Below are 57671 nucleotides of genomic sequence, written 5' to 3' on the forward strand. Positions count from 1 at the left end.
CTTGGATAAACGCTTGGTTTACACCTCTCTAAGTTTAAGCCAAGCCTTATTGGGCAGTGATAAAGTGAGCTTGATGTCGGTATTTGCCTTCGCTGATCAAGATATTCCAACTTTACAACGACAAGTGGAACAGCAATTTCCTAGCCTGTTGGTCAGGCCTTGGTGGCAGCAAGCTTTTTTTTATGATGCGGTACGCAACTTATATAACCGCATTTTCAGCGTATTGGGCCTAATAATGGGATTAGTGGTATTTGTTTCGTTATTTAATACACTTAGCATGTCGGTCACCGAACGGACTCGCGAAATTGGCACCCTCGCCGCTTTAGGAACCGCCCCCTCCGAACAACTAAACGGTTTTGTCTTAGAAGCGGTGATATTAGCATTGTTTGGTGCAGCCCTCGGGATCTTGCTGAGCGCAGGGCTATCCCTAACGCTACTATTTGCCGATATTCAAATGCCCGCCCCCCCAGGACGTAGTGTTGGTTACCCCTTATTGATCCACTTTTCTTGGCCGCTCGCCGGCATCGTTGCCTTGAGCGTCGTGTTGATCTGCAGCCTAGCTTCAGCCATTGCAGCCCGAAAAGGTCTAAATAAACCGATTACAGAGGCTCTAATTTATGTTTAATTTATTGAAATATTGGTTATTTTTATGTTTATTGCCATTTAATGCTGCCCATGCCGACAGCGAAATCCAGCAGCGTTTATTGCAAGCCGACTCTTATCGACTGCAAAGTCGTTCGGCCAAAGTAGTGACCATCGTGAGTCAATATAAGCACCAACAACGAACCAAGCAGCATCGCTATCATGTATATATTCGCCCAGAACAAAAGTCACTGGTGGTATTTAAAGCGTCAGCCGAACGCGGCCAAAAATTACTAATGTTGGGTGATAAATACTGGTTATTAATGCCCAATAGTCGACGGCCGATTCGCATAACACCAATGCAAAAACTACTAGGCGAAGCCTCGGTTGGTGATATCTCGACGCTCACTTGGAGTGAATCTTATCGAGGCAAAATTGGCGACTCTGCCGAGCTCAATGGCAAACCCGCTATCAAACTACAATTGCAGGCTAAAACCAGTGGAGCCACTTATCAAAAAATAGAGCTGTGGGTGGAGCAAGCCAATAACTTTCCACTTCAGGCCGATCTTTACTTAAGATCCGGGAAACTAGCCAAACAAGCCTATTTTAGTGCGGGTCAGCGCGATGGCAGAATCGTGGTACAAAGCATGACTCTGATAGATAGCATTCAAAGCTATAAAAGTACCCAGATTGACTATCAATCCGTCACCGACTATCGCTTAGCCGACAAATACTACAATCCAGCTTATCTCAGTCAACAATCATTAGATCAATTGTAAATTCACATTTTAGATTGTTTTCACCCCACCGAGTCACCCGTTTATTCGAGTCTCTCGGTATTACTCTCCCGCCCCTCGCCCGTGAGGTATTTACAGTTAAATACCTCACGAATTAACAAGTTTAAGGACATTCTTCACCCAGAAACCTACCCAGCCCTTGTTCCCTGCGTTTCAGCTGGTAAAATCCCTCCCAGAATTTTTAAGTATCCGAGAAAGAGCAACCCATGGGCAGAAGTTTTGAAGTACGTAAGGCCTCGATGGCCAAAACCGCAGGTGCTAAAACCAAGGTTTATTCTAAATACAGTAAAGAAATCTATGTTATCGCTAAAAACGGCGGTGCCGATATCGACGCGAATCTGCAATTACGCAGTGTAATTGACCGCGCCAAAAAAGATCAGGTACCTAGCCATGTTATCGATAAAGCCATAGAGAAAGCGAAAGGTGGTGCAGGTGAAGATTACGTACCAGCCCGCTACGAAGGTTATGGCCCTGGCGGTTGTATGGTGATTGTTGACTGTTTAACCGATAACAACAGCCGTACCTTTACCGACGTTCGTCAAGCTTTTGTTAAAACCAAATCAAAAATTGGCAACCAAGGCAGCGTGGCTCACATGTTCGATCACCAAGCAATCTTTGCTTTTCAAGGTGACGACGAAGATGCCATTTTAGAAATCCTATTAATGGATGACGTAGAAGTCACTGACGTAGAGTGCGAAGACGGCATGATTACCGTGTTTGCTCCTCATACTGAGTACTTCAAAGTTAAAACTTCACTGATAACAGCGCTACCAGAACTAGAGTTTGAGATGGAAGAAATTAGCTTCATTCCGCAAAACTACACCAAAATTAGCGGTGATGATGTGGCGATGTTTGAAAAATTTCAAGCTATGTTGGACGACTGTGATGACGTACAAAACGTTTATCACAACGTGGAACTTGACTAATACCAATTGAAATCGGTTGATGATCAAAAGTTACCCGCTTAAGATCGACAAAACAAGGCTGAAATTGAAGTCACCATTACCGGACGCCCAATTTCAAAAACCATGCTTCTCGATTTTAACCTGCTACTATGATCAGCATCTTGTTTCGCTCGGTATAAACTCAAGTGGACCAACCAAGCCTGATACACTCAGGCTTGGGGGACTTTAAAACTTGCTTCCCTCTGCATCTCATTGCACACTGAAACAATCTAATAGCAACTTAAGCCTTTGGTATGAGCAAACTTGATGCGGCGCAAGATCAGCAGTGGCGACAACAATTACGCCATCAGATCCGCCAACAGCGCGGCAGCTTAAGCCCCACCCAGCAGCAACAGGCCAGCCAAGCAATCCTCGAATACTTACAAGCGGATCCCACCCTAGTAAAACCACAACGAATCGCCTTATATTTAGCCTTTGATGGGGAACTGGATCTTTCATTAATTATCGACTGGTTGTGGCAGCAAAACAAACAAGTCTTTGTCCCTTTAGTCGACCCAAATACCAATGGAAACATGTGTTTTCATCACTATCATGCCAACACACTGATGCAACAAAACCGCTTTGGGATCGCCGAACCCATTTTTGACCCAGCGGCGGTCATTGCCGGCCAGCAATTAGAACTGATCTTAACCCCTTTGGTTGCTTTCGATGCCGAGGGAAATCGACTGGGTATGGGCGGTGGCTATTACGATCGTTTATTGGCGAATATAGAAACCGATCCCCCGCTGGTGGTTGGCTTGGCTCACGACTGCCAGCAAGTCGATGCAGTTCCTGTTCAGGTATGGGATCAGCCCTTAAAACGGATCCTCACCCCCAGCAAAGACTGGCGCTGGTAAGCGCCTAATTTAGCTCACCCGACGCGCAGCCTAAAAACAACAATCGACATTGGCGTTCACCTTTGTGCTTGGTTATACTGCGCGCCAAATAGCCAACTTATTGGCAAATTCTCACAACTATCGCTTCGGAGCATCGCAATGACACAAGATGAAATGAAAAAGGCCGCAGGCTGGGCCGCCTTAGATTACGTACAAAAAGACACGATTGTTGGTGTTGGCACGGGTTCTACGGTTAATCATTTTATTGATGCTCTCGCCACCATGAAGAATCAAATCATCGGTGCCGTATCCAGCTCTGAGGCATCAACCGAAAAACTATTGGCTTATGGCATTGAAGTATTCGACTTGAATAGCGTCGACCAATTGTCTATTTATGTCGATGGAGCCGACGAAATTAACGGCCAAAATCATATGATTAAAGGCGGTGGTGCGGCATTAACCCGAGAAAAAATTGTTGCAGCGGTCGCCGAAAAATTCATTTGTATCGTCGACAATACCAAACAAGTGGATGTTTTAGGTGAGTTTCCACTACCAGTAGAAGTGATCCCTATGGCTCGCAGCTATGTGGCGCGTGAATTGGTAAAACTGGGAGGCGATCCAGTATACCGTGAGGGAGTTGTCACCGATAACGGCAATGTTATCTTGGATGTACATAGTATGAAGATCATCAACCCGCTTGAAATGGAACGTGATATCAATGCTATTGCTGGTGTCGTGACCAATGGCTTGTTTGCCGCTCGCGGCGCAGATCATGTGGTGATTGGTACTCCAGAAGGCGCTCTAAAACGCTAAATAAGCAAGCGAACAAAAAAATGGGTGCTTTCTGCACTCCTTTTTTTGTGACATATTCCAACCAGTCTCAATTCGTCTCTAATTACTGCCAGCCAAGTACAAATATACCAAATATAAAACTATCAATCATGGCAAACTCAGTGTTTTAGCCGAAACATGAATAAATTTTGATGTAATAAAATTACATTCCCTAAGTGGTGCTTTTTTGCTAAATTTACTCGCTCAAGCGGTAACATGGGTTTTAGGAAGCAAACATGGCAAAGTATTCGTTAGGCAAGGAAAAAATTAAGGTTTTGTTATTAGAGGGTCTGCACCCGAGTTCATTACAGTCCTTTCAATTAGCTGGTTATGAGAATGTAGAAATGATCAAAACTTCGCTAGCAGAAGACGAACTGATAGAGAAAATCAAAGATGTTCATTTCATCGGTATTCGTTCTCGCACCAACCTCAACGAACGAGTGCTTGCCGCCGCGAATAAGTTAGTGGCGATTGGTTGTTTCTGTATTGGTACGAATCAGGTTGACTTAGCCGCCGCGCAAAAAAAGGGCGTTCCCGTATTTAATGCTCCCTTCTCTAATACCCGTAGCGTTGCCGAGTTGGTATTAGGTGAAATCATCTTATTGTTTCGCGGTATTCCAGAGAAAAACGCCAAAGCACACCGCGGCGAGTGGATCAAATCTGCGGATAATTCTTTTGAAGCTCGCGGTAAAAAATTGGGCATCATCGGTTATGGTCATATTGGCACCCAACTCGGGATCTTAGCTGAAACCCTAGGCATGCAAGTCTACTATTACGACATCGAAAGTAAGCTATCTTTGGGTAATGCAAGCCAAGTAAATGACTTAAACCAACTCTTGGCGATGAGTGATGTGGTTAGTTTACACGTGCCTGAAACCCCCCAAACCAAATACATGTTTGGAGAAGCTCAATTTGCAGCAATGAAGCAAAATTCAATTTTAATCAATGCTTCACGCGGTACTGTAGTCGATATCGAAGCGCTGGTTGCTGCTTTAGAAAGTAAAAAATTAGCCGGGGCAGCTGTCGATGTATTCCCAACCGAGCCAAAATCAAACAAAGAAGAATTTGTCTCTGCGCTACGTGACTTCGACAACGTCCTATTAAGCCCCCATGTTGGTGGTTCAACTCAGGAAGCCCAAGAGAATATCGGCATCGAAGTGGCTGCGAAACTAGCCAAGTACTCAGACAATGGTTCAACGCTGTCAGCGGTTAACTTCCCAGAAGTGGCTCTGCCTGAGCATACGGGCACCAGCCGCCTGTTACACATTCACCATAACCAACCGGGCGTATTAACCAAAATCAACTTAGCTTTTGCTGAAGATGCGATCAACATTGCTGCTCAATATCTACAAACCAATGCTAACATTGGTTACGTCGTAATTGATGTAGAAACAGCACAAGCAGATCAAGCGATAGCGAAACTAAAAGAAATTGAAGGTACAATACGCGCGCGTATTTTGCATTAATTTGATTCGCTAAGTCGCAAAAAAGCCAGTCTAAATGCTGGCTTTTTTTGTGCCTATAGAAAACCAGTCTAGGCAAATTACTTGTACAAGACTCAAATTGCTATATTCTTAGTGTACTCTGTTTCGTCACTTATCCTAGATAGCTGGCTTAGCCTTCTTAATCCCTTTGGATAATTATGACATCAGCACTGCGGCTTCGTTACCAAACTATCGAGTTTGGTAGTACCGACATTCACCTTTGCACCTTGCGTGACAATCAGCAATTTAGCGACCCAGATGGTATCGCATTAAAATTAGGGATTTCGTCAGCCACTTGGCCATTATTTGGTATTGTTTGGCCTTCAAGCATGGTACTGGCCCATCATATTTCAGACTATCAAACAGGCAACAAACGCATTCTTGAGATAGGCTGTGGTATTGGGCTTTCTAGTTTATTGCTTAATCAACAAAATGCCGATATTACCGCGACCGATTACCACCCCGAAGCAGAGTTTTTCTTGCAGCGCAACACCTTACTTAATGGAGATAAATCCATTGACTATCAACGAGTTGATTGGGCAGACAAGCGAGATCATTTAGGTCGGTTTGATTTAATCATCGGCAGTGATCTGCTTTATGAAGATGAGCATATTAAACTACTGGCAAATTTCATTGAAAACCATGCCAACCGTAAATGCGAAGTGATTTTAGTTGACCCCGGTCGAGGTCGAAAAAGTAAGCTGAGTCAATGTATGACCCAATATGGATACCTTAATACTCATGAAAAACCGCTACATACTGACTATTTAAATACGCCTTTTAAAGGGCATATCTTGAAATTTTGGCGTGATAGTTAAATCAAGCTGGCAAAATGATAGTCCAGTGCACATGTTGATGTGATTCAGCTTCGCGCGAAATTAGCCCTTAGGGCGACTCAATAAACCTTTGCAAATAAGCCGGAACTTGGTGTTTACCATAGTATTTTTCAACCACCTTTAAATATTGGCCATTCTCTTTAATCATCTGAAAACCAAGCCAAAAAATGTCTTGTAAATGTTTATACTTATGAGAAAAAATGATATCTCCTTCGTCAATAAATAAGGGATCCTCAGCCTGCGCAAATTTACTGACATCCTCGGGGAAATGCTGCTTAATGACAGCCCATCCTCCTAGCTCGGTGGCAACAAACATATCATCGCGTTCCGCATACACTTTTTCCACATTTTGATGCAAAGTTCGAACTAATTCTGGTTCAATATTGGCTTTAGCAAACTCTGGGAGTAAAGCACCACCACGAATATAACCGATTTTATAGCCTTGCAAATCACGAAGCTCTTGGTAGTCCAGCCCTTGAGGGAAATGGCTCTTTAAATAAAATAATCGGATATTAACGGCGTAAATAGGTATATATGATATTTGCAACTTCGCATCATCATAGTAGAACCAATTATGAGTCCCCAGGGCTCCGGCGACCGCGTTAGTTGCAACGGCCCGAACCACTCGGGGCAGAGAGTAAACCCGATAATTAACCTTGATTCCCACTGCTGCGAAGGCTGCGCTAGCAAGTTCAGAAAGAATCGCTTCTCGACCTCCCATTAACGGTGGATAGTCTATTGTCGCCAACTCAACGGTATCGATATCTAGTTGAGGGTCCGCTTGAACTCGGCCAGAGGTCACGATGAGAAATGTAATGAGCATTAAGCAAACGCTCCTGAGTCGTCTTGCAAAACAAACCTTCATCGCTCATCACCGCCTTGCTATTAGCTAATAGGGCTGAAATCCATAAGTTTTGTAAGTATAACCAAAGAAAGCAAAACACCTAATTTTTACATCGCAGATGCTCACGACCACGACCCACACCTTCGCCGAGTATCTTAAATTAGTAAATGTTAAATATGTTTAGGATCGCCGATTAACTTACACTCTAAATAACAAGCAAACAAAAGCTGAGGAAGAGTTTAAAAGTCATATCAAGTGGGAATGCCAGCCTCATTCAGCTGTTTAGTTAGATCATTTCCGGAGGGGTTGCGCTAGAGCGAACCAATAACTGAGTTGGCACGACCGTATCTTGGTTAACTTTACCACCTGTCAATATTTTTAGTAGGGTATGCATCGCTATTTTACCAATATCTTCTTGCGGTTGGCGAATGGTCGTGAGTTCTGGATTAGTGTATTCGGCAAACAGGAGGTCATCAAAACCTACGATAGATAATTGCTGTGGTACTTTAATACCAAGCTGAGTCGCAGCCTTCATCGCCCCTAACGCCATCATGTCATTAAAACAAAATAAAGCAGTCATCGAGTAATGCTGCTGTAAACGCATAAACGCACTATAGCCAGACTGAAAACTAAAATCCCCCTCCTCAAAAGCCGCTTCATTGAGCGTATATCCAGCTTGAAGTAGAGCATCTTGATAACCCGCTTTACGGTCAATACAGATAGGATTTTCCATGGGACCGGTAATACAAGCTATTTGGTGATGCCCTATATCCAGCAAGTAATCCACCGCCCGTTTAGCCGAACCTCGATTATCGATGCGGACCGTTGGTATAGGAAAATCGGGAAAATATTCACAAGCCATAACCATTGGAATGCTCGTCCCTTGTCGGATCTCCATCGGTAGCTCGGCAGTTAAAGAGATAATGCCGTCAGCCTGCTTGCTGCGGACTAAGTCCATATATTCTTTGGCTTGTTCTACAGTGTGGATTGAGTCACCGAGTAATACTTTATAAGCATTTTGTAAGGCAATCTGCTGTATACCACGCACAATATTTGCAAAAAACATATTGGCGATATCCGGCACAATAATGACCACCGTTTTCGATTCACTTCGCCTCAGGTTACGAGCGATAACATTAGGAGCGTAGCCCGACTGGGCAATCGCCAGCTCAACCTTAAGCCGAGTTTTATCCGATACTTTTGCTGGATCCGTCATAGCACGAGAGACCGTAGCAGTTGATACTCCAGCAAGCTTGGCAACATCTTTTATGGTTGGCATGAACAGTCCTAGTTGCTAATAACACCAGCACAAAGCTTCGGTCGACGCTCCGTAAGTCCATCTAAATGTAACGGATTACATCGGTTTTTGCAAAAGCGCTTTACGCTATTTGCTTTACGGATAACGTTTCTTAACCGGTGACCATTAAAGCTCAACATTGATCACATTTACGCAACAACCGCTAGATAAAAGCCAACATCTTGTATAGATTTTATCCACCAATGAAAAAAACACATGACGAAGCGAAATAAACCACCGGAGTAAATGAACAACATGATAACTCTTAAAATGCAAAAATGTAATCGATTACATTTGTCATTACTGATTCAACGGATCGATAAGGAATACCGATGAAAAACCTACAAGGACCCGCGCTATTTCTGGCTCAATTTGCCAGTGATGAGCCCCCCTTTAATACCCTCGATAATATTGCCCGTTGGGCTGCAAGCTTAGGTTACAAAGGGGTACAAATACCGAGCTGGGATAAACGTTTATTTGATCTGGAGCGCGCCGCCAACGATTTAGCATATTGCCAACAAATTTTAGCGCTGCTTGACGGTCACGGTCTCACCCTGACCGAATTATCGACTCATTTACAAGGCCAACTGGTGGCAGTACACCCCGCTTACGATGAAATGTTTGACGGCTTTGCCCCCGAGCAGTTTTACGGCAAACCGAAAGAGCGTCAACAATGGGCTGTCGAGCAATTGTTACTGGCAGCAAAGGCATCACAAAACCTTGGGCTTCACGCCCACGTCACTTTTTCCGGAGCCTTGCTATGGCCTTATATGTACCCGTGGCCACAGCGTCCAAAAGGGCTAATTGAAACGGGTTTTGCCGAACTCGCTAAGCGCTGGCTGCCCATTTTGGATGCCTTCGACCAAGCTGGTGTCGATCTATGTTATGAAATACATCCCGGAGAAGACTTACACGATGGCGTGAGCTTTGATCGATTCTTAGCTGCAGTTAAATACCATCCACGCTGCAACATCCTATTTGATCCGAGCCATTTTGTTTTACAACAACTCAATTATTTAGACTTTATTGACCACTACCACCCACGTATAAAAATGTTCCATGTCAAAGACGCTGAATTTAATCCAAGTGGCCAACAAGGTATGTATGGAGGCTACCAAAGCTGGAGTGAACGAGCTGGCCGATTTCGCTCCTTAGGTGATGGGCAGGTTGATTTTGTGAGCATTTTTTCCAAGCTGGCACAGTACGACTTTACTGGGTGGGCTGTGGTGGAATGGGAATGCTGCCTGAAACATCCTCAAGCTGGCGCTGCCGAGGGAGCAACCTTTGTCAAGAGAAACCTCATTCAGGTGACCGATAAGGCCTTTGACGACTTTGCCGATAGCGCAATCGATCAAGCAGCCAACTTACGCATTTTAGGTTTATAAGGAACAAGGTATGACTAAGATTAAATTAGGCATGGTTGGCGGGGGAAGTGGCGCATTTATCGGCGCAATTCATCGCATAGCCGCCCGTTTAGATGATCAATTTGAGCTGGTCGCTGGCGCCCTCAGCGCTGATCCGAACAAAGCCAAACAATCGGCAGCAGAACTTGGTATTGAACCGACACGCTGTTATCTCGATTATCGAGACATGGCCGAAGCCGAAGCTGCACGTAGCGATGGCATCACAGCGGTAAGCATTGTGACACCAAATCACTTACACTTCCCGATTGCGGAAGCGTTTTTACAGGCTGGCATTCACGTCATTTGTGACAAACCAATGACCTGCTCACTACAAGAAGCCTTAAGCCTGCAAACATTGGCCACTCGAAGCGGAAAATTATTTGTATTAACGCATAATTATAGCGCCTACCCGATGATACGGCAGGCCCGCCAAATGGTCAGCGAAGGGATCTTAGGTAGACTGCGTTTAGTTCAAGTCGAGTATGCCCAAGATTGGCTGACCACCGCCACCGAAAATAGCGGTAATAAACAAGCAGCTTGGCGCACCGACCCCCGACGTTCTGGTCCTGCGGGTTGTTTAGGTGACATTGGTACCCATGCTTTCAACTTAGCCACCTTTGTCTCTGGCTTACAAGTCGAACAAGTCAGCGCAGAACTCACCAGCTTCGTCGAAAATCGAATATTAGACGATAACGTACATGCAATGCTGCGTTTTGAGCAAGGTGTACGCGGTATGTTGTGGAGTTCGCAAGTCGCCCCCGGCAATGAAAACGGGCTGCGGATCCGGGTCTACGGTAGTGATGGCGGTTTAGAATGGGCGCAAGAGCAGCCCAATCAGCTAATTTACAGCCCCTTTGCGCAACCAAGCCGGATCTTAAGTCGAGCTGGTTATGGTTATCAATCAGGATCCCCCCATTTAGTTAGAACGCCGGCAGGCCACCCCGAGGGTTACCTCGAGGGCTTTGCTAATTTATATCAAGAAACCGCGCAAGCTATCCGACTGTGCGCGGCAGGAAAATCTCCCACTGAAATCTTTGCCAACAGCCTATTACCGGGCGTAAAACAAGGTGTTGAAGGCTTACAATTCATCAATGCAATGTTGTTTTCTTCACAAAATAACGGCCAGTGGACCGCTTTGGAGAATGGGCATGAAGCAAGCTGAACCCATTCTAAGCCTAGAGAAAATCAGTAAACACTTTTCTGGGGTACCTGTATTAGATGGCATTAGTGCACAGATAATGCCCGGCGAAGTGATGGGGATTTTAGGCGAAAACGGAGCTGGAAAATCCACGCTACTGAAAATTATTTCCGGTATTTATCAAAGTAGTGGCGGTCGAATTTCAGTCGCCGGAAAACAAGTAAAGATCAATAGCCCTAGCGATGCGAAAGCACTCGGTATCGCCATGATCCCTCAAGAATTTAACCTCATCGCTAGTTTGAACGTATTTGAGAACATCTTTCTTGGGCAAGAACTCAAGGGGCCAATATTACTCAATAAAAAAGCGATGCGCCAACGAACTCAAGAGTTATTAAGTTTACTTGAAACCGAGCTATCAGCAGATGCCCTGATTGAGCAACTGAGTGTCGCCGAAAAACAGATGGTCGAAATAGCCAAAGCTTTGGTTAATGACGCTCGACTGCTGATTATGGATGAGCCAACAACCGTGCTCACCAGCCAAGAAGTCACGGTGTTATTTAAACTGATTGAAAAGTTAAAAGCGCAAGGTGTCACTATTTTATTCATCTCGCACAAGCTTAAAGAGGTAAAACAATTATGCGATCGGCTGATGATCTTGCGTGATGGTTCACTCATCACGATTGAACAGGTAAGCGAAATCAACGAACAAGACATGGCCCGTAAGATGGTTGGTAGAGAACTTAATCAAGTATTTCCTCTGCGCTCCGAAATTCAATCCCAGCAAGCACTAGAGATTCAGCAGCTCTCAATCAAAGGCCTGCTGCACGATATCAGTTTTAGTGTACGCCGGGGTGAAGTTCTGGGTTTTGCTGGCTTAGTCGGTAGTGGCCGAACCGAAATGGCAGAGGCAATCATGGGCCTCCGCCGACGCCATTCTGGAAAAATATGGGTTCAGCAACAAATGGTATCGATCCATAACATTAAGGATGCCCTAAAACACGGTCTGGCTTACTTAAGTGAAGATCGCCAAGGCTGTGGCCTTACCATGAACTTTAACCTACCCGAAAACATCAGTTTGATTTCTTTAAGCCAATACTGCAAAGGCTTAATTAATCATCGTAAAACTCACCAGACAGCCGAACACTATGTGAAGAGATTCGATATTAAAGCCGCGTCATTAAATAGCGAATTATTGTATTTGAGCGGAGGGAATCAACAAAAGGTTTATCTGGCGAAATGGATGGACACCCAACCACAAATTTTAATCCTCGATGAACCCACTCGGGGAGTGGATGTAAATACCAAGAAAGAAATTTATCACTTTGTACAAAACCTTACCGAACAAGGCTTAGCGGTCGTAGTGATTTCCTCCGATATGGAAGAGTTAATAGGCCTTGCTCACCGGGTACTGGTGATGCGCGAGGGTCGGATCCAAGGCGAACTCAAGGCCCAGCAAATTAATGAACAACAAATTATGTTTCTGGCAGCGGGGCTAACCTCACAAGCGACCACCACCACACTTCAACGACAGGAGAGCGAGCATGAATGAGCTTGCAAAAATGAAAACTAAAAACCAGCCGAAGCGAGCAAGAACTTGGCTCAGCAGATTGCCAACACTTAGTATTTCAAATTGGGCTCCACTCCTCGCGCTGTTAATTTTGATCTTACTCTCGGCCTTAGCGAGCGAACACTTTCTGATCCCCAGAAACCTCACGAATGTACTACGCCAAGTCTCTTACACCGGAATTATCGCCCTTGGGATGACCTTTGTGATTATCGCTGGTGGGATCGACTTGTCGGTCGGTTCGATGCTGGCCTTGGTCGGTGTATTAGTCATTATGTTACTCAACTATTTAGGGGATGGTTGGACTAGCGTTGTCATCGTAATTGTCGCAGCAATGGCAATGGGAGCTGCCTTTGGGGCGCTCAACGGCTGGCTCACGACCAAAGGTAAAATTGCCGCCTTCGTTTCGACTCTAGCCACCATGTCTATTTTTCGCTCACTCACCCTTTACATTAGCGATGCTGGAGAAATGGTCTCGCAAAACTCCTATTACCCAGATCTCGGAGGGGGCTACTGGCTAGGTATTCCGATCCCAGTCTGGCTATTTTTGAGTTTAGCGCTATTAGGCCATGTGGTATTGCGCCACAGCGCGTTCGGGCGCCACCTTTGCGCGGTGGGCTCAAACCCTAAAGTAGCAACTTACTCGGCAATCAATGTACAAGGCGTGTACTTATTAAGCTTTGTGATTGTGGGGTTTACCGTGGGTTTATCCGCACTCATGCTTTCGTCACGGCTGAATTCGGTGAGCCCTGGGGACGCGGGCCTATTTTACGAGCTGGATGCGATTGCCGCGGTGGTGATTGGCGGCACTTCGCTATCCGGTGGCAAAGGAACCTTATGGGGGACGGTTATTGGAGCCATCATTCTGGGGATTATTAATAATATGCTGAATTTATTAGGGGTTTCTCCCTATCTACAAGGAACGGTAAAAGGCTTGGTTATTTTGATTGCGGTATTAATGCAATTCAAACGAGACCGCTAAAGCCACGCCGTCAATTTAATACGAAGGAGAGCAAGTCATGAGTTTATTACAACACATAGGAAAACTGCTACTGGGTATTGTGCTTGTCAGTTCGCTAAGCATCAATATCGCGATAGCAAAAAACCTCAAAATTGGAGTATCGGTACCCTCAGCAGACCATGGTTGGACCGCTGGGTTGCTGTGGTGGGCAGAAAAAGCTGCCAAAGATTTTAAACAGCAAGAAGATGGGCTGGAGTTTTATGTAGTCGCAGCCAGCTCAGGCTCAAAACAAGTGGGGGATGTGGAAGATTTAATGATTAAAGGGATCGATGCGCTCGTCATTTTACCCCACAATCCAGCAACGCTACAGAAAGTTATCGAAGAAGCCTACAACAGCGGTATTTATACCGTCGTGGTTGACCGAGAACTGGAAGTTCCCGCCCAAAATGTATTTATTGCCGGAGATAACGCAGGTCTTGGCAGAGTCAGTGGTGAATGGCTTGCAAAAGAAATGAAAAACAAAGGAAAGGTGGTTGTGATTGAAGGCATGCCCATTCCGATTAATAAGCAGCGAGTAGACGCCTTTAATCGAGTGATAGCGAAACATCCAGAAATCACCATATTAGACAGTCAGCCAGCCGATTGGTCGACCCAAAAAGCCTTGGCTGTCATGGAAAACTATTTACAAAAACACCCTAAAATTGATGCGGTATGGTGCCAAGATGACGATATGTTAAAGGGTGTGATGCAGGCAATCAAAGAATCTGGGCGCAGCGATATTAAAACCGTTTTAGGTGGCGCAGGTTCACAGGACATTATAGCCATGATCGTTAATGGAAACCCCGTGGTAAGAGCCACAGTGACCTATCCACCAAGCATGATTGCTTCAGGGATTGCGTTAGCAATTACCGGGTTACGTCATGAACATTTAGGTAGAATGTATCACAGTGCACCATCACGAGTGATTTTAGCGGCCGAACTGGTTGATACCCACAACGCCCAAGACTTTGTGGTAAGCGATGCCGCCTATTAAGTCGACCGACTAATCGTATATTGATGCAACTCTCCAAGTCACAAGTCCATTCCACGCGGCAGGACTTGACTTGGAGAGTTCTCACAAAATGCCAAGCTTATTCGACGGCTTTAAGTGTTTCAAGGATAATTGGCTGCTGCATAAAATCGAGCATGTGTTGCGGTAAAGCTCTCCCACCGTAGTACTTTTGAATAATGGTCAAATATTCTCCATTCGCCTTGATGGCTTCAAAACCCTGTTGGAATAACGCAGCCAAATAGCGCTGTTGACTCGCGAAAATAATATCCCCACTAATGTTGAGGATCGCTTGCTCTGCGGACGAAAACTTATCGACATGCTCAGGATAGTAGCGCTCAATAATCGCCCAGCCTCCAAGCTCGGTAGCGGCAAACATATCATCTCGCCCCGCATAAACCTTATGCACATTTTGGCTCAAATTTCTCACTAAATCCGGTTTAATCCCTTCACGTTCAAATACAGGAATCAGTGAACCGCCACGGATATAACCGATTTGGTAGTCTTTGAGCTCGCTTAAATCTTGATACTTGAGTCCCTCGGGAAAACGAGATTTTAAATAAAAGAGCAGCATATTCAGGCTATACATACGAATGAAAGCAACCGGTTCATCAGCGGGCGCATAATGAAACCAACTATTACTGCCTAAGGCCCCTACCACACTATTACTGGTAACCGCTCTCACCACCCTCGCTAACGGATACACTTTATAAGTAACGGCTATTCCCATCGCATTAAAGGCCGCCGTTGTAATATCGGTCATGATACTGTCTTTCTTGCCCAGTAGCGGCGGATAATCGATGGTGACAAACTCGACTTCGGTGGGCGGCACTGGCTGTGCGGCCAGCGGCAAAGCAAAGTTCATCATCAACACCAACCACATCAGCTGCAGTAAAGGGAGCGATTGTTTAAACTTTTTATCCATGTTAAGTGCTCTGACAATTCAAACCAATTCAGCAGGTTCAGCGTAAACCTGCTGCTGAAAGCCAACTCGTACACCACAAGCTAAGCCTATTCGTAGTCCGCCGTGAAGTTTGAGAATCGGCATCTTTCATCAACCGTCCGGCACAAGGATACTGGCCGCTACTTGATCGTCACTGGGTTGAGTCAACTACATCCTCTGGCTCGGACTTATGATTCGCTTGTCCAATCAATCATCTTCGGTTAATAAGTTAAAACTAACATCGACGTTATCACTAAATACTAGCTGAGCAGCCTGATAGGAACTACTATTCCCATCCGCGGCTAAATTCGCCCGTTCTATTTTCATCATTGGCACAGCCGTTTGACTACGGTAGTTCACCTCGGCGACGGCACCTAAACGGCTATTATATGCATCGGCCAGTTGTTTGGCTTTTGCGTAGGAATCTTCCACAGCCATCGCGCGAACCTGATGCTGATATTGTTCAGCTTGTGAGCTGGTATATTGCAAGCGACGAACCTCATCTACACCACTGAGCATCGCAGCATCTAATACGCGAGTGAGTAAGTCCAGACTTGAGAGCTCTACAACGATACTACGTTGTGCACGGTAACCGACAAATATTCGTTCGCGGTCTTGATAGCGGTACTCAGCTTGAATTTGTAATTGGCTAGCTTCGAAACGATCAGATTCGCTGAGCAGATTAGCCAATTTTGACTGTGTCACCTTCACGATTTTATCCACTTGTTGCTTCGCATCACCAGCGGTCTTCGCCAGACTCGAGGCCTGTAAATCAAGTTGTACCTGATCGGCAATTACCAATAGCTTCGCTTCACCATTCGTATGTAACAATGCGGCAAACACTGGTTGAGCTGTCGCGCAACAGCAAATGACTAGCGCTAACAGATAATTCTTCATCTTATTCCCTCGTAAGCCCTCGGGCATATTCATCTTTATGGTTAATCTTCTCTAGATAAAAGCCCTTACGGAGCCGTTGAACCGCCTTAGTAAAGGCTTTATCTGCAACAGACCCCGGAAATATATCCGCTCAATCTGCCTTAGCAAACAATCAACAAACATCGCTTCATCGCCGCTCCCCAATCAAGTTGAATTTTTCAGGTGGCGCCACATAACCTTGATAGGCATCCACCGGTAGGCTGGCTAAACGCTCAACTTGCTGTTGATTCTCCACCCGTTGTGCCACCGTCACAATTTGCAAATTTTTAGCCGCACGACAAATAGCACTCAAGAAATGACTATCGCCCCCTTCAACCAAAGCCTGAGCGGTATAACCATAATCAATTTTCACATAATCTGGTTTGACTCGACTTAAGTAACTCAGTGAGTTTAGGTTACGACCATATTGATCGATGCCAATCTGAAAACCAAGGTCACGCAAGCAATCGATGCATCGGCTAAGTTCACTATTTTCATGCAAAAATGCGGTCTCTGGGATCTCAAAAGCCATCCGCTTCGCCACTGTTTGCTGCTGCCGGGCAAAACCAACCAACCAGTTTAAAAACTGAACATCACTCAAGGCCGACAAGGTGAGATTAATGGCTAAGCTTAAGTCTAGCTGTCGATGCAAGGCAATGGCGGCTTTTTCTACCACCATTTGGTCAAATTGAGCGCCCAGTCTAAATTGTTCAATTGCTGGCATAAATTGCCCAGCGGCATAATCTTGAGCATCGACCTCGATAGTCGTAAACAGTTCATGGTGTAACACACTATCGGTATGAATAAACTGAACCACTTGGGTTTTATAATTCAAACTTTGCCGCTCAATCGTGCTTTCCAGTAACTGTTTCCATTGGCTACGAGGTATCGCATTATCTTCAACCGCTGCCAGACTATAATACCCCTCACGTTGCTCACGCGCAGCATGCAAAGCTGCATCGGCGGCAGTCAGTAATTGGCTAATATTCTCATCATGCTGGCGCAATACTAAACCCATCACCATCGGCCGACTAAGATAATGCTGCCAAGGCCCCAGTCGTTGCATAATGTCTTGATGAACTTGCTTGGTCAGCGCTAACAATTGTTGCTTATCAAAGCCTTCCGCTAAAATAGCGAACTCTAATTTACTAATGCGAGCAAATACCAATTGTTGTTGTTGCTGGATATAACTAGAAAATAATTCGCCCACGGATTGAATCAAGTGATCACGTGCGACAAAACCATCTCGCAGATGGATGGCTTCTATCACATCAAGCGAGAGCAAGACGACACCACCCACTCCGGATTCAGCCAACCAAGACTGACTCTGACTGACAAAATAAGCTCGATTGCCCAAACCTGAGACCGAATCCTGAAAAGCTTGCTGACGGAGGATGCTCGCCTCCCGGACCTGTTGCTCAAACTGCTGGGCAATACTATCTGACATATGATTAATCGCCCCCACCACACTGCGCAGCTCTTGAGTGCGAGGCAAGGGGATGGTTTGCCCAAAGTTACGCTGTTCCAACTGTTTGGCTTGCTCTTGAATTTGTTCTAGCGGCTTTAATAAATAACGTAGCGCTCGCATCAGCAATAGCACTGTAACCAAATAGCCCACCACAAACAGTTTGGCGAGATCAAGCATGGCATCCCATAACTGCAAGTAGGCATAGCCAGAGTGAGCGACCACATTTAATTCGCCCAACTGCATCCAACCACTAGTGAGCACCTGCTGTTGGGCGCTCGGTTTAAACCACGCCAGCGAGATAAACCAATCAGGTACCCCCTCAATGCTGGCGCTATTACGTCGATCAATCAATTGATTATCAGTGAACATTTTCAGGCTGATTTGCTGATAGTAGCCACTGTCGAACATCGCGTTAATCACCGACTCGGCCGCCACTTTATCATTCGCTTCAAGATAAGGACTCAAAGACAATCCCAAAGAGGTAACTGTATTATTCACATCTGAGAGCTGCTGTTCAGACAAATAAGTTCGAGTATTGTTAACATCAATCGTAAATACAACGGCAAGTAAGCCACCATAAATCAGCAATACGACTATCAATAATTGGCGATATAAGGTCATAGTGGTCCCCTAGCCCTCAAAATTCTTTACTGGTTTTTTCAATTGATTGAGCCGCCAGCGCTGTTGTAAATCGGTCCATAATTTAAGTCGAGAAGAGTTACCCGCCAACTGACCTCGACCTTTTTCTTTCATTAGCCAAAGATGCTGACCGTTGAAGCTATAGATCGGCACTAAGTCACCACGTTGTGTCGCTGGCAGGATCCTTGGATTGATATTATCAAGAATAATGGGAACCGAAGCCGGAGTTTTATAATACGCAACAACCATATGAAACTGATTATAAGTCAAAGACTTAACGTAGACCAAGCGCATCTTGCTATCATCAACCCCTAATTCGATTAAGGAGAAATATTTGGCGATGCTAAAATCGTCACAATCACCAGCGGCTGCGCCTAAAAATTCAACCGGAGTCGCCCAGTAATCTTTTTGTCCCCAAACTTCAATATCATCGACAAATAACATTTGATTGAAAAAATCATTGACCCGATTGAGCTGCTCGGCCTCTGCAATGGTTTGACTCTCGGCAATCAACTGACGCCAGGCGCGAACTCTTAATTCGGCTCTTTCACCATAAAAACTGCGGACTGTGGCGGCAAGCTCTTCCAGTTGATAGGCCGAAGCGAGTAGCAGCATTGGCCAAATTAAAGCCATCAGCCACCAGCGTGAAAAAAGGCGCCGCATGCCGCTAACCTAAGGCTTTAACTGAGACGTGTAGATAGTCCATTTAGGGACCACATTGCGGTATTGTTGTTGCACAAATATACGGACTCGACGATTGGCAGCCGCCGCTTGAGGTGAATCATCATCCACCAACTGTTGGCTTTCGCCCATAGGCTGTAGTTGGATCCTCTGCTCACTTATTTGAAAACGCTCAACCAGTACCTGGCTCACAGCCTTCGCCCGTTGCCGCGAAAGCTGCAGATTATAGTCTGCACGACCGCTAGCACTGGCGTAACCTTCAACCCCAATTTCAACCTGAGGATAACGCCGCATAAATTCAGCGACTTGCTGTAACTGCGGCTCAAACTCACGCTTCAATTGACTCGAATCATTTTCAAAAAATACCATCAGCTCATAACTATCAACATTTAATTGATAAGCAGCACAACCATTATTATCAATTTCAGCCCCAGATTCGGTATCGACGCAAAGATCTCGTTGATTAATGACCCCATCGCGATCTTGATCAGCACGGTCGTAGCCCGCCAATTCAACCCTATAAGGCTCAACACTCTGGCTACAAGCCATCAGATTGAAGATCGCCAGTAAGATGACTGCGCTCAATTTAAGCATTAAAAAGTCCAATCTTCGGGTCGGTCTACCCGTAATCCTTCGAGCAATTGCCCAGTGGCATTCAGCAGACGGTATTTCGCTCGTAATTCGTCAATATCGGCAGCAATAAACTCATTTTGAGCTTCAAATAACTCGTTCTCAGTATTCAGTACATCCAACAAACTACGCTTTCCCAAATTAAACTGTTTCTTGTAGGCGCTCACTGTTTGGTAACTCGCATCAACGTGCCGCTGCAAGAATGATTTTTGACGAACCAATACATCCCAGGCATTCCAAGCCAAGCGCGTGCCCTCAGTGACTTGACGCAGCGCATCCTCATTCATCGATTTGGCCCGATTGACCTGATAAGCGCTCTGACGAATCGCCGCTGAATCACTGCCACCATTAAATAAGTTATAACGCAAGCGTAGCATCGCCGCTAGCTCATAATCTTTGGTATGAGCGAGACCGTTTTGGTTACGATTCCAATCCCCATCTAACTCTAAAGCAATCTCTGGGTAATTACGCGACTTAGCCACGGTATTTTGGGCGTTCGCGGCTGCAACATCATATTGCGCAGACTTTAATGCGGGGTGAACTTTCAAGGCCGCATCAACCGCACTATCAAGATCCGGCGGTAACAAGTTCATATCGGCCGCCGGCATGACCAAATCCTGAGGGAGACTATTCACCATTCGCAAAAACTGGCTTTGAGCATCCAATAGGTTATTTTGAGCGGAGAGAGCATTGGTGTTCGCTCGAGCCACTCGACCGTTAATTTGAGTAAGATCGGCACTAGAACCTAGCCCGGCATCGGTGCGCTTCTTAATATCCCCTTGGATCGCCAGATGAGTTTGCAAATTATTCTCAGCCAAAGTAAGCAATTGCTGTTGCTTGAGCACCTCTAAATAGACATTCACTACCTGCAACGCAATATTCTCGGCATCGTTATACAATAACCACTGATCGGCCCGCGCCTCATTCTCGGTTCTCGATACCTCACCGGTAGTCGCAAAACCGCTAAATAATAACTGACGAATACTAATACCAAGCTCTGTAGGATTGGCGCTATTGGTACCTGACGCGTTTGTTTCCCGTTGCCCCCACCCCGCGCCAGCATTCAAATCAACCTTGGGATAAAAGCCGCCCTTTGCCCCCTGATATTGCTCACCACTTGCCTTAAACTGGTTAAAAGAAGATTGTAATTGAGGATGCTCGGTTAAAGCTTTGGCCACCGCTTGCTCTAAAGATTGAGCCGAAGCGAAATTACAGCTCATCATCAATCCAAACGTAACGCTTAAGCACAACTTGTTCATTAACTCTCCTTGTTAACTGGTACGTTCACGATTAACGTTCTCTTAACGCAGTCTGTCGCGCCTTCATAATCGGTTTTAATAGATAATCCAAAATACTCTTTTTACCGGTGATAATGTCTACATTGGCCAACATTCCAGGAATAATTGGTAACTGCATGTTATCACTACCTAAGTAGTTTTTATCTGTACGTACCCGCACTAAATAGTAGCTATGACCTTCTTCATCCAAAATCGTATCTGCGCTTATTAATTCTAAATGACCATTCAAACCGCCATAAATTGAAAAGTCGTAAGCACTGAATTTAACAACAGTTTTAAGCCCCGGACGAAGAAAAGCAATATCTTTAGGTTGAATTTTCGCCTCAACCAATAAATTATCTTCCATAGGTACGATTTCCATGATGCTCATCCCTGGTTGCACCACTCCACCCACCGTATTGCTATAGATTTTTTTCACAGTCCCCTTGACTGGCGAGACCACTGAAGTACGAGCGACTCGATCCCGCAGACCAACTTGACCCTCGGTTAATGGCTGCAATTCAGATTCAATTTTATTCAACTGCTGACGAGCATCACTCAAAAAAGCGAGCGCAATATCTCGACGCTTATACACCGTTTCGGCGATAGCACTGCGAATTTTTGGTTCTAATAGCTTGCTACTTTGAAGTTCGCCATTAAGGTCGTTAGCTTGACGTTTCAATTTTAACAATTCGACCTGAGAAACAATACCTTCTTTGGCTAAGGGTTTCGTGAGGGCGAGCTCTTCTAGCACCAAACTGTAACTCCGCTGAGCATGCTCAACCTTAGACTTAAGCTCCAATAACTCCTGTTGTTTCTGCTCAATTTGCCCTGCGGTAATCGACAATTGATTTTGTAAGGCCCGCAACCTAGCCATCTTTTGCAACTGCTGACCCTTCACTTCTTCAGGGTACTTTTGGCTAAACTCGGCATCAAAGTCTATGGGCTCATCACTAATTAATACTTGTTTACGCCACTGTGTCATGTCCAACTCGGGGTGCATTTTAATACTGGTAATTTCGCTACGCAGGCGCGCTACATCAGACTGAAGATTAATTAAGCGTTGCTCTCGTTCACGAAAATCGGAACGAAAACGAGTATCGTCTATCAACAATAAAGGCTGGCCTATTTCAACAGTATCGCCTTCTTTCACCAAAATTTGTTTAAGAATACCGCCTTCAAGATTTTGAATGGTTTGAATTTGTTGGGAAGGGATCACTTTCCCCGCGCCGACCGTAACTTCATCCACTTTGGCCCAATGAGCCCAATATAAGGCGCAGATCATCAAAATAAAGATCAACCATAGTAAACGACGCGAACTACGCGGCGTTTTCATTAATATCGCGGCGTTAATATCATCCACAAATTGCAGATCACTCTCAGAAACATTTAGCTTACGCTTGGCCATTTGGTGACCTCACTTGACCAGTACGCAGTAGCTCTAGAACCTTTGCTTTACTGCCATCGGCAACCACTCGACCACGTTCCAATACAATAATCCGATCAACTAAATCCAACATCGACATTTTGTGTGTAATTAAAATAAAGGTTTTATCGGCGACAACTTGTTTCAGTTGTGCCTTCACTAAATTCTCAGAGTGAGCGTCCATACTGCTGGTCGGTTCATCGAGCACTAATACCGGAGGGTTAAACAGCAAAGCACGTGCTAAAGCGACCGCCTGGCGCTGTCCCCCTGATAAATATTGACCCCGCTCGCCCACTTGACGATCTAAACCTTCAGGATCTATATCAGTAAACTCATTCACCCCAGCTAACTCTGCTGCGCGAAAAATCAGCTCATCTTCGATATGCGGCACCCCGAGGGTGATATTTTCCCGAATAGAACCATAAAACAGATTAATATCTTGAGGTAAACACCCCAGTTTTTGACGAATATCTGCAGGACTAATCTGTTTTAAATCAACACCATCGAGACGAATAGCGCCTTGCTGTTGCGTATAAAATCCCAGCAGAAGTTTTTCAATACTGGTCTTTCCTGCACCGATTTTCCCGATAATTGCGACTTTTTCCTTGGCTTTAATCGCAAAGCTTACCTGTTTAAGCACTTGAACTTCAGAACCCGGATAAGTGAAATCTACATCGCTAAAACTGATATCGCCATCGAAATGAGAACGATGCATATAACGCTCTAGATTCTCATCCGGCAAAGCCATAATCTGTTCTAGATTTTGCAATGCCGATTGCGCCTGATTATAACGCGTTGCCAATAATGAGACTTGAGAGAAAGGAACCAAAGCGCGTCCGGTTAACATAACCGCCGCCACCAGGCCCCCCATCGACAATTCACCAACAGAGATTTGAAATACCCCAACCACCACTAATAACACCGTGGTACTTTGTGAAACAAAGCCGTTAACGCTGCCCACCGAAGTCGCCAATTTACGAATTTGCATATTCCAAGTGGCGATGTTACCGACTAACTCTTCCCACTTATGCTGGAATTGGCTTTCTGCCCCCGCTAACTTCAAAGACTCGATACCAGAAAGACTTTCGATTAAATGAGCATTCTTTTGACTGGCAAATCGGCTACCTAGCTCGACCTCTTGATGCATCTTACGTTTGATCCAAAATGAATACAGAAGCATCACCAGCGCCGCCCCAGCAGGCACCAATACCAAGGGGCCGGCAACCAGTGCAATAATCGCAAGGAACAGCAAAGAAAATGGCACATCAACTAAAGCGGCAATCGTGGCGGAGGTAATAAATTCTCGGATCGAATCGAACTCTTGTATATTTTTTGCGAAGGCACCTACCGAGGTAGGACGAGTCTCCATCTTCATGTTCAGCAATTTTTCGAAGATTCGGGCAGATAATAAAATATCTGATTTCTTAGCTGCTAAGTCTAAAGTGTAAGCACGCATCTGCTTTAAAGCGAAATCGAACACCAAGACCAGCGCCATTCCAGCTGTCAATACCCATAAGGTATCCATCGCTGAATTGGGCACGACCCGATCATAAACATTCATCACAAATAAGGGCGAAGCAATTGCAAATAAATTCACAAATAATGATGCGACCAAAGCGTCTCGGTAGATAGGAGCCGAGCGACGCAAAGTACTCCAGAACCAATGACCACGGTTACTCTTTAAAGCTTCCGGAGAACGCGCATCAAAACGATAACGTTTACGAACATAACAACAAAAACCGCTATAACTCGGAGCCAATTTGTCTAAAGTAATATGCTCGTGGCTATCAGGTAATTCCGGCCAAGCTACTTCAATATCTTGCTGGTTACGAGCAAGCAATACACAACAGCGACCATCTTCTAATAGCAAAATACAAGGCAATAATAAGTCGGGAATTTTATCAATTGGTTTTTTAACCAAAGATGCATCCATTCCGGCGCGTAACGCCGCGCGAGGTAATAGCGCAGGCGTCAACAAGCCCTCTTTTAACGGTAGGCCAGCCGAAAGCGCCTTCGCTGAAAAAGGCTTGCCGTAATACTTGGACAAAAATACCAAACTATTCAGTAAGGGGTCACTGCGCTCAGCAGCAATATCTAAATCACGGTGATGGTGTTGCTGTGGGTTGGCTTCCTGCACCTTGCATCCTTTACAATATAAAACATCAAGAGCAAGCCTTAGCTTACTCTTGTAATTAAATTAACCCAAATAAAAAGGTTTAGTTATCGACATTAAGCTGTTGATCTTCAATTAATTGAGTCAATATTTCGCTATCACTCATACCGCTAAAATCAACATTCTCGAGGGTAATGGTCTGATGAACACTGAAACCATTGTCGCCGCCATCTTTATCAATTGAAATAATGGTATCGACACCACTTCCATGAGTCACCGTTTCGAAGGAGAGGAAAGATTCCAAACTGGCTTCCGTTTCCCCTTGTAACAAATCACTTAAGTTAAGCACATCACCGCCTTCACCAACAGTGAAATCGGTAATCGTATCATTCACGCTCGCTTGATCATCATTTGCTAACCAAGCAAACATATCACTATCATCACCACCAGTAAGTATATCGTTACCCTGACCACCAATGAGTAAGTCTTCGCCGCTACCGCCAATCAAGACATCATCACCCTGATTTCCTATTAAGGCATCTTGACCGCCGCCACCCAGCAAACTATCGCTATGCTCATTACCAATTAAAATCTCATCGGCGTCACTGCCTTGTAGCGTTTGACTATGTTCACCAACAATTTCGACCGTGGCGGTATCCGAGAGACCATCAGCATTGATGCCATAATCAAACTGCTCCAATACATCTGTTGCGGCCGATTTATTGTACTCCGCAGTATCGGTCAAAATAGTTAAATCAAGTTGATAAGCTTGGCCATTATCAGCACCCTGTTCCGCGACAATTTGGATATAATAATCACCTTGATAATCGGCAGTGTAAGTTTCCTTGGCACCGGCCCAGTAATCATCGATAACGGCTATCTGCTCTCCTGATTCATTATATAAATACACATCCACATCCACGGACCGAGAAGCATCATCATTAGAGCTGACATTAATACGTAACTGTTCGCCTACTGCCAATGTCACCTTAAACCAATCTTGGTCAACACCACCAACGACTGAAGTATCACTCTCTAAAGTCCCTTGAAAAGCGTAAGAGTATCCGTCAATGTTATTGGTATTGATGATATTGCGATCATTGGCACTGAATAAAGAGCGGTCACTTAAATCAACCGCCGTTAACAATGAATTATTGATTGGCGATAAACCGCTATCGAGCGGATTTTCAATCGCGATTGTGGCCACGGCTTCAGTTTCAAAATTACTTTCATTAATACCTAAACCGATGCCATCATCGGATTCAAACACGATATTAGCTGAATCATCCAGACTAGCACTACCGCCTTGCGCATCACTAACACCACTCAATTCAATCGCATGCCCCTGATCATTCCATAATAGGGCCAGACTCGGAATACTGATACTGCTGGTGCCATCCTGAGAAGTGATCACATAATCACGATTAGCATCAACAATTGGTTCAAATACAGTATGAATTACAATGTCGGTAACAGCACTGTCACCATCGAAGTCTGACACTGTGACACTGAAGTTTTCTTGTTGCGCCCAGCCATCACTATTCAAGCTGAGTTCATAGCTATAGGCACCAGTCACAAAGTTAAGGACTAACAAGCCCCCCAGAGCAGTGGCGATACTCAGGGTTTGTTGCTGCTCTGGTCTAGCATCTGGATCATAGGTATAAGTGGTACCATCAACCTTTATAGCGCTCACGTAGCCATTATCCGCTCCCACCATGAAACCACTGGTTGATGCCGTGTCAACTAAGCCTAACGAGCCACTCACTGCCTCGTCTAAATAACTTTCTACCAAGCTAGTCGATAAATCAGTCACATCATTTACAATAAATGCGTATTCATCATTCGCAGAATCTGAAGCAATGTCTTGTAACACCGATAAGTTGGCATTACCAATCCCCACTCCATAGCTAATATCGACATTCTCATTAACAAAAGTATCCCAAGCATCCTGTCCAGTTAAGCCCTTATACTCGACCGTCTCGTCAATACCATAACCCTGATTCGGTTCACCATCGGAAATAAAGTACAACAGCGTACTATCGGCACTCGGTTGCTCGGCAACGATGCTGGATTGAATAACTTGATTCAAGGCTGAATCATAGTGAGTACCGCCTCCGGAGGCTAAGCTTTGCAAGTAGTCTAAGGCGTCGGCCACGTTATCAATGATCCACCCACTACTCACTTGAGAATCAGAGAAACCAATGATTTGTACATTCACATTGCCCTTATCGTCGGCCTGATCAATCAAATGGGTTAAAGCATCGACGGCAATTTTTAAGTAATCGAGCCCATCGCCATGCTCTCCATTATTCATACTCGCCGATGTGTCTAATACCAAGACTAAATTAGTCGTGACCGACAAGGGGCTCGACTCCAGAGTCAATGCAACCTGACTACCGACAGGGGCATCATCGACAATACTCACCTCAAGTGTCGCCTGACTGGTAAAACCAGCGGGAGCATTACTAACAATATAAGAGAAACTCTCGCTTTGACCATCACCCGCTAAGCGCGAGGTATTTAACTGGTATTGATAGTCTCCCTTACCAAAGCCATCATAGGCTTCGGTATACACCGTTAATACACCCTGCTCAGTGTCAATGCTAATCACGCCATTAACATCAGCAGTATACGGGCTGCCTTCATAGGCAATACTACTTATCGATAACTCGGAAAAATCTCCGCCGTCGTTGGCTAATAAGTTTCCACTTGCTGAACTATTGGCAACCCCAGGTGCCGAGCCTGTGGCCAGGCCCGCTTCAAAGACCTGCGCGCTGTCACTATTCAAATCAATAATATTGCCACTCACCGTCGCTTGGCTTTGTTGACCCCCTTGATCCTCTATCGTATAAGAGAAACGAACATCGCCACCACTATCAGGGTTCGCGGTAAAGCTAACTAAACCCGCTGCACTCACATTCACAAGCCCTTGTTCGACAGCAATAGTCTGGGCGGATCCGGGAGTTAACAAAGTACCATCAATGGATTTAATGCTAATCGCATCACCCTCTGGGTCAGAATCATTCGCTAAAAGATCGAGTGATACAGTACCTCCCGATGCGAGTAAATTGAAATGGTCATTAATCGCCTCTGGCACATCGTTGACCGGGGTCAGATCGAGGCTGGCACTGGCGTCCACGCTGAGTGGATCGCTGAGACCATTGGTGCTGCCATTGTCGGTAATTTGGTATGAGAAGCTAACGCTGCTGTCATCATCGGCCGCCGGCGTATAAGTCCAGCTACCATCACCATTGTCGACCAGGCTGCCGTTACCACTGCTCAACTGCAAGTTACTGACGGTTAAATCGTCGCCTTCCAAGTCGCTGGCATTGGCCAGCAGTTCTTCGCTGGTAATCAGCCGCGCGCCACTGTCTTCGGCAATCGGATCTAACACAAGCGCCGTACTTTCGGGTGAATCATTCACCGGGGTCAGATCGAGGCTGGCACTGGCGTCCACGCTGAGTGGATCGCTGAGACCATTGGTGCTGCCATTGTCGGTAATTTGGTATGAGAAGCTAACGCTGCTGTCATCATCGGCCGCCGGCGTATAAGTCCAGCTGCCATCACCGTTATCACTCAAGCTGCCGTTACCACTGCTCAGCTGCAAGTTGCTGACGGTTAAATCGTCGCCTTCCAAGTCGCTGGCATTGGCCAGTAGTTCTTCGCTGGTAATCAGCCGCGCGCCGCTGTCTTCGGCGATAGGCTCTAAGACTACTGTGCTGCTCTCAGGGGCATCGTTGACCGGAGTGAGATCGAGGCTGGCACTGGCGTCCACGCTGAGTGGATCGCTGAGACCATTGGTGCTGCCATTATCGGTAATTTGATAAGAGAAGCTAACGCTGCTGTCATCATCAGCCGCCGGCGTATAAGTCCAGTTGCCATCGCCATTGTCCACTAAACTGCCGTTACCACTGCTCAGCTGCAAGTTGCTGACCGTTAAATCGTCGCCTTCCAAGTCGCTGGCATTGGCCAGTAGTTCTTCGCTGGTAATCAGCCGAGCGCCGCTATCTTCGGCAATCGGCTCTAAGACTACAGTGCTGCTCTCAGGGGCATCGTTGACCGGGGTCAGATCGAGACTGGCGCTGGCATCCACGCTTAGTGGATCGCTGAGGCCATTGCTGCTGCCATTGTCGGTGATTTGATAAGAGAAGCTAACGCTGCTGTCATCATCGGCCGCCGGTGTATAGGTCCAGCTGCCGTCGCCATTATCCACTAAGCTGCCCGCGCCGCTGCTCAGCTGCAAGTTGCTGACGGTTAAATCGTCGCCTTCCAAGTCGCTGGCATTGGCCAGTAGTTCTTCGCTGGTAATCAGCCGCGCGCCGCTGTCTTCGGCGATAGGCTCTAAGACTACTGTGCTGCTCTCAGGGGCATCGTTGACCGGAGTGAGATCGAGGCTGGCACTGGCATCGATGCTTTGGGGATCGCTCAGGCCATTGCTGCTGCCATTATCGGTGATTTGATAAGAGAAGCTAACGCTGCTGTCATCATCAGCCGCCGGCGTATAAGTCCAATTGCCATCGCCATTGTCCACTAAACTGCCGTTACCACTGCTCAGCTGCAAGTTGCTGACCGTTAAATCGTCGCCTTCCAAGTCGCTGGCATTGGCCAGTAGTTCTTCGCTGGTAATCAGCCGCGCGCCGCTGTCTTCGGCGATAGGCTCTAAGACTACTGTGCTGCTCTCAGGGGCATCGTTGACCGGAGTGAGATCGAGGCTGGCACTGGCGTCCACGCTGAGTGGGTCGCTGAGACCATTGGTGCTGCCATTATCGGTAATTTGATAAGAGAAGCTGACGCTGCTGTCATCATTGGCCGCCGGCGTATAAGTCCAGCTGCCATCACCGTTATCCACTAAACTGCCGTTACCGCTGCTCAACTGCAAGTTGCTGACCGTTAAATCGTCGCCTTCCAAGTCGCTGGCATTGGCCAGTAATTCTTCAGAGCTAATGATGCGCGCGCCGCTATCTTCGGCGATAGGCTCTAAGACTACTGTGCTGCTCTCAGGGGCATCGTTGACCGGAGTGAGATCGAGGCTGGCACTGGCGTCCACGCTGAGTGGATCGCTGAGGCCATTGCTGCTGCCATTGTCAGTAATTTGGTATGAGAAGCTAACGCTGCTGTCGTCATCGGCCGCCGGCGTATAAGTCCAACTGCCGTCGCCATTGTCGACCAGACTGCCCGCGCCACTGCTCAGCTGCAAGTTGCTGGCCGTTAAATCGTCGCCCTCCAAGTCACTGGCATTGGCCAGTAATTCTTCGCTGGTAATCAGCCGTGCGCCGCTGTCTTCGGCGATGGGGATCAAGACGACCGCACTCGATTCGGGTGCATCATTCACCGGAGTGAGATCGAGGCTGGCGCTGGCATCCACGCTTAGTGGATCGCTGAGGCCATTGCTGCTGCCATTGTCGGTAATTTGGTATGAGAAACTAACGCTGCTGTCATCATCGGCCACCGGCGTGTAAGTCCAACTGCCGTCGCCATTGTCGACCAGACTGCCGTTACCACTGCTCAGCTGCAAGTTACTGACCGTTAAATCGTCGCCTTCCAAATCGCTGGCATTGGCCAGTAGTTCTTCGCTGGTAATCAGCCGCGTGCCGCTGTCTTCGGCGATGGGGGTCAAGACGACCGCACTCGATTCGGGAGCATCATTGACCGGAGTGAGATCGAGGCTGGCACTGGCATCCACGCTGAGTGGATCGCTGAGACCATTGCCGCTGCCATTGTCGGTGATTTGGTATGAGAAACTAACGCTGCTGTCATCATTGGCCGCCGGCGTATAAGTCCAGCTGCCATCACCGTTATCCACTAAACTGCCGTTACCACTGCTCAGCTGCAAGTTGCTGACCGTTAAATCGTCGCCTTCCAAGTCGCTGGCATTGGCCAGTAATTCTTCAGAGCTAATGATGCGCGCGCCGCTATCTTCGGCGATGGGAGTCAAGACGACCGCACTCGATTCGGGTGCATCGTTGACCGGAGTGAGATCGAGGCTGGCGCTGGCATCCACGCTGAGAGGATCGCTCAGGCCATTGCTGCTGCCATTGTCGGTAATTTGATAAGAGAAGCTAACGCTGCTGTCATCATCGGCCACTGGTGTATAAGTCCAGCTGCCGTCGCCATTGTCGATCAGACTGCCCGCGCCGCTGCTCAGCTGCAAGTTGCTGACCGTTAAATCGTCACCTTCCAAGTCGCTGGCATTGGCCAGCAGTTCTTCGCTAGTGATGATCCGCGCGCCGCTGTCCTCAGCAATCGGATCTAACACAAGCGCCGTACTTTCTGGGGCATCGTTGACCGGGGTGAGATCGAGACTGGCGCTGGCATCCACGCTTAGTGGATCGCTGAGGCCATTGCTGCTGCCATTATCGGTAATTTGATAAGAGAAGCTAACGCTGCTGTCATCATCGGCCGCCGGTGTATAGGTCCAGCTGCCGTCGCCATTATCCACTAAGCTGCCCGCGCCGCTGCTCAGCTGCAAGTTGCTGACCGTTAAATCGTCGCCTTCCAAGTCGCTGGCATTGGCCAGTAGTTCTTCAGAGCTAATGATGCGCGCACCGCTGTCTTCGGCGATGGGGGTCAAGACGACCGCACTTGATTCGGGTGCATCATTCACCGGAGTGAGATCGAGACTGGCGCTGGCATCCACGCTTAGTGGATCGCTGAGACCATTGGTGCTGCCATTGTCGGTAATTTGGTATGAGAAGCTAACGCTGCTGTCATCATCGGCCGCCGGCGTATAAGTCCAGCTGCCGTCATCGTTGTCCACTAAACTGCCGTTACCACTGCTCAGCTGCAAGTTGCTGACCGTTAAATCGTCGCCTTCCAAGTCGCTGGCATTGGCCAGTAATTCTTCAGAGCTAATGATGCGCGCGCCGCTATCTTCGGCGATGGGCTCTAAGACTACTGTGCTGCTCTCAGGGGCATCGTTGACATGTATGATGGATAACTGATCGCTGGCAGAATCTGTTTGACCGTTAGCCGTCACCTCCACCGTAACACTCAGTTGGCTAAGGTTTAAGCTGTCATTATTCACTGCCGCAACGCCAGCCTCGCTAAGCTTGACAGTGTTACCATCGATCACCAAATATCCATCGTCGTTATTCAATAACTGATAAGTTTGAACATCCCCTTCCGGGTCGCTGGAACTGAAATTAGCAACCACAGTATCAGTGCTAACCGAGTCTTCAGTGATATTGTCTACGGCTAAAACTTGGATACTGGGACCTTGGTCTCCTGCATCAACCCGAGCAATCACAACCGTTGCTGTATCGTTAGTACTAAGTCCGTTAGCCTCGACCTGAACCGTCAAATTTAACTCGGTTAAATTCAGCTGATCATTATTAATTGCAGCGATCCCTTCGGGGGTCAATTTCACCTGATTGCCATCAAGCAAAAAATAACCCTGACTATCATTGATGATGCTGTGACTCAGCGGATCACCATCAGGATCACTAGACACAAAACTGGCAACCACTGTATTTTCATCAACCGCCCCTTCACTAATAGTTTCCGTATTAATACTAATGGTGGGTGCTTGGTCATCCGGAAAAGGTGCAGTTGTATCCTGAACATTCGCTGCGAGTTGATTAACCGTGGGAGTCGGATTAACTGTTATACCTTGGGTATCAAAACCGACTTCAGCAATAATTTCGCTGCCGACTCGCTCAATGCTAACAAAACCACCATTGCCCTCACTCACTGCAGCTGTTTCGCCGCCAGCCGCCGTCGCTTCAAATAAAGTCGTGGGGTCCACACCATCCAAAATCGCTTGTTGTAAGGCTTCGATGTCAACATCATTCACCGCGCTCAGCTGCTGCGCTTGTCCTGTGGTAACATCTACTGGTAACTGAGTGCCGCTGTTCTCTCCTAACTGATATTCAGCACCACCATAATAGAAACCTAATTGCGCTCCCTGGGAACTAATAATTAACTCCCCAGCTTGAACTTGATCGCCTGGCTGCAGAGCCCTAATATTGCCAAGTTCATCCACAGCAAACGCTTGCCCTTGAATAGACACGATTGTTGCACTTGAAGTTGCAATGCTCTGTTCCATATTTATTTCCTTTCAACATGATCGATGTTCTAGATTTCTGCGGCGACAATACTCACAGATAACACAGTTGTTAAAGTATAAATTTTAGCCATCAGATTAACATTTAACGAATGAATTTTACTAATTCAAATTTTAACTTGCGATCTAGGGCCCTGAAACACATACCAATAACAGAATCACCAATCAACAACTGATTGATTCACATACTCTATAAAGAATAACTAAAACATTCATCAACTAGAAGGTGTAAACCAATGAAGAGAAGTATTATCACAATAAACACAATTAAGCAGCGATAAGCTCTAAGTTCCCAGCATAAGTATCAATTTGGGTTGGTGATAATGCGTCTTTAATCAAGACAAATAAGGGAGTGGAAACTTTGAGAACAAGCAAAATAGATGATAATCAATACACTGAAAACAAAAAGGCTCGCCGAGGCGAGCCTTATATCACACGGTATCGCTATAAAATTACAGTACGTCTACTGCATTCAAATCAGCAAAAGCGCGCTCTAAACGTGCAACCATGCTTTCTTGACCTTTACGTAACCAAACGCGTGGATCGTAGAATTTTTTATTCGGTTGATCAGCACCTTTAGGGTTACCAATTTGGCCCTGTAGGTAAGCTTCATTTTCAACGTAGTAAGCACGTACGCCGTCCCAGCTAGCCCATTGAGTATCAGTATCAATGTTCATTTTGATCACACCGTAGCCGATAGACTCTTGAATTTCTGCTTGAGAAGAACCTGAACCACCGTGGAATACGAAGTTAAGTGCATTTGGAGCAATACCAAATTTCTCAGCACAGTAAGCTTGTGAATCACGAAGAATAGTAGGAGTAAGTACAACGTTACCCGCTTGGTAAACACCGTGTACGTTACCGAAAGAAGCAGCAATCGTGAAACGAGGGCTAATCGCGGTTAGTTTCTCGTATGCATAAGCTACGTCTTCTGGAGAAGTGTAAAGCTCAGACGCGTCCATATCAGAGTTATCTACGCCATCTTCTTCACCACCAGTACAACCCAATTCAATTTCAAGGGTCATGTTCATTTTAGCCATGCGAGCAAGGTATTCGCCACAGATTTGGATGTTTTCTTCTAGTGGCTCTTCAGAAAGGTCAATCATGTGAGAAGAGAACAAAGGCTTACCAGTTTGAGCGAAGAATTCTTCACCCGCATCGAGTAGACCGTCAATCCAAGGTAGCAATTTCTTAGCTGCGTGGTCAGTGTGAAGGATCACAGGAACACCGTAAGATTCAGCAACAGCGTGAACATACTTAGCGCCCGCAACAGCACCTTGAATCGCTGCGCCTTGGCCTTCAAGTTTAACGCCTTTACCAGTGAAGAAATCGGCACCGCCGTTTGAGAATTGAACAACAACTGGCGCTTTAGCCTTGGCTGCAGCTTCTAATACACCGTTAATCGTGTCAGTGTTAACTACGTTAACCGCTGGAAGTGCGAATTTGTTTTCTTTAGCAATAGCAAAAACTTTTTGCAAATCGTCGCCAGAGATAACCCCAGGTTTTACTGCATCGAAGATCTTAGACATATCAATGATTCCATCTACTTATATTTAATTAAAATTATGAACACTTCTGTGCTTTATTACTTATCACAGTGCGGAAGCAAAGCTTCCACACTGTCGCCAGTTAACCTTTAGCACGCTCCTCAAGCATTGCTACGGCAGGTAATACTTTACCTTCTACAAACTCTAAGAAGGCACCGCCCCCAGTAGAGATGTAAGAAACCTGGTCTTTAATTCCGAACTTATCAATCGCTGCTAGTGTATCACCACCGCCGGCTACAGAAAAACCAGCTGATTCAGCAATCGCTTTAGAAATGCCTGCTGTACCCGCTTCAAAATTCTTGAATTCGAATACGCCCACAGGACCATTCCAAAGAATAGTTTTAGCATTACCAATGATTTCTGCAAGCGCCGCTGTTGAATCAGGACCCAAGTCGAAGATCATGTCATCATCTTGAACTTCTGAAACATGTTTAATTTCAGCTTCAGCATTTTCATCAAATGCTTTGGCACATGCAACATCAGTGGCAACTGGAATAGCACACTCTTTCATCAATTTTTTAGCGGTTTCAAGTAAGTCCGCTTCGTAAAGAGACTTACCTACGTTATGACCTTCAGCGGCGATAAAGGTGTTTGCAATACCACCACCAACCACTAATTGGTCAGCTATTTTAGAGAGTGACTCTAATACAGTTAGCTTCGTCGAAACTTTAGAACCACCAACAATCGCAACCAATGGACGTTCTGGTTTATCCATTGCCTTACCTAATGCTTCAAGTTCAGCCGCAAGTAAAGGACCAGCACAAGCAACTTCAGCAAACATACCTACACCATGAGTCGACGCTTGAGCGCGGTGAGCGGTACCAAAGGCATCCATCACGTAAACATCACATAGTGCAGCCATTTTTTTAGCTAAAGCTTCTTCATTTTTCTTCTCACCAACGTTGAAACGAACGTTTTCAAGAACCACCAATTCACCAGCTTTAAGCTCTAAGCCATCGAGGTAGTCAGTCGCAAGACGTACTGGCACATCTAAAGCTTCATTTAAGTAGTCAACCACAGGCTGGAGAGAAAATTCTGCGTTATATTCACCTTCAGTAGGACGACCAAGGTGAGAAGTAATCATCAACTTAGCGCCTTGCTCTAAGGCCAACTTAATGGTTGGAATCGATGCTAAGATACGAGCATCGGAAGTCACTTTTCCATTTTTTACAGGAACATTCAGATCTTGACGTACTAATACGCGTTTACCAGCAAGATCTAAGTCGGTCATTTTGATAATTGACATTATCTGTCCTCATTTAGTTTTAAATTAAACTTACAACCCAGCCGCTTGGCTAAGCCGATAATTCCATCTGACTCATTAAAACGGTGGTGTCTAACATACGGTTGGCAAAGCCCCATTCGTTATCACACCAAGCCAACACTTTGACTAAGTGTTGGCCACTTACTCGTGTTTGTGAGCCATCAATAATGCTTGAATGACTATTGTGGTTAAAATCGATAGACACCAAGGGTTCTTCGGTATAGCTCAAGATACCCGCTAATTTACCGCAAACTGCCGCTTGAATGGCTTGATTTATATCAGAAACTGTAACTTTTTTACACAAAGTTACACTCAAGTCCATCGCCGTAACATTCTGTGTTGGCACCCGCACAGCGATAGCCTCAAACTTACCTGCAAACTTAGGAAGAATACGCTCTACACCTTTAGCCAGCTTGGTATCAACTGGAATAATTGATTGCCCGGCCGCGCGTGTTCTACGCAGGTCACTGTGGTAAGCATCGATCACTTGCTGGTCATTCATGGATGAGTGAATTGTAGTAATAGTACCACATTCCACACCGAAGGCCTCATCCAATACCTGAATCACAGGCACGATACAGTTCGTAGTACAAGAGCCGTTAGAGACCACCTTACTCGCCGCATTCAGCATATGCTCATTAACACCATAGACTACCGTGTGGTCAACGCAAGGATCGGCTGGATGAGAGAACAATACTTTTTTAGCGCCAGCGTCAATATGCATTTGCGCATCAGCGACTGAGCTAAAACGTCCGGTGCACTCCAGCACGATATCCACCTTAAACTCAGCCCACGGCAAAGCACTTGGTTCACGGTTATGCAGCAGCTGGATCTGCTGACCTGCCACTGATAAACATTCCCCCTGTAGCGAGACATGTTCAGCAAAAGTACCGTGGGTAGAATCATACTTAAGTAAATGAGCCATGGCTTCTGGACTGGCTAACTCGTTAATCGCCACCACTTGGATCTGATCTTGTCGCTGAGACTCAAATAACGCTCTAAGCACACTGCGGCCAATTCTGCCAAAACCATTAATAGCGACCCGAATAGGATGATGCTGCATAGTATTTTGCATTTCCATAAATAAGCAACAAAACAAAAAACCCTCTATAATTCAGAGGGTTTTACTCATAAATAATAACTAACGACTGTCTTACAACAGTTCGTTAGCCATCTTCACGAGGTTCTCTTGAGTGAAGCCAAACAACTTAAATAGCTCACCCGCTGGCGCAGACTCACCAAAGGTGGTCATTCCCAAGACCTTTCCATCGAAACCAACATACTTATGCCAGAAATCAGCGATACCCGCCTCAACTGCAATTCGTTTACGGACTGCGAAAGGCAATACAGATTCACGATATTCGGCTGATTGCGCATCAAAAACATCCGTTGCAGGCATAGAAACTACTCGAACAGCTTTACCTGCAGCGCTCAGTTCTTCATAAGCAGCCACGGCAAGTTCAACTTCGGAACCCGTTGCAATCAAAATAAGTTCTGGCGTAGCAGCACAATCTTTCAATACATAACCACCACGAGCAACATCAGCCAGTTGTTGAGCATCACGCGCTTGCGGTGCCAAACCCTGACGAGAAAAGATTAACGATGTTGGGCCATCTTTGCGTTCAATCGCATGACGCCAAGCAACCGCTGACTCTACCGAGTCACAGGGACGCCAAGTGCTCATGTTGGGGGTTAAACGTAAACTCGCAGTTTGTTCTACCGCTTGGTGAGTTGGACCATCTTCACCCAAACCGATCGAGTCATGGGTATACACAAAAATAGTCGGTTGCTTCATTAATGCAGCCATGCGTAAGGCATTACGTGCGTATTCCATAAACATTAAGAAAGTCGCACCGTAAGCTTTTAAACCACCATGTAAGGTTACACCATTCATGATTGCCGACATACCAAACTCACGCACACCGTAATGCATATAGTTACCGGAAGCGTCCTCGGCAGTCACCGCTTGAGACCCAGACCACATCGTAAGATTAGACGGAGCCAAATCTGCGCTGCCACCCAGTAATTCAGGCAATTTAGGACAAAAAGCTTCTAAGGTTTTTTGTGAAGACTGACGCGTCGCGACTTTAGCTTGGTTAGCTTGTAAATCAGCAATATACGAATCAGCAAATGCTGTCCAATCACTTGGTAAGTCGCCGTTCATACGACGTTTATACTCGGCCGCAAGTGCTGGGTAAGCAGCTTCGTAGCCAGCAAATAACTGATTCCACTCTGATTGTGATGAGCCACCAGCCTCTTTTGCATCCCAAGCTTGATAAATATCTTGAGGAATTTCAAAAGCAGCATAGGGCCAATTTAAAAATTCACGAGCAGCCGATATTTCGTCAGCACCAAGTGGTGCACCGTGACAATCGTGGCTACCCGATTTATTCGGTGAACCAAAACCAATCACAGTTTTACAACAAATCATGGTTGGCTTGCTTGTTTCAGCTTTGGCTGCCGTAATCGCAGCCGCAATTGCGTCGCTATTATGGCCATCGACACCACCAATCACATGCCAACCGTAAGCTTCGAAACGTTTCACGGTATCGTCGGTAAACCAACCTTCGACATCACCATCAATCGAAATGCCATTGTCATCCCAAAAGGCAATCAATTTACCTAAACCTTGAGTACCAGCAAGTGAACAAGCTTCGTGAGAGATCCCCTCCATCAAGCAGCCATCACCGAGAAAGGTGTAGGTATAATGGTCAACCACAGGAAAACCATCTTTGTTGAATTGAGCCGCTAATATTTTTTCTGCTAAAGCCATACCCACAGCGTTGGTAAGACCTTGACCAAGCGGACCGGTAGTGGTTTCTACACCCGGCGCATAACCATATTCTGGGTGGCCTGGCGTTTTAGAATGTAATTGGCGAAAGTTTTTTAGTTCTTCGATAGGCAGTTGATAACCAGAAAGATGCAGTAGAGAATACAACAACATCGAGCCATGACCATTCGATAGAACAAAGCGGTCACGATCTGCCCAATTTGGGTCATTCGGGTTATGTTTCAAAAAGTCGCGCCATAGCACTTCAGCAATATCAGCCATTCCCATGGGGGCTCCAGGGTGACCAGAGTTAGCTTGCTGAACTGCATCCATACTTAAAGCACGAATGGCGTTGGCGAGTTGACGACGAGAAGACATGAATTTCTCCTGCAAATTATAGGCTATAGGGTATCGAGAGGCGCGTATTGTCACAAAGTCAACGATGTTACTCAATAATTATCTAAAAAGAATCGGTAAATTTATGGCTGAGTTCCACTTATTGAGTACTCACGTGGACAATTACTCAAAATAATGGCGCAAATAACAGAACCGAACAGACAATGTCCCAACGCAAAAATGTCTAAGTGATACCGATCACGTTTTTTTGATTAAAATCATACCAACCTGTCGCAAAAGCACGTAACCTAGTTACACACTCCTCGCTCTGGAGTGGTGACAACACAATCAAACATTAAATGATTAGCAATAACGGATTATTCCTTTGATAGATGAGTTATCGGCTTCTACGCCTCTCCACCCCTTAATTCATTTTCGTCATCCGTTACCTGCGACAAGAGCTTATTTTATATGTTTGAACCGCTGAGTCGGCACCAACGAAACAGCATGGTGATTTACTTTCACCCCAACTAAGCGCTGATTAATTTTATGGACCTATGAATAATTATTCATACGTTGAAGTCATTCTTGCTATTAAGGTTTTAGATTTAAAATGCCTAAGTCTCCCAACTTTCGGTTTTTTCAAGGTGGATTAATCAAGCACCGAACCACCCCTAAATTCTTTACCACCCAATACGATTACATGGTTCTGATTGCTCTTTCTGGCTTTGTTGGCGCAACCGTCGGTTTAGTGATCGCGATGTTTGAAGAACTGATTAATTGGGTTGGTGACTTTCGGATTCACTTAGTCGAGAGCGCTTCGCTAAGTCCTTTCTTAAGTATTATCGCAGGTGCCTCGATTGGCGCTCTGATCACCGCCTTGGGATTTTGGTTAACGGCTCGCTTTGCGCCGGAAGCTTCAGGAAGCGGGATCCCGCACTTAGAAGGCGCTCTGGATGGCTTACATGATATCCGTTGGCGTCGAGTGCTACCGATAAAGTTCTTCGCTGGGGCGCTCACCATCAGTTCCGGAATGGTACTTGGAAGAGAAGGTCCTTCGATTCAAATCGGTGGTTCGGTAGGTCGAATGTTTGCCGGCAGGGCCAAACGTTATCAACACGCCACCCATATCTTAACAGCGGCGGGTGCTGCCGCTGGTTTAGCGGCCGCCTTTAACGCCCCTTTGGCCGGCGTACTATTTGTAATTGAAGAGATGCGGCCGCAATTTCGCTATAGCATTACCTCATTCAAATGCGTCACCTTGTCTAGCGCCGCGGCAACCATTGTGATGCGCTCGATTCATGGCCAATCGGCAGTGATGGATATTCCGAACTTTTCGATTCCAGCACTCAACTCTCTGTGGTTATTCGCTTTACTAGGAATTATTTTTGGTATTGTTGGCGTTAACTTTAACCGTTGGGTCTTGAGTACCACGGCTAAAGTACAACAGCTCCAAAAAAACCGAATTTCGCGGATCGTGATGACAGGTGCGGCATTTGGTGCAGTATTTGCGACCCTGCAAAGCTTGGTTCCCGATATCACCGGCGGCGGAGTAGAACTCATCACCGAGTTGTTTAGAAATCCAATTGTTTGGGGTGTTTGCCTGTTATTGTTTGTGCTTCGCTTATTTACGACCATTGCGAGCTTTGGTTCGGCTGCACCTGGGGGAGTATTCTCTCCCATGCTCGCACTGGGCACTCTGCTTGGATTAGCATATGGCAGCTTAATGGCAAGTTATTTTCCCGACCTGGTTCCTGAACCAGGCATCTTTGCCATTGCTGGCATGGGGGCTCTGTTTGCCGCAACTGTTCGAGCGCCAGTCACTGGCATCATTTTAGTGGTTGAGATGACCGATAACTACCAACTCATTTTACCGTTACTGGTTACTTGTTTAGGAGCGACCTTCATTGCCCAAGCCTTGAAAGGGAAATCACTATATTCTGAACTATTGAAGCAATCACTGCGTAACAATCCTGAAATCAAACGTCAGATCAACGAAAGTCACGAGGATAGTAAAACAAGCTAAACTCGCAATCGCTGTGCGTAAGGATCAGGCATCACGGTTCAAGATAGTAAATGACCCAGATATACAGCCATCACATCGAAAAGCACGAGCCCAAAGTTAAAGTCATCGCCAAGAACGATGGCACAATTGCTGAGCTTGTTCTTTTCGTCCCTCGTCGGCAACACTCAGCAGCGACTTGTTATATGGCACATAACATTTGATTCAGCACTTCCCAAATAAAAATCATCAGTAAAGTGGGCTTTAAGCCCGGTAACAGTATTGCTGCAAGCCCCTGATTCAGTCGCGAGGGTAGCCATTCTCACAAATTATTCGCAGATTCATGATTTAATGAGCGAATAGAGTGGAAAAATAAAGTCAGCGAAACTAGAATAGACGTCCAGATGGTCATCCATCTATACGTCATCAACATTACATTCTAAGAGAGTCCAATCACATGACTACACACTTGTTTACTTCAGAATCAGTGTCTGAAGGGCATCCAGACAAAATTGCAGATCAAATTTCTGACGCTGTATTGGACGCAATTTTAACCCAGGATCCCAAAGCCCGTGTAGCTTGTGAGACTTACGTCAAAACGGGCATGGTGATGGTTGGTGGGGAAATCACAACCTCAGCCTGGGTGGATATTGAAGAATTAGCTCGCTCAACGGTACGAGAAATCGGTTATACCCACTCCGACATGGGTTTCGATGCAGATTCTTGTGCGGTATTAAACGTGGTTGGGAAACAATCTCCAGACATCAACCAAGGCGTTGACCGTGCTCGACCAGAAGAACAAGGTGCAGGAGACCAAGGTTTAATGTTTGGTTATGCGACCAACGAAACCGATGTGCTTATGCCAGCACCTATTACCTACTCTCACCTACTAGTCAAACGCCAAGCAGAGGTTCGCAAGAATGGAGTCTTAAGCTGGTTGCGCCCAGATGCAAAATCTCAAGTTACCTTTGCTTATGAGAATGGCATCATTACCGGGATCGATGCAGTAGTCCTTTCGACCCAACATTGCGACAGCATTTCCACCGAAGATTTGCGTGAAGCGGTAATGGAAGAAATCATTAAACCAGTGCTTCCAGCACAGTGGCTCAATGACAAAACCCAGTACCATATCAACCCCACAGGTCGTTTTGTCATTGGTGGGCCAATGGGCGACTGTGGCTTAACTGGCCGTAAGATCATTGTGGATACCTATGGCGGCATGGCGCGTCATGGCGGGGGGGCTTTCTCCGGTAAAGATCCATCAAAAGTGGATCGTAGTGCCGCTTATGCAGGCCGTTATGTCGCCAAGAATATTGTCGCAGCAGGTTTAGCAGAGCGTTGTGAGATTCAAGTGTCTTATGCGATAGGAGTCGCCGAGCCGACTTCTATTAGTATCGAAACCTTTGGTAGCGGTAAACTCGCTGAAGACAAATTGATTGCCTTGGTACGCAAGCATTTCGACCTTCGCCCTTATGGTATTTTGAAAATGCTCGACCTGGAGCGCCCCATCTATCAAGCCACAGCCGCTTATGGTCACTTTGGTCGCAACGAGTTCCCATGGGAACAAACCGATAAAGCCGAAGCCCTGAAAGCCGATGCTGGCCTATAAACCCAAGCCTCACTAGCTTGAAGCAGCCGAAAGCGTATAATCAGCGATTATCCTTTCGGCTTTTTGGATCTTAAGGTGCAACAACTTTCGCAACAGGTTGAAGCTTGCTTTCAACAAGCAGAACGCTTCTATCAACGTGCATTTACACGACCAGAAATCGTGTTATCGGCACGTCGTAGTAAAGTTGCGGGCAGCGCCAACCTAATTCAATGGCGACTACGCTTTAATCAGCATTTTTACCAACAACAACCACAACACTTCCTCGCTCAAACCGTGCCTCACGAAGTGGCTCATCTAATTTGCCACGCCCTCTATGGTCGAATCAAACCACACGGCAAAGAATGGCAAACCTTGATGCAACAGGTGTTCCACTGCTCACCTACAACCACTCATCGTTACTCCCTGGAAACTCTCGAGCTAAGCACGGTGATGTATCGCTGCCAGTGCCAAAACCATCAATTGGGGATCCGCCGTCATAATAAAGTACTGCAAGGGGCTCGCTATCAATGTAAACGCTGTAAACAAACCTTGGTTGCTCAATAAACCATAACTTGCCAGCCAAATGAGCAGCACTAACAACCGCAACGATTTGCAGGCTAGGCTTCGAGCGACGAACAGTTTATCCTTAACAACCTTATTTGCTTCAATTTTCACTCGCTCAGGAGCCGACACTTAGCATGCGTATTCCTCGTATTTATCAACCCTCCCCACTCAACGTTCAGCAAATCGTTGAATTAGATAGCGAGGCCGCCAACCATGTCGGTCGAGTATTACGGATGACAGCAGGCCAACACTTAGAGCTATTTAATGGCGACGGCAACAATTACTCCGCAAGTATCGAAAGTAGCGGCAAGAAGCAGGTGAGTGTAAAAATATTAACGCAACAACTTAATGCCAGCGAATCCCCCCTCAGGATCCATTTAGGACAAGTGATTTCCCGCGGTGACCGCATGGAATTTACCATTCAAAAATCGGTGGAACTGGGGGTCAATAAAATCACCCCACTCACCAGTGAGCGCTGTGGGGTCAAACTTAACCAAGAGCGTTTTGAGAAAAAACGCCAACAATGGCAAAAAATCGCGATTGCCGCCTGTGAACAATCAGGGCGCAGTGTCGTACCCGAGATCGCCGAACTACAGAGTTTTGAGCAGTGGGCTGGTGAAAACAGTCAAGCAATGAAGTTGAATTTGCATCCAAAGGCCCCATATAGCATTAAGACCCTCCCCATTCCGCTGCATGGCGTAAGATTGTTGATCGGGCCCGAGGGAGGGCTCACAGAGCAAGAAATTGCGGTCTGTAACCAGCATCACTTTCAAGAGACCCTACTCGGTCCACGAGTGCTGCGCACCGAAACTGCCGCACTAACAGCAATAACGGCTTTGCAATGTCAATTTGGAGACTTAGCATAAATGAGTATTAAACTCGGGATCGTGATGGACCCCATCACCCAAATCAATATTAAGAAAGACTCAAGCTTCGCCATGTTGATGGAAGCGCAAGCACGTGGCTATCAAATCTATTACATGGAAATGCAAGACTTGTATCTGGAAAATGGTCGCGCAGCAGCCGCTATGCGCCCTTTGGCAGTCCAAGAAAATGCCCAGTCTTGGTTTGAATTAGGCCCAGAAGTCGATCAAAGTTTAAGTGAATTAGATGTGATCCTGATGCGTAAGGATCCCCCCTTTGATACCGAGTTTATCTACGCCACCTACATTTTGGAGCGCGCCGAGAGCGAAGGTTGTTTAATCATTAACAAACCTCAAAGCTTACGCGATGCCAACGAAAAACTATTTACCGCCTGGTTTGCCGAATTCACTCCGACAACCCTGGTCAGCAGTGACATGAAGCGTCTGAAAGCTTTCCATCAACAACATCAAGATGTGATCATGAAGCCACTGGATGGGATGGGCGGCGCTTCGATATTTCGCTTAAAACAAGGCGATCCCAATGTTGGCGTGATCCTCGAAACCTTAACCAACCACGGTCAAGAGTACTGCATGGCTCAGTGTTTTATTCCTGAAATTGTCGACGGCGACAAACGGATCTTAATCGTGGATGGCGAGCCGATGCCCTATTGCCTAGCAAGGATCCCTTCAGAAGGTGAAACTCGCGGTAATTTAGCCGCGGGCGGACGCGGTGTGGCTCAACCGCTATCAGAGAGTGACTGGAAAATAGCAAACGCAATTGGCCCAGAACTCAAAGCCAGAGGGCTGGTATTTGTCGGCCTCGATGTGATTGGTGATAAAGTCACCGAAATTAACGTCACCAGCCCGACTTGTATTAAAGAAATAGAAGCAGCCTTCAATATTTCGATTACAGGCAAGTTAATGGATGCCATTGAAGCTAAACTTATAGTATCAACCTAAGTGAAGTGGTCAGCCATGAATACACTGCAAAACCAGTTCTTATTAGCGATGCCTAGCCTGAATGACCCGTTTTTTAAACGAGCGGTGGTTTATATCTGTGAGCATAATGAACAGGGCGCGATGGGCTTAGTCATTAATGTACCAGTGGATCTCTCGGTCGAATCACTACTGGCACAAATCGAACTACATGACGCTACCGAAGTACATCGAGAGCATCTAGACCGCCCGGTATACCAAGGTGGACCGGTGGCTCTGGAGCGTGGATTTGTGTTGCATTCATCCATGCATGGCTTTAGCAGCAGCTTGAAAGTAAGCGACGATCTGATGGTCACCACCTCCAAAGACGTATTAGACACACTTGGTACAGACGCCCAGCCTTCGGATTACATCGTCACCTTAGGTTATGCCAGCTGGGAGGCGGGTCAATTAGAACAAGAGATTGCCGATAATTATTGGCTTACCCTGCCAGCCAATAGCGAAATCATCTTCAAGGTTCCCAGCAATAAACGCTGGGAGGCTGCAGCCAAAAGCCTGGGGATCGATGTTTGGCAACTGTCCAGTGAAGTGGGGCACGCCTAACATGGCAAGAGCTGGAGAACGTTCGGTATTAGCCTTTGATTTTGGCACCAAGAGTATCGGGGTAGCTATCGGCCAAGAGCTCACCGCCAGCGGCAAACCGTTGGCAGCGCTCAAAGCTCAGGATGGTATCCCCAACTGGCAAACGGTGGAAAAACTACTGGCACAATGGCTACCCGACCTGCTGGTTATCGGCTTACCCCTCAACATGGACGGCAGTGAGCAGGAGCTGACCACCCGTGCAAAAAAATTCGCCAATCGCTTACATGGGCGATTCGGCTATCCCATTGCGCTGCAGGACGAGCGTCTAACCACCGTTGATGCCAAGGAAAAACTGTTTGAATTAGGTGGTTACAAGGCGCTAGAAAAAGGTGCTGTCGATAGCCTCGCGGCCGCCTTAATCTTTGAAAGCTGGTGTTCAGAACAAGTTTGAGCGCCTAAGCCTTAAATCCGGCGAAACAACTTAAGCCGATGAGAGCAAGGGACGCGATCCACTGCTACCAATCTGATTCATGATATGACCTATTTATTGCGCAAAATAAAGTTGTCGATAACGAGGCATAAACTGCAGTAACGAGTGAATCTAATTACAAGATGAATAACGTAATTAGCACTGATTTAGGCCCGCAAAATGAACTGATAATTAGCTAGATTGGTATGATACGAGGCGCTCTCCCACTCACTCCTTGCTCGCATAAAGAACAGCTAAACCTCTCATGAACGGAAAGCGGTGTGGTTCGCAGCGAAAATATCAATCATCATTCAATTAGCTGTTATTAACGTCACAAATATCAGGCGAATAAATGCGCAAAATCAATTTGCCCACAGGCAATTTCAAACACCGAGCAAGCATATCTCAAACAAGTCATCCGATATACCGAGTATATTTAAAGCCCCTATTTATAACGTTGAGATCATAAAATTTTTAATTCATGACAAAGCTGTAAAAAATTGAATAAAAACACTCTCATACATATATCAAGTCGATACCCCGAACCCGCCGGTCAAAAAACAGCCAAAACTATCCGCTAAATATTTCCCTAAATATGTGATGAAACTAGAAATTAATACAATAAAATTAATGTGTTAGCTCATTTTAATAAATACAAAGACATTCATCACAAAAAAATATTAAGAGATTATTATATTACAAATGAACGCGTCACACTGATGACTAATATTAACGACTAAAAGCACCGATTGAAGTGTCATGTTACCTGTAAAACAAGCCAATAAATTTAATCACAAATTTAAAGACCACTTACATCAAACATTCGCGAAGTTCATGAGGATGCTGGAAAAATAAAATGTCTTATAAAAAAATAAATAATAATACTCTACGCCTAAGTACCCTTGCCTTAATCACATCCAGTTTATTACTCACCGGATGTAATGATAGTATTGAATACACCGCTGATGGAAAGGATGATGCTAGTCAGCAACAAGATCTACAAGTTAAAAATGCTCCCTTTGGCTGGGTTACGCAATATAAAGATCCAGACGGTAATGCTCATCAAATTACTGGTGGCGCAGGTGCCACTGAAGACAGTATTTATGTCGTTTCTAGCCGTCAAGAATTAAGAGATGCACTGAATAACATTAATAGCGAAAACTATATTTCCGGAGATAGTGCTGCCGAATTGAAAGCCAAACTTGAGCCCAAAATCATCTATTGGCAAGGTACGATTCGCGGTGATGAATTAAGCGATGGTAGCTATGCGGATGCCGAATACTATAAGTCCAAACCAAATAGAACTAAATTTGATTTTGATCTCTATGTGAAGGCTTTCGACCAAGATTATCGCGATGAATTGCAAGCGACCATCGACGCAAATGGCGCTGATGCGGAGGCCGCTAAAACGGAGCTTGACCTGTTAAAAAGACAGAATGGTCAACGTTCTCAATATGCCAATAATCAAAAATCACAAATTCAATTTCAAGTACCACCCAATACGACTCTGTTAGGGGTCGGCAATGATGCCAAGTTAATTGAAGGCTATTTATCTCTAAATACACTGAGCCATACCTTTGATCGCACAGATAACAGCAACATTATTATTCGCAATATCACTTTCCAAGCTCCCCGTGATTTTGCTCCTGCGTGGGATGCTGGCGATGGTGACTCTGGTAATTGGAATGCTCGGTATGATGCCGTATCGATTAATGCCAGTAATAACATATGGATTGACCATTGTTCATTTTCTGATGGAGACCACCTTGACAAAGACGAAGAGAATATTTTCGGTAAACATGTCCAACGCCATGATGGCTTGTTAGATATAGAAGATGACTCCGATTATATTACTCTCTCTTATAATATTTTTTCAGAACACGATAAGACAATGATCATCGGCTCTGGAGATGGCGATACCGGAGACTATCGTATTACCTTCGAAGGTAACTATTGGAAGAACAATAAACAACGCACTCCACGAGTACGCTTTGGCAAAGTTCATTTAATTAATAACTATCATCAAGGTGCAACTGACGCCGATTACCCCATTCTGTATGCCATTGGAATGGGTTATGGATCATCGATACTTTCTGAAAGTAATGTATTTGATTTCCAAGGAAGTGGGGCAGAAGAAAGCACAATTATTGGTGCTTATAAAGGAAGTAAATTTAAAGACAATGGCTCTTGGTTTAATGATGAGCCCGCTACAGAATTAAATCAAATAGCCTTAGATAAATGTACCGAGCTACAAACAAAAGAAAAAGAAAAAGCAGCCCTGGCAAATAAAGAGCCAGCGAGTTGGGCATTAGAAACTTGTACCAACCAGTTAGATTGGACCCCTCCTTATAACTATACAGTGGGCCGTAATCCATCGGTGGTTAAAGATTATGTGCTGGACAATGCAGGCATCGGAAAACTAAATATTTCTGTTCCTAAATAATTCATTCAAAAAAGCCTCGAAAGATTCGAGGCTTTTTTTTATTAATTGAATACAATTATGATTGCGGATTCGACCAAATTTCTGGATCAATTTGCTTTTGCAATTCTGGATGGTCCTTACTATCAAAGCAAGGAAGCTTACCCGCATCTAGTTGACGGTTATAATCTTTTGCCAGCTTAACCACAACGCCCGACAACATCAGGATCGCCACGAGGTTAACAATTGCCATCAGTCCCATGGATACATCGGCCAGGTTCCAAATAATATCAATTTTAACCACCGCACCAAACATCACCATCGCCAACACCAATAGACGAAAGATCCACAAACCAGCTTTATGATTATGCTCAAGAAAAATCAGGTTAGTCTCTGCGTAAGAATAATTCCCGACAATTGAAGTGAAAGCAAAAAAGATGATCGCAACACCAACAAAATAGCTCCCCCAAGCACCAACTTGACTACTAAGCGCTTGTTGAGTGAGCGCAATCCCGCCACCCGCAAGAGACTCATTATAACTCAGCAAAATAATCGCCGCAGTGGCAGTGCAAATGACAATAGTATCGATAAATACCCCCAACATTTGCACATACCCCTGGGAAGCCGGATGCGGAGGATAAGGCGTCGCGGTTGCAGCCGCATTCGGTGCGCTGCCCATGCCCGCTTCGTTGGAAAACAATCCTCGTTTGATACCATTCATCATTGCGGCAGCGAAAGCACCAGCTCCCGCCTCTTCAAAACCAAAGGCCGAGCGGAAAATAAGACTAAACACCTCAGGCATCTTATCGATGTTGATTACCACAACCACCAAGGCAACTAAAACGTAGGCTAAAGCCATCACCGGCACCACCAGTTCCGCGAATCGAGCAACACTGCGGATCCCGCCAAAAATGATCAAGGCTGCCGCAGCCACTAATACCAGGCCCACCAAGACCTTATCGAATCCAAAAGCTTCATTGAGAGCGGAAGCGATAGAATTGGCTTGCACCGCATTAAAAACCAAACCAAAGGCAACTATCAGGCAGATGGCAAAAACCACGCCCATCCAGCGTTTTCCTAAGCCTTGTTCCATGTAATAAGATGGACCACCACGAAAGTTACCATCGCTATCTTTTACTTTATACAACTGCGCAAGGCTACTCTCTGCAAAACTAGTCGCCATGCCCAGGAAAGCAATTAACCACATCCAAAATACCGCGCCCGGGCCACCCAGTGTGATAGCCACGGCAACCCCAGCGAGGTTACCAGTGCCGACTCGCGCGGCTAAACTCGTACATAAGGCCTGAAAAGAAGAAATACCACTAGCATCGCCCTTACGGCTAGACTTCATCACTGAGAACATGTGGCCAAAATGTCTAATCTGAATGAACCCAGTTCTAATCGTAAATAACACCCCTGAGCCAACCAATATATAAATTAGTAGATTTCCCCAAAGTACATCATTCATCCAGTTTATAACTTCATTCATACCTATTATTTACCTCTTTTTTGGACGTTGATGTCATACCTTCAACATACTTTTGCGGAGGCGAAGTTTAGAGAGGCACCAATAACCATGCTTTGATATATAACAAAAACAAGATAAAAAAGTGCATATATATAAATAAAAGGCATTAACGCTATAAAACAACCACTTTAATCCTACAAAATAGCTATATGTTTTGCGATTTATAGTCAAAAAAATGCAGCTCAGAAACTTTTTTGTAACATTGGTATTTTACTTTCATTGAACCTGTGGTACTTATTAACTGCAACAACATACAAGGAGATAACCATGGATAGGCTAGACTTGGATACTGTTGAAACCAGCAAGGCTTCTCGCAGCTCAAACAAAAAGCGCAAATGGCGAGAAATTGAGGCAATAAAAGATAAAATCCGCTTACAGAAGGAACTACAGTCAATCGACCATAGTTTCGATCTTCATACCGAATACGAATATTAATCTGTGACGAAATACGAATATGACAGGAAACCCGGTTAAGCCGGGTTTTTATTATATTCGCAACAGCCCCCCTTCAACGGAAGGGAGAAATCATCGAAGACTCATCCTCTGCGGCACAAAAGTTAAACTATTTGTCAATTTTTACGACTCACCTGATCTCGCCTACAAAAAAAGCGTGAGCTAAGCCTCAAGAACTGCAAACGACACATGCAAATTATAATAATTAGCGCTAAATTCTTCATCGAAACGTTTGCGCAAACGTTTCGATGAAGAGTAAATCTAAATAAAAATCGTTCCCTAATCACTGACAGAGATGATAACTATCATGAAAAAAGCACCCCTACTCAATGCTGAACTGTCTTACATTATCGCCAAATTGGGCCATCAAGATCAGCTCTGTATCGGCGACGCTGGCCTACCAATCCCCGACAGCTGCCAACGCCTTGATCTCGCATTAACTAAAGGCATTCCTAGCTTTATTGACACCGTTAAAGCGGTACTTGGTGAAATGCAAATTGAAGCCGTGACTCTCGCCGAAGAAACCTTGAGCCATAGCCCACAGTTGCATGCACAGTTGCTCCAGCTAATCCAACAACAAGAGCAATTATCGGGTCAGTTAATCCGCCTTAATTTGCTGAGTCATGAGACTTTTAAACAACAAACAGCAAGTGCAAAAGCCGTCGTCAGAACTGGCGAATTCACCCCTTACGCCAATGTTATTTTCCACGCAGGCGTGGTGTTTTAGCCCTTTATCCGAATCTGGAGCTTTCATGACTCAGCCGATCCTAGAACTCAACAATATCGAAAAGAGCTTTCCTGGCGTGAAAGCCTTAGATGGCGCTAGCTTGCGTGTTTATCCCGGTAAGGTAATGGCCTTATTAGGTGAGAACGGTGCAGGAAAATCCACCTTAATGAAGGTGCTCACCGGTATTTATAGCCTCGATAGCGGCAAGATTAACTATCAAAATAAACCAGTCAGTTTTGATGGCCCTCGCGCATCGCAAAGCGCAGGTATTAGTATCATTCATCAGGAGCTCAACCTGATCCCTGAGCTAAGTATTGCCGAGAATATCTTTTTAGGTAGAGAACCTACTTATGTCTTTGGCGGAATCAATTGGCCACTCATGTATCAACAAGCCGACCGACTATTGGCTCGTCTCAAAATTCAACACAGCGCCAAACAATTGCTGGGTTCGATTAGTTTAGGTGAACAACAAATGGTCGAAATCGCCAAGGCGCTGTCCTTTGAATCCAAGGTGATCATCATGGATGAGCCCACCGATGCTCTCACCGACACCGAAACCGAAGCTTTATTTGCCGTGATCAAAGAGCTCCGAAACCAGGGCTGCGGCATTGTTTATATTTCCCACCGTTTAAAAGAAATATTTGAGATTTGCGATGACATTACGGTGCTGCGTGACGGCAAATTTATAGGTCAACGCAGCATTGACGATATCGACGAAGATAGCATGATTGAAATGATGGTGGGGCGTCGTCTTGATGAGCAATTCCCTCGTATCAACCACCAGCATGGCAATACCTGCCTTGAACTAAAAGGCTTAAGTGGCTCCGGCATACGTCAAGTCAGTTTCCACTTAAATAAAGGCGAAATTCTCGGTATCTCTGGTTTGATGGGCGCAGGTCGAACTGAATTGATGAAGGTGATCTATGGTGCCCTCAACCGTGATTCTGGTGAAGTCTATTTAGAAGGAAAAGCCATTCACCCTTGCAGCCCACAAGAAGGCTTGGCCTTAGGCATCGCTTACATCTCGGAAGACCGCAAAAAAGAAGGCTTAGTTTTGGGGCTATCAGTCAAAGAAAATATGTCTCTATCTTGCCTGAAACAACTTTCTAATGGGCCACAATTGAAGCATGGCGATGAAATTATCGCCGTCGAAGACTTTATCACGCTGTTCAATATCAAAACCCCCAGCCGTGAACAAATCATCGGTAATTTATCAGGCGGCAACCAACAGAAAGTAGCGATAGCAAAAGGCTTGATGACCCGTCCAAAAATCCTGATTTTAGACGAACCCACCCGCGGCGTAGACGTCGGCGCCAAAAAAGAGATCTACCAATTAATCAATCAATTTAAGGCTGAAGGCATGAGCATTATTTTAGTGTCTTCAGAAATGCCTGAAGTACTGGGCATGAGTGACCGAATATTGGTGATGCACGAAGGCACCATAAGCGGTGAATTTAGCGCCGAACAAGCCGATCAAGAGACACTAATGGCCTGCGCTGTTGGTAAAAAAATTAATGAGGACGCAGCATGAACAGCAAAGCCCTAGCGAAACAAAGCCCCCAAGCCCAAACATCAAGCATATTTAGTAAGCATTGGTTAATTGAGCAAAAATCGTTGATTGCGCTGATTTTACTCATCGTCGTCGTTTCAATACTAAATCCCAATTTTTTTACCCTAGATAACCTCCTTAATATTCTTCGGCAAACCTCTGTTAACGCCATTATTGCGGTTGGCATGACACTAGTGATTTTAACCGCAGGGATTGACTTAAGTGTCGGCTCTATCTTAGCCCTCTGTGGAGCCTTTGCCGCCTCAATGATTGGCTTGGAAATCCCCGTTTACATCGCGGTGCCAGCCGCACTGTTAGCGGGAACAGCTTTAGGTGCGGTGAGTGGACTGATTATTGCGAAAGGAAAGGTTCAAGCTTTCATCGCAACCTTAGTCACCATGACTTTACTACGCGGTGTGACCATGGTGTACACCGATGGCCGCCCCATCTCTACAGGCTTTACCGACGTTGCCGATAGCTTCGCATGGTTCGGTACTGGTTATATGCTGGGGATCCCTGTGCCTATTTGGTTAATGGCATTGGTATTTGCTGCGGTTTGGTACCTACTAAATCACACCCGCTTTGGTCGCTATGTGTATGCACTCGGTGGCAACGAGGCGGCGACTCGCCTTTCTGGAATCAATGTAGATCGCGTAAAAATTGGTGTTTACGCCATTTGTGGACTGCTTGCAGCCTTAGCTGGCTTGATCGTCACCTCTCGGCTCTCCTCGGCTCAACCAACCGCAGGAATGGGCTACGAGTTAGACGCAATCGCTGCCGTGGTATTAGGTGGAACCAGTTTAATGGGTGGGAAAGGACGGATTATGGGTACCCTTATTGGCGCCTTAATCATTGGTTTTTTAAACAATGCCTTAAATTTATTAGACGTATCTTCGTACTTCCAAATGATCGCCAAAGCATCGGTGATTTTATTGGCAGTCATGGTAGACAACAAAAACAAATAATAGATAGAACCTCAACTACAAGGAACATCGTTATGAACAAGCTCTCGACATTACTTTCTATGGCTGTACTTGGTACTGCGATCAGCACCACCGCCGCCGCCGATACTCTCGCGATGGTGGTATCAACCCTAAATAATCCATTTTTTGTATCGATGAAAGATGGTGCTGAAGCAAAGGCTAAACAACTCGGTTACGATCTGTTGGTCTTAGATTCACAGAATGACCCAAGCCGCGAGCTTTCCAACGTGGAAGACTTAACAGTACGTGGTGTAAAAGCAATTCTAATCAACCCAACTGACTCCGATGCGGTCTCAAACGCAATCCGCATCGCCAATCACGCCAAAATTCCAGTATTGACGCTCGATCGCGGTGCTAGCCGTGGCGATGTGGTCAGCCATATCGCTTCAGACAATGTCGCGGGCGGAAAAATGGCAGGTGAATTTATAGTGCAGCAGGCTGGCGCAACTGCAAAAGTAATTCAGCTAGAAGGGATCGCTGGAACCTCCGCAGCACGCGAGCGTGGCCAAGGCTTTATGCAAGCGGTCGAGAGCAGCAAAATGCAGTTACTCGGTAGCCAACCAGCTGACTTTGATCGCACCAAAGGGCTGAACGTGATGGAAAATATGCTTGCTGCAAATCCTGATGTTAAGGCTGTATTTGCGCAAAACGATGAAATGGCGTTAGGCGCTTTGCGTGCGGTACAAGCCTCAGGCAAAAAAGTACTAATCGTTGGTTTTGATGGCACCGACGACGGTATTGCTGCAGTAAAACGCGGTTTGATGGCAGCAACGATTGCCCAACAGCCTGAAAAAATTGGAGCCCTAGGGATTGAGACTGCTGATAGAATGTTAAAAGGTGAAACGGTAGAGAAATACATTCCAGTCCCTTTAAAAGTGGTCACAAAATAAGCCTAAAGAAGCACTTTACTTACAGCTAAATAATCAACCGGAACTGAGCAGAACAAGCTTCCAGCTCAGTTCCATAAGTAGCAATCATCGAGGTAACAAATGAGCAAATTGGTTATATTAGGCAGTGTCAATGCTGACCATGTATTACAGGTGAATAGTTTTCCTCAACCAGGTGAAACCTTGCAAGGTAGCGGCTACCAAGTGGTTGCGGGCGGTAAAGGCGCCAACCAAGCCGTCGCAGCCTCACGCCTAGGGGCCGATATTGCCTTTATCGCCTGCATTGGAGACGACGCCTTTGGCCAGCAAAGCCGTATCAATTTTGCCAAAGACGGAATCAATACCGAAGCGGTAATGGAAATCAGTCTCTGCCCTACTGGCATTGCTATGATTTTAGTTGCAGCAACTGGCGAAAATAGTATAGCCATCTCCGCCGAGGCAAATGCTCAGCTAACGCCACAACGCTTAGCCGCTCACACCTCGTTAATTGAGCAAGCCGATACCTTATTGATGCAATTGGAAAGCCCTATCGAAACGGTGACCGCTGCGGCTCAATTAGCAAAACAGCACCAAACCCGAGTCGTACTCAACCCTGCCCCAGCAAGGGCACTTGATGATGACTTATTGGCTCTGATTGATATGATCACCCCCAATGAGACCGAGGCCGAAGCGCTCACTGGGATCAAAGTGGTGAACGCCAGCAGCGCCGCTCAAGCCGCGCAAGTCTTACACCTTAAAGGTATCCCTTGGGTATTGATCACGATGGGCAGTCAGGGGGCATGGGTCAGCCATCAAGGTGAAGGCCGGCTAGTTGCAGGCTATAAAGTCAAGGCGCTAGATACCACGGCAGCGGGCGATACTTTTAATGGCGCCTTGGTCACCGCTTTATTAGAACAACAGCCGGCAGAATCGGCAATACGTTTTGCACATGCCGCTGCAGCACTCTCGGTCACGAAATTTGGAGCCCAACCTTCAATTCCTGATCGACAACAGGTTTTTGAGTTTATTGCACAGCAAGATTCTGCGACTATAGTTAATTAATAGTCTGATTAATCAGGAGAATTTAATCGCCATGGCGACCATAAAAGATGTAGCGAAGCATGCTGGAGTCTCTACTTCAACGGTAAGCCATGTATTAAATAAAACCCGTTATGTAAGCGAAGATATCATTCTTAGAGTGATGACCGCAGTCGATCAATTGCACTATGCACCATCGGCTCTGGCTCGTAGCTTAAAGGTACAACACACCAAAACCTTCGGCATGTTGGTCACGACATCTACCAACCCCTTTTTCGGTGAAGTGGTTAAAGGCGTGGAGCGCAGCTGTTACCAACACGGCTACAATCTAATTTTGTGTAATACCGAAGGTGACCAGGAGCGGATGAAATCAAACCTGGACGCCTTACTACAAAAACGGGTAGACGGACTACTACTCATGTGCGGCGAACTAGAAAACCCCGAATTCGATTTATTTAGCCGCCATCAACCAGTCCCAACGGTGGTGATGGACTGGGGTCCAGTCAACTTCCCCAGCGACAAAATCCAAGATAATTCACTGCAAGGTGGTCAATTAGCCACCCAACATCTAATTAGCCAGGGCCATCGTCAAATTGGCTGCATTACTGGGCCTCTCGACAAACAAACTGCGCAACAGCGCTACGCAGGATTTTTGCGAGCGATGGAACAGGCGAAGCTACCAGTAAATCCAGCTTGGGTCGCCTCTGGTAACTTCGAATGCGAGGGCGGCGAGCAGGCATTTCGAGCCATTCATGCGAATGCTCCCCTGCCAAGTGCGTTATTCGTATCCAATGACATGATGGCCATGGGGGTAATTAATACCGCTAGCAAGCTCGGTATTAAGGTTCCTGAGCAACTCTCGCTGATCGGTTATGATGACATTAAATTAGCCAAATACATTACTCCCTCACTCACCACGATTCATCAACCCAAACACCGCTTAGGGCAGCAGGCCGTCGATAGCCTACTAAGAAAAATAGAGTATCCCGGTCAACCAAACCAAATTATCCAGTTAGAGCCAAGCTTAGTGATCCGTGACAGCGTTCTGACTTATTCTGCCTAATTGAGGCTAAAAACCCGCTTCTTAGCGGGTTGATTCAAATCGATTCTAAACCGAATCGCCTGGGCTTTCCTCATGCGGTTCCGAGAGCTTAATCCGCTCAGCTAAAGCTTTATATTGCTCTTGCACTCGATGACCAAATAAAGGATCTTCGAAATTACCATGTTGCCAGCTTTGCTCTATCGCCCGCCAATCGTCTTCCGTTAAATGTCTTTTTAAGGCCGGAAAGATCACCTCTTCTTCATAATTCAAGTGATCCCATTGGGCTTTAATAAATGCTTCTAATTTGTCGCTAAATTGATCCAGAGGAACCACCGCGTCCAATAAAATAATATCAATAATATCGCTGAGCTCAGCGGTCATCTCCAGTAAGTCGAGATGTTGCTGCTTTAGTTGCCCAGACAAGTCATCTTCGACAACTCGATACTTGGTATAATAATCGTAAATCAGATCTTCTTTAGGATGATGGCAACGGTCAGCGTACTCTTGCATATAACTAATAATATGAGCAATTAATTTATATTTAACTGCTTTTTCGTTACGAATATGCTCCAGTTTCTGCTCCAACACTTTTAACAACTTGGCGATATTCTGATGGTCTTGATGAAGACTTTGTAACATTGCTGCTCCTTAGCTAACCGCACTCTTAGATTCAGTATAAGGTACTTATTATTTTTAGATTATTGCGCTAGATCGTCTATTAGACCGATTGCCTCTTTGCCTAGTTCACAAATTTTACAATCCCTGTTCAAGGCTTCGCAAAACGAGCGTTGAACAATCAATATGACTTATTGTTCAACAAACACCCACCCCTTGTACAGCATTTAGTCAAGAATGTTCGGTTGCAAGCATAATTACCAAGCTAACGGCTTGCACTGAGTCAACAAACACCGTAAAAAAAATTAAAAAAAACCCTTTTTTGATTAAGGTCAATTGTAGTATAGTTTCAGCAAGTGGCGATAATGATTCAAGTAATGGCTCAGGCATCGCTATATGCTGTAATAAAATTACACTTTTAAGCTAATGAGGTATGTTATGACCACAGGTATTCAAATCACTAAAGCAAACAATCAAGCCCTACTTGGTTCTTTTTGGCTGTTAGATAACGAACAAAATCAAGCGCGCTGCCTTTGTGTTAAAGATGAACTTTTTGCAGAAGATGAAGTCGTCGCCATCGATACATTGGGTCAGATCGAATATCGCGAAGTACCGATGAAAGCACAGGCACTGGAAGAAGGTGGTCAACACCTTAACGTGAATGTACTACGTCGCGAAACGTTAGAAGATGCCGTGAAGCACCCCGAAAAATATCCACAGTTAACCATTCGTGTTTCTGGTTATGCAGTACGTTTCAACTCGCTAACCACTGAACAACAACAAGATGTTATCACTCGGACTTTCACTGAGT

45 protein-coding genes (2 of these 45 cut by a window edge) are annotated in these 57671 nt (G+C 45.8%); 28 read left to right on the forward strand and 17 right to left on the reverse strand.

The features are described 5' to 3' along the window. From ACRRSY_RS18230 to ACRRSY_RS18260, 7 genes are all read left to right on the forward strand, one after another. A protein-coding gene (locus tag ACRRSY_RS18230) for an ABC transporter permease (RefSeq protein WP_432463775.1) crosses the window boundary here: on the forward strand, positions 1–625 show its 3' portion. 590 nt of this gene lie to the left of the window's left edge; only the last 625 of its 1215 coding nucleotides appear in the window; its start codon lies off the left edge, out of view; the stop codon is at positions 623–625. Then, positions 618–1361, forward strand: coding sequence for an outer membrane lipoprotein-sorting protein (locus ACRRSY_RS18235; protein WP_432463776.1), 744 nt, complete (start codon positions 618–620; stop codon positions 1359–1361). Before ACRRSY_RS18230 ends, ACRRSY_RS18235 begins: the two co-directional genes overlap by 8 nt. 224 nt (positions 1362–1585) lie before the next feature. Next, positions 1586–2305: a YebC/PmpR family DNA-binding transcriptional regulator gene (locus ACRRSY_RS18240; RefSeq protein WP_432451832.1), complete on the forward strand. Its 720-nt coding sequence runs from the start codon at positions 1586–1588 to the stop codon at positions 2303–2305. A 272-nt stretch (positions 2306–2577) separates the two neighbouring features. Then, positions 2578–3180 (forward strand): 5-formyltetrahydrofolate cyclo-ligase, encoded by a 603-nt coding sequence (locus ACRRSY_RS18245; protein WP_432460073.1) that lies wholly within the window; start codon positions 2578–2580, stop codon positions 3178–3180. 138 nt (positions 3181–3318) lie between these two features. Further along, on the forward strand, positions 3319–3972 hold the full coding sequence (gene rpiA / locus ACRRSY_RS18250) for a ribose-5-phosphate isomerase RpiA (RefSeq protein ID WP_432451830.1): 654 nt from the start codon (positions 3319–3321) through the stop codon (positions 3970–3972). Positions 3973–4226: 254 nt separating this feature from the next. After that, the gene (gene serA / locus ACRRSY_RS18255) at positions 4227–5456 is read left to right on the forward strand and encodes a phosphoglycerate dehydrogenase (protein ID WP_432451829.1); all 1230 of its coding nucleotides are present in this window, start codon (positions 4227–4229) and stop codon (positions 5454–5456) included. A 176-nt stretch (positions 5457–5632) separates the two neighbouring features. Then, positions 5633–6292: a class I SAM-dependent methyltransferase gene (locus ACRRSY_RS18260; RefSeq protein ID WP_432460075.1), complete on the forward strand. Its 660-nt coding sequence runs from the start codon at positions 5633–5635 to the stop codon at positions 6290–6292. Between the two features lie 67 nt (positions 6293–6359). Here ACRRSY_RS18260 and ACRRSY_RS18265 read toward each other — a convergent pair whose 3' ends face one another. Both ACRRSY_RS18265 and ACRRSY_RS18270 read right to left on the reverse strand, forming a co-directional pair. After that, on the reverse strand, positions 6360–7133 hold the full coding sequence (locus ACRRSY_RS18265) for a substrate-binding periplasmic protein (protein ID WP_432463777.1): 774 nt from the start codon (positions 7131–7133) through the stop codon (positions 6360–6362). 307 nt (positions 7134–7440) lie between these two features. Further along, entirely contained in the window at positions 7441–8433 is a 993-nt protein-coding gene (locus ACRRSY_RS18270; RefSeq protein WP_432460077.1) for a LacI family DNA-binding transcriptional regulator, read from the reverse strand. Between the two features lie 350 nt (positions 8434–8783). Between ACRRSY_RS18270 and ACRRSY_RS18275 the strand changes: the two genes are divergently transcribed. From ACRRSY_RS18275 to ACRRSY_RS18295, 5 genes are read left to right on the forward strand one after another with little or no spacing between them, the layout of a single operon-like run. Further along, a complete protein-coding gene (locus ACRRSY_RS18275; protein WP_432460078.1) occupies positions 8784–9836 on the forward strand; it encodes a sugar phosphate isomerase/epimerase family protein in 1053 nt (350 codons plus the stop codon). Positions 9837–9846: 10 nt separating this feature from the next. Beyond that, positions 9847–11016, forward strand: coding sequence for a Gfo/Idh/MocA family protein (locus ACRRSY_RS18280; protein WP_432460079.1), 1170 nt, complete (start codon positions 9847–9849; stop codon positions 11014–11016). Then, positions 11003–12541 carry a sugar ABC transporter ATP-binding protein gene (locus tag ACRRSY_RS18285; RefSeq protein ID WP_432460080.1) on the forward strand — a complete coding sequence of 513 codons (1539 nt, stop codon included), beginning with the start codon at positions 11003–11005 and terminating at the stop codon, positions 12539–12541. The genes ACRRSY_RS18280 and ACRRSY_RS18285 overlap by 14 nt, the downstream gene beginning before the upstream one ends. Beyond that, positions 12534–13538, forward strand: a complete 1005-nt coding sequence (locus tag ACRRSY_RS18290; protein ID WP_432451820.1) for an ABC transporter permease — start codon at positions 12534–12536, stop codon at positions 13536–13538. The genes ACRRSY_RS18285 and ACRRSY_RS18290 overlap by 8 nt, the downstream gene beginning before the upstream one ends. Positions 13539–13575: 37 nt before the next feature. Beyond that, positions 13576–14550, forward strand: a complete 975-nt coding sequence (locus ACRRSY_RS18295) for a substrate-binding domain-containing protein (protein WP_432460081.1) — start codon at positions 13576–13578, stop codon at positions 14548–14550. Positions 14551–14647: 97 nt separating this feature from the next. On the opposite strand, the gene ACRRSY_RS18300 is transcribed toward ACRRSY_RS18295, so the two are convergent. The 13 genes from ACRRSY_RS18300 to tkt form a co-directional block, all read right to left on the reverse strand. Further along, positions 14648–15490, reverse strand: a complete 843-nt coding sequence (locus ACRRSY_RS18300) for a substrate-binding periplasmic protein (RefSeq protein ID WP_432460082.1) — start codon at positions 15488–15490, stop codon at positions 14648–14650. Positions 15491–15715: 225 nt separating this feature from the next. Next, positions 15716–16405 carry an SIMPL domain-containing protein gene (locus ACRRSY_RS18305; protein ID WP_432460083.1) on the reverse strand — a complete coding sequence of 230 codons (690 nt, stop codon included), beginning with the start codon at positions 16403–16405 and terminating at the stop codon, positions 15716–15718. A gap of 166 nt (positions 16406–16571) precedes the next feature. After that, a complete protein-coding gene (locus ACRRSY_RS18310; RefSeq protein WP_432460084.1) occupies positions 16572–18512 on the reverse strand; it encodes a bifunctional diguanylate cyclase/phosphodiesterase in 1941 nt (646 codons plus the stop codon). Positions 18513–18521: 9 nt separating this feature from the next. Further along, positions 18522–19193, reverse strand: coding sequence for a transglutaminase-like cysteine peptidase (locus ACRRSY_RS18315; RefSeq protein ID WP_432451815.1), 672 nt, complete (start codon positions 19191–19193; stop codon positions 18522–18524). 9 nt (positions 19194–19202) lie between these two features. Continuing rightward, positions 19203–19805, reverse strand: a complete 603-nt coding sequence (locus ACRRSY_RS18320; protein ID WP_432460085.1) for an OmpA family protein — start codon at positions 19803–19805, stop codon at positions 19203–19205. Beyond that, a complete protein-coding gene (locus tag ACRRSY_RS18325) occupies positions 19805–21100 on the reverse strand; it encodes a TolC family outer membrane protein (protein WP_432463778.1) in 1296 nt (431 codons plus the stop codon). Before ACRRSY_RS18325 ends, ACRRSY_RS18320 begins: the two co-directional genes overlap by 1 nt. A gap of 31 nt (positions 21101–21131) precedes the next feature. Next, on the reverse strand, positions 21132–22526 hold the full coding sequence (locus ACRRSY_RS18330; RefSeq protein ID WP_432451812.1) for an HlyD family type I secretion periplasmic adaptor subunit: 1395 nt from the start codon (positions 22524–22526) through the stop codon (positions 21132–21134). Then, positions 22513–24681: a type I secretion system permease/ATPase gene (locus tag ACRRSY_RS18335; RefSeq protein ID WP_432451811.1), complete on the reverse strand. Its 2169-nt coding sequence runs from the start codon at positions 24679–24681 to the stop codon at positions 22513–22515. Before ACRRSY_RS18335 ends, ACRRSY_RS18330 begins: the two co-directional genes overlap by 14 nt. 79 nt (positions 24682–24760) lie before the next feature. After that, the gene (locus tag ACRRSY_RS18340; protein ID WP_432463779.1) at positions 24761–32701 is read right to left on the reverse strand and encodes a retention module-containing protein; all 7941 of its coding nucleotides are present in this window, start codon (positions 32699–32701) and stop codon (positions 24761–24763) included. 470 nt (positions 32702–33171) lie between these two features. Next, positions 33172–34248: a class II fructose-bisphosphate aldolase gene (fbaA, locus tag ACRRSY_RS18345; RefSeq protein WP_432463780.1), complete on the reverse strand. Its 1077-nt coding sequence runs from the start codon at positions 34246–34248 to the stop codon at positions 33172–33174. A gap of 100 nt (positions 34249–34348) precedes the next feature. Further along, a complete protein-coding gene (locus ACRRSY_RS18350) occupies positions 34349–35512 on the reverse strand; it encodes a phosphoglycerate kinase (RefSeq protein ID WP_432451807.1) in 1164 nt (387 codons plus the stop codon). A 49-nt stretch (positions 35513–35561) separates the two neighbouring features. Continuing rightward, positions 35562–36593: an erythrose-4-phosphate dehydrogenase gene (gene epd / locus ACRRSY_RS18355; protein ID WP_432460090.1), complete on the reverse strand. Its 1032-nt coding sequence runs from the start codon at positions 36591–36593 to the stop codon at positions 35562–35564. Between the two features lie 90 nt (positions 36594–36683). Then, a complete protein-coding gene (gene tkt / locus ACRRSY_RS18360) occupies positions 36684–38678 on the reverse strand; it encodes a transketolase (protein ID WP_432463781.1) in 1995 nt (664 codons plus the stop codon). A 571-nt stretch (positions 38679–39249) separates the two neighbouring features. Here tkt and clcA point away from each other — a divergent pair. The 8 genes from clcA to ACRRSY_RS18400 all read left to right on the forward strand — a co-directional run bounded on the left by clcA (position 39250) and on the right by ACRRSY_RS18400 (position 48083). Next, complete coding sequence (clcA, locus tag ACRRSY_RS18365) at positions 39250–40662, forward strand: H(+)/Cl(-) exchange transporter ClcA (RefSeq protein ID WP_432463782.1); 1413 nt, start codon at positions 39250–39252, stop codon at positions 40660–40662. 433 nt (positions 40663–41095) lie between these two features. Then, positions 41096–42247, forward strand: a complete 1152-nt coding sequence (gene metK, locus ACRRSY_RS18370) for a methionine adenosyltransferase (protein ID WP_432451800.1) — start codon at positions 41096–41098, stop codon at positions 42245–42247. A gap of 75 nt (positions 42248–42322) precedes the next feature. Beyond that, the gene (locus ACRRSY_RS18375) at positions 42323–42790 is read left to right on the forward strand and encodes a SprT family zinc-dependent metalloprotease (protein ID WP_432451799.1); all 468 of its coding nucleotides are present in this window, start codon (positions 42323–42325) and stop codon (positions 42788–42790) included. Positions 42791–42924: 134 nt separating this feature from the next. Further along, a complete protein-coding gene (gene rsmE, locus ACRRSY_RS18380; protein WP_432451798.1) occupies positions 42925–43656 on the forward strand; it encodes a 16S rRNA (uracil(1498)-N(3))-methyltransferase in 732 nt (243 codons plus the stop codon). Further along, positions 43657–44613: a glutathione synthase gene (gene gshB / locus ACRRSY_RS18385; protein ID WP_432451797.1), complete on the forward strand. Its 957-nt coding sequence runs from the start codon at positions 43657–43659 to the stop codon at positions 44611–44613. Between the two features lie 15 nt (positions 44614–44628). Further along, entirely contained in the window at positions 44629–45192 is a 564-nt protein-coding gene (locus tag ACRRSY_RS18390; protein ID WP_432451796.1) for a YqgE/AlgH family protein, read from the forward strand. Position 45193: 1 nt separating this feature from the next. Beyond that, on the forward strand, positions 45194–45622 hold the full coding sequence (gene ruvX / locus ACRRSY_RS18395; RefSeq protein ID WP_432451795.1) for a Holliday junction resolvase RuvX: 429 nt from the start codon (positions 45194–45196) through the stop codon (positions 45620–45622). 874 nt (positions 45623–46496) lie between these two features. Then, positions 46497–48083 carry a pectate lyase family protein gene (locus tag ACRRSY_RS18400; protein WP_432460092.1) on the forward strand — a complete coding sequence of 529 codons (1587 nt, stop codon included), beginning with the start codon at positions 46497–46499 and terminating at the stop codon, positions 48081–48083. 55 nt (positions 48084–48138) lie between these two features. Here ACRRSY_RS18400 and ACRRSY_RS18405 read toward each other — a convergent pair whose 3' ends face one another. Then, positions 48139–49548 (reverse strand): alanine/glycine:cation symporter family protein, encoded by a 1410-nt coding sequence (locus tag ACRRSY_RS18405; RefSeq protein ID WP_432451793.1) that lies wholly within the window; start codon positions 49546–49548, stop codon positions 48139–48141. 306 nt (positions 49549–49854) lie between these two features. Between ACRRSY_RS18405 and ACRRSY_RS18410 the strand changes: the two genes are divergently transcribed. The 7 genes from ACRRSY_RS18410 to ACRRSY_RS18440 all read left to right on the forward strand — a co-directional run bounded on the left by ACRRSY_RS18410 (position 49855) and on the right by ACRRSY_RS18440 (position 56266). Further along, positions 49855–50022: a DUF3545 family protein gene (locus ACRRSY_RS18410; RefSeq protein WP_432451792.1), complete on the forward strand. Its 168-nt coding sequence runs from the start codon at positions 49855–49857 to the stop codon at positions 50020–50022. A 325-nt stretch (positions 50023–50347) separates the two neighbouring features. After that, positions 50348–50767 (forward strand): D-ribose pyranase, encoded by a 420-nt coding sequence (gene rbsD / locus ACRRSY_RS18415; protein WP_432460093.1) that lies wholly within the window; start codon positions 50348–50350, stop codon positions 50765–50767. Positions 50768–50792: 25 nt separating this feature from the next. Further along, on the forward strand, positions 50793–52298 hold the full coding sequence (rbsA, locus tag ACRRSY_RS18420) for a ribose ABC transporter ATP-binding protein RbsA (RefSeq protein ID WP_432460094.1): 1506 nt from the start codon (positions 50793–50795) through the stop codon (positions 52296–52298). Next, positions 52295–53281, forward strand: coding sequence for a ribose ABC transporter permease (gene rbsC / locus ACRRSY_RS18425; RefSeq protein ID WP_432460095.1), 987 nt, complete (start codon positions 52295–52297; stop codon positions 53279–53281). Before rbsA ends, rbsC begins: the two co-directional genes overlap by 4 nt. 32 nt (positions 53282–53313) lie before the next feature. Beyond that, complete coding sequence (gene rbsB / locus ACRRSY_RS18430) at positions 53314–54189, forward strand: ribose ABC transporter substrate-binding protein RbsB (protein ID WP_432463783.1); 876 nt, start codon at positions 53314–53316, stop codon at positions 54187–54189. Between the two features lie 99 nt (positions 54190–54288). After that, positions 54289–55227, forward strand: a complete 939-nt coding sequence (gene rbsK, locus ACRRSY_RS18435) for a ribokinase (protein ID WP_432460096.1) — start codon at positions 54289–54291, stop codon at positions 55225–55227. 31 nt (positions 55228–55258) lie between these two features. Next, entirely contained in the window at positions 55259–56266 is a 1008-nt protein-coding gene (locus ACRRSY_RS18440) for a substrate-binding domain-containing protein (protein ID WP_432460097.1), read from the forward strand. Positions 56267–56311: 45 nt separating this feature from the next. On the opposite strand, the gene ACRRSY_RS18445 is transcribed toward ACRRSY_RS18440, so the two are convergent. Continuing rightward, positions 56312–56884: a hemerythrin domain-containing protein gene (locus ACRRSY_RS18445; protein WP_432460098.1), complete on the reverse strand. Its 573-nt coding sequence runs from the start codon at positions 56882–56884 to the stop codon at positions 56312–56314. 414 nt (positions 56885–57298) lie between these two features. Here ACRRSY_RS18445 and grcA point away from each other — a divergent pair, with 414 nt between their 5' ends. Further along, on the forward strand, positions 57299–57671 hold the 5' portion of the coding sequence (gene grcA / locus ACRRSY_RS18450) for an autonomous glycyl radical cofactor GrcA (protein WP_432460100.1). The gene runs 8 nt beyond the window's last position; 373 of the gene's 381 nt are visible here — the first part of the coding sequence; its start codon is at positions 57299–57301; the stop codon falls past the right edge of the window.

It is taken from the genome of Agarivorans sp. QJM3NY_33 (assembly GCF_050870865.2).
GTDB lineage: Bacteria > Pseudomonadota > Gammaproteobacteria > Enterobacterales > Celerinatantimonadaceae > Agarivorans.

What these genes read in the sequence shown, in the direction of transcription:
- ACRRSY_RS18235 (WP_432463776.1), top strand. Translation starts at nt 618, where the DNA reads ATGTTTAATTTATTGAAATATTGGTTATTTTTATGTTTATTGCCATTT.
- ACRRSY_RS18240 (WP_432451832.1), top strand. Translation starts at nt 1,586, where the DNA reads ATGGGCAGAAGTTTTGAAGTACGTAAGGCCTCGATGGCCAAAACCGCA.
- ACRRSY_RS18245 (WP_432460073.1), top strand. Translation starts at nt 2,578, where the DNA reads ATGAGCAAACTTGATGCGGCGCAAGATCAGCAGTGGCGACAACAATTA.
- rpiA (WP_432451830.1), top strand. Translation starts at nt 3,319, where the DNA reads ATGACACAAGATGAAATGAAAAAGGCCGCAGGCTGGGCCGCCTTAGAT.
- serA (WP_432451829.1), top strand. Translation starts at nt 4,227, where the DNA reads ATGGCAAAGTATTCGTTAGGCAAGGAAAAAATTAAGGTTTTGTTATTA.
- ACRRSY_RS18260 (WP_432460075.1), top strand. Translation starts at nt 5,633, where the DNA reads ATGACATCAGCACTGCGGCTTCGTTACCAAACTATCGAGTTTGGTAGT.
- ACRRSY_RS18265 (WP_432463777.1), bottom strand. Translation starts at nt 7,133, where the DNA reads ATGCTCATTACATTTCTCATCGTGACCTCTGGCCGAGTTCAAGCGGAC.
- ACRRSY_RS18270 (WP_432460077.1), bottom strand. Translation starts at nt 8,433, where the DNA reads ATGCCAACCATAAAAGATGTTGCCAAGCTTGCTGGAGTATCAACTGCT.
- ACRRSY_RS18275 (WP_432460078.1), top strand. Translation starts at nt 8,784, where the DNA reads ATGAAAAACCTACAAGGACCCGCGCTATTTCTGGCTCAATTTGCCAGT.
- ACRRSY_RS18280 (WP_432460079.1), top strand. Translation starts at nt 9,847, where the DNA reads ATGACTAAGATTAAATTAGGCATGGTTGGCGGGGGAAGTGGCGCATTT.
- ACRRSY_RS18285 (WP_432460080.1), top strand. Translation starts at nt 11,003, where the DNA reads ATGAAGCAAGCTGAACCCATTCTAAGCCTAGAGAAAATCAGTAAACAC.
- ACRRSY_RS18290 (WP_432451820.1), top strand. Translation starts at nt 12,534, where the DNA reads ATGAATGAGCTTGCAAAAATGAAAACTAAAAACCAGCCGAAGCGAGCA.
- ACRRSY_RS18295 (WP_432460081.1), top strand. Translation starts at nt 13,576, where the DNA reads ATGAGTTTATTACAACACATAGGAAAACTGCTACTGGGTATTGTGCTT.
- ACRRSY_RS18300 (WP_432460082.1), bottom strand. Translation starts at nt 15,490, where the DNA reads ATGGATAAAAAGTTTAAACAATCGCTCCCTTTACTGCAGCTGATGTGG.
- ACRRSY_RS18305 (WP_432460083.1), bottom strand. Translation starts at nt 16,405, where the DNA reads ATGAAGAATTATCTGTTAGCGCTAGTCATTTGCTGTTGCGCGACAGCT.
- ACRRSY_RS18310 (WP_432460084.1), bottom strand. Translation starts at nt 18,512, where the DNA reads ATGACCTTATATCGCCAATTATTGATAGTCGTATTGCTGATTTATGGT.
- ACRRSY_RS18315 (WP_432451815.1), bottom strand. Translation starts at nt 19,193, where the DNA reads ATGCGGCGCCTTTTTTCACGCTGGTGGCTGATGGCTTTAATTTGGCCA.
- ACRRSY_RS18320 (WP_432460085.1), bottom strand. Translation starts at nt 19,805, where the DNA reads ATGCTTAAATTGAGCGCAGTCATCTTACTGGCGATCTTCAATCTGATG.
- ACRRSY_RS18325 (WP_432463778.1), bottom strand. Translation starts at nt 21,100, where the DNA reads ATGAACAAGTTGTGCTTAAGCGTTACGTTTGGATTGATGATGAGCTGT.
- ACRRSY_RS18330 (WP_432451812.1), bottom strand. Translation starts at nt 22,526, where the DNA reads ATGGCCAAGCGTAAGCTAAATGTTTCTGAGAGTGATCTGCAATTTGTG.
- ACRRSY_RS18340 (WP_432463779.1), bottom strand. Translation starts at nt 32,701, where the DNA reads ATGGAACAGAGCATTGCAACTTCAAGTGCAACAATCGTGTCTATTCAA.
- fbaA (WP_432463780.1), bottom strand. Translation starts at nt 34,248, where the DNA reads ATGTCTAAGATCTTCGATGCAGTAAAACCTGGGGTTATCTCTGGCGAC.
- ACRRSY_RS18350 (WP_432451807.1), bottom strand. Translation starts at nt 35,512, where the DNA reads ATGTCAATTATCAAAATGACCGACTTAGATCTTGCTGGTAAACGCGTA.
- epd (WP_432460090.1), bottom strand. Translation starts at nt 36,593, where the DNA reads ATGCAGCATCATCCTATTCGGGTCGCTATTAATGGTTTTGGCAGAATT.
- tkt (WP_432463781.1), bottom strand. Translation starts at nt 38,678, where the DNA reads ATGTCTTCTCGTCGTCAACTCGCCAACGCCATTCGTGCTTTAAGTATG.
- clcA (WP_432463782.1), top strand. Translation starts at nt 39,250, where the DNA reads ATGCCTAAGTCTCCCAACTTTCGGTTTTTTCAAGGTGGATTAATCAAG.
- metK (WP_432451800.1), top strand. Translation starts at nt 41,096, where the DNA reads ATGACTACACACTTGTTTACTTCAGAATCAGTGTCTGAAGGGCATCCA.
- rsmE (WP_432451798.1), top strand. Translation starts at nt 42,925, where the DNA reads ATGCGTATTCCTCGTATTTATCAACCCTCCCCACTCAACGTTCAGCAA.
- gshB (WP_432451797.1), top strand. Translation starts at nt 43,657, where the DNA reads ATGAGTATTAAACTCGGGATCGTGATGGACCCCATCACCCAAATCAAT.
- ACRRSY_RS18390 (WP_432451796.1), top strand. Translation starts at nt 44,629, where the DNA reads ATGAATACACTGCAAAACCAGTTCTTATTAGCGATGCCTAGCCTGAAT.
- ruvX (WP_432451795.1), top strand. Translation starts at nt 45,194, where the DNA reads ATGGCAAGAGCTGGAGAACGTTCGGTATTAGCCTTTGATTTTGGCACC.
- ACRRSY_RS18400 (WP_432460092.1), top strand. Translation starts at nt 46,497, where the DNA reads ATGTCTTATAAAAAAATAAATAATAATACTCTACGCCTAAGTACCCTT.
- ACRRSY_RS18405 (WP_432451793.1), bottom strand. Translation starts at nt 49,548, where the DNA reads ATGAATGAAGTTATAAACTGGATGAATGATGTACTTTGGGGAAATCTA.
- ACRRSY_RS18410 (WP_432451792.1), top strand. Translation starts at nt 49,855, where the DNA reads ATGGATAGGCTAGACTTGGATACTGTTGAAACCAGCAAGGCTTCTCGC.
- rbsD (WP_432460093.1), top strand. Translation starts at nt 50,348, where the DNA reads ATGAAAAAAGCACCCCTACTCAATGCTGAACTGTCTTACATTATCGCC.
- rbsA (WP_432460094.1), top strand. Translation starts at nt 50,793, where the DNA reads ATGACTCAGCCGATCCTAGAACTCAACAATATCGAAAAGAGCTTTCCT.
- rbsC (WP_432460095.1), top strand. Translation starts at nt 52,295, where the DNA reads ATGAACAGCAAAGCCCTAGCGAAACAAAGCCCCCAAGCCCAAACATCA.
- rbsB (WP_432463783.1), top strand. Translation starts at nt 53,314, where the DNA reads ATGAACAAGCTCTCGACATTACTTTCTATGGCTGTACTTGGTACTGCG.
- rbsK (WP_432460096.1), top strand. Translation starts at nt 54,289, where the DNA reads ATGAGCAAATTGGTTATATTAGGCAGTGTCAATGCTGACCATGTATTA.
- ACRRSY_RS18440 (WP_432460097.1), top strand. Translation starts at nt 55,259, where the DNA reads ATGGCGACCATAAAAGATGTAGCGAAGCATGCTGGAGTCTCTACTTCA.
- ACRRSY_RS18445 (WP_432460098.1), bottom strand. Translation starts at nt 56,884, where the DNA reads ATGTTACAAAGTCTTCATCAAGACCATCAGAATATCGCCAAGTTGTTA.